Here is a 57,671-nt window from a genome sequence, read left to right on the forward strand (position 1 = left end):
CGGAAGCGACATTTAAAACAATTAAAACGGAATTTGTAAAAGGCCAACGTTTCAACTCAACGGCTGAGTTACAACGCGCTTTTTCGGCTTATGCCTATTGGTATAATCATAAACGATTACATTCTTCGTTAGGCTACTTGCCTCCCGTTGAATTTAAAAAACACTTACCCCTTAATTTTTTTGTTTGAAAATGTGTTGCCATTCCAGATTGATTTATCACCAATATAAGGAAATAAATGTAACTCTAACGATTCCCACGTTCTTTTTAAGGTGCTTTCAGTTAGTCCTTTACCACTTTTAACTTTAAACCAATCAGCGGCTACCTTTTTAAAGGTGCTAGTAATTTCGTCATGTTTACGTTGTTCTTGTTCTGCTTTGTGCTCTTGAGGATCTACACCTTGCTTTATTAATTCTCGCGCTTCATCTCGTTGTTTTCGCGCTTGCTGTAGTGAAACCTCAGGATAACTACCGAAGCTAATTAATGCGCCCTTTTTGGTATATGGACGCGTATACTTAAAACGCCAGATTTTAGAATTATTCGATTTAACTAAGAGATACATACCACCGCCATCAAATAAAGAGTAATCTTTATCTCTTGGTTTGGCTGCTTTTATTTGGGTGTCTGTTAATGGATGTGTTTTCCTTGCCATAATTATTTTAGGTATACGATATATAAGCATATTGCGTCTGTATACCTAAGCATATACCTAAAAATTATGGTTGTAAATGTACCTTACTGATACTTAATGGGCAACAAAATAGACTTTAAGGCTTGTTATTACTGGGTTTGGTGTACTTTGTAGGGTTTAAAAGAATGTTACTGATTATTGAATTGGTGGAGCTAAGCGGGATCGAACCGCTGGCCTCCTGCGTGCAAGGCAGGCGCTCTCCCAGCTGAGCTATAGCCCCAAATGAAAAGGATAAAACTGTGGCTAATAATATGCAACTAAAAGATAAGTGTCAATTGATTTGATGTTATTTGTTTGAAAAACAGTCTACTAAAACTCTGCCAATTAATGGCAGAGTTCACATAATTAACGCAATATTGAAGGTTGATCTGCACCTTCAGCTTCAATTTTTGGTGGCATAAAGTGTTCACGTTTTACGCCTAATTTGAGTGACATATACGCAGCCACATAAATTGATGAGATTGTACCAAGCACAATACCAACGCCTAATGTTTCAGAGAAACCTTTTAACATTGAACCGCCAAAGATATACAAAATGATGACTACTGCAAGGGTTGTTCCTGATGTCATCAAAGTACGGTGCAATGTTTGTGTTAACGAGATGTTGATAACATCATAAGGCTCTGCTCGTCGAATCTTTCTAAAATTCTCACGAATTCGGTCGAAAACTACAATGGTATCATTGAGCGAATAACCAATTATCGATAACATTGCAGCAATGATAGTTAAATCTAATTCACGTTCAAATAACGATAGATAACCTGCGGTGATGATAACATCATGCGCTAAGGCAACAACGGCACCAGTACCAAATCGCCATTCAAAACGAAAGGCAATATAGATTAAAATACACACTAATGCGGCGCAGATTGCCAAAATACCATCTTGGGCAAGTTCAGAGCCTACTGTTGGTCCTACAAATTCAATACGTTTGATTTGAGCATCGGCATCAATATCTTTATGTATTAAATTGGAAATTTTTGTACCTAGTGCATTATCAATAGCAGATGACGTACTGCCATCTTCTTGTTTAGCTGAAGGTAATCGAATAATGATATCTTTACTGCTACCATAATATTGTACTATCGGCTCATGATAGCCAGCGTCGCGTAAACTGTTACGAAGGTCATCAAGGTTAACCACTTTTGTTACTGTGAGTTCTACTGTCGTACCGCCAGTGAAGTCTTGTCCTAGATTAAATCCTTTAACAAAAATAACCACAAACGATGCAACTACCAATAACATTGAAATAACAAAAGCAATAAAGCCAAATTTTAAAAAGTCGAGGACTCTGCGACCATGATTTAAATCTCTAACATCATGATTTTCTTTTTTATTAATAACCACAATAAACCTCTAAATTGATAACTTATTAACACGGCGTCCGCCATAAATAAGATTGGCTAATGCGCGAGTACCAACAATCGATGTAAACATTGATGTTACAATACCGATGCCTAATGTAATGGCAAAGCCTTTAATTGAGCCTGTACCAACAGCATAAAGAATAACAGCTGTAATTAATGTTGTTAGGTTGGCGTCAAAAATACTGCTCCAAGCACCAGCATACCCTTCATTAATTGCATGCTGAACACTGCGTCCATTGCTAAGTTCTTCTTTTATTCTTTCATTAATCAGTACGTTGGCATCAACAGCCATGCCAACGGTTAACACAATACCCGCAATACCTGGCATGCTTAGCGTTGCCCCAGGAAGTAAAGACATTGCACCAACAATTAAAATTAAGTTAGCAACTAACGCAAGGCTAGCAAATACGCCAAACAGACGATACATCACTAACATAAAGATGACTGAAATCGCTAAACCCCATGCGCAAGATTCTAACCCTTGAGTTATATTTTCTTGCCCCATTGATGGTCCAACAGTGCGCTCTTCAATAATTTGGATCGGAGCAATTAAAGCCCCTGCACGTAATAATAATGATAAATTTTTAGCTTCATCAATATTACCAATACCCCTTACTTGAAAACGGTCACTAAAAATACCATCAATTGTTGCTACATTAATAACACGTTCTTGTTTTTCAAGAACTGGTTTGTCGTTTTCATCACGTTTACCTGTGTCTTTGTATTCAACAAACAATGTTGCCATCGCTTTATGAAGATTTTTTTGGGTAAAATCAAACATTCTTTTACCCCCCGAGCCATCAAGAGTAATAGCAACTTCGGGTTGACCATATTGATTAGCACGATATGAAGAATCAGTTATATGATCCCCTGTTAATACAATACGCTTATAAAGTAGTACTGGGCGACCGCTCTCCATATATTTAATTTCTGAGCCATAAGGAACACGCATGTCACCATTTAGGATGGCAGGCAAGTTAGGGGTATTTTCTTCATTAACTTGTCTAAATTCAAGTGTTGCTGTTGCTCCTAAAATACGTTTAGCTAATGCTGTGTCTTGTATACCCGGTAATTCAACAACTATACGATCTGCACCTTGGCGTTGAACAATTGGTTCAGCAACACCTAACTGATTAACACGATTTCGTAAAATTGTAGTGTTTTGTTGTACAGCATCGCTTTTGGCTTGTTGTAACCGTTGCTCACTGACATTAATTACAATAGCATTAACACTTTGAGAAACAACTTTGAAATCTTGTATACCGTTGATCTTAGTGATAGCTTTATTGCGATCTTCAGTATTGTCAAATTGTATTAAAATTTGCTGATTACTATCTTTACTGATCGTTTTATAATTTAATTTGCTATTAGTAAATTCGGTTTTTATGTTTTCAATAGATTGTTCAGTGAGTTTACTTAATGCGGTTGTCATATCGACTTCCATTAAAAAGTGAACACCACCACGCAAATCAAGACCCAGCTTCATTGGTTCTGCACCTAACACCGTAAGCCAAGTTGGGGTTGCTGGTGCTAAATTTAATGCAACGATATACTGCTCACCTAATGCTTCGGATATAATTTCTTTTGCTTTAAGCTGCGTATCGTTATCACCAAGACGAATTAAAATGGACTTATTTTCGTAAACCAGTGATTTTGGTTTGATATGATTATCAGTTAAAAGTTTTTTGATTTTATCTTGCGTAGCAACGTTAATTTCAGCTGTATCTGATCCTGAAATTTGTATAGCAGGATCTTCACCATAAATATTTGGAAGTGCATAAAGAAGGCCGAGGCAAATTACGACGACCAACATAATGTACTTCCACAAAGGATAACGGTTTAACACGACATATTCTCTTGTGGTATTAGGTAATTAATACAATGAACAATAATAGCGAATAAATACTATTTCTATTATAGTGATTTCATTGTCCCTTTTGGTAAGACTGATGTAATAAAGTCACGTTTGATCACAACTTCAGTCGTATCATTTAATTCTAACGCAATGTAACCATTTTCGTTAACTTTTGATACACGACCAATAAGTCCACCATTAGTTAACACTTCATCACCTTTTGAAATAGAAGCCATTAGATCACGATGAGCTTTGGCACGTTTTTGCTGAGGTCGCATAATCATAAAGTAGAAAAATAGCCCAAAAACTACTAACATGATTAGTAAAAAATAAGGATTGCTTTCAGTGGCTTGCCCATCAGTAGCATAAGCATTAGAGATTAAAAAGTCCATATTGGTCCTCTTGATTAAAATAAATTTTAAAGGTCGGAATTATAACATAATAAATTAAGCTATTATTAACTATTTCTTGTCAAAAAGTTTCAGATAACTATGCGTTCTAGTATAAAAACAAAGCATTCAATACTACCTAGGTTGATATAATTCCACCAATAAAACGATGTGGCAGATAAATGTTAATTAGGTTGCCAAATATTGCGCCATACTAACTAAATTAAATAGCCATTTAGGGTATATTCCACAAAGCATCGTCAATAAGGCACATAACACAATGATTAATTCACTTATTCTAATATCAGTCCATTTTAATTTAATTGAAGATTTGCTTGATATTAGATCATCACGACAAACAGGTCTTATATAAAGGTTTATAATTAAGCTAGCATAGAAGTAAAGACCTAATGCACTGCCAATAACAACGGCAGCGACTAACCACCATAATTCGGCGGTTACACCTAATAACACCAGTAAAAATCGTCCAACAAATCCCGCAGTTAAGGGAGTTCCCGCTAAAGATAAAAGTCCAACTCCCATGGCTAATGCTAGGATTGGCCTTCGCCAAAATAGTCCTGATAGGTCAATTTCGTTTTCATGATCTTGAAGTTCATCAGAGTGTGAATCTAAACTGATCGCACCTAAAATACAGATATTAGCTAAAATATATCCAATTAGATAAACACCAATAGTTTCTAATGCTAATACTTGATATTGCACAGCTATTAATGCCGTTAATAAATATCCAAAATGTGCTATCGATGAATAAGCTAATAGTCGCTTTAAACTACTTTGCATTAGCGCCAATAAGTTACCCCACAGAATAGAGCAAAACGCCATAATAACTAAAATAATACGAATAGTTTCATTGTTAACAATAGGTGCCAATAAAAAAAGTCTTGCGATAGCACAAAAAATTGCAACTTTTCCGACTGTTGATAACAATAAGGCAACTATTGTTGGTGCACCTTGATAAACATCTGGTAACCAAAGTTGAAATGGTACAAGAGATAATTTAAAACCGATGCCGACTAGCATTAAGCACACACCTATCAGTAATAATAGACTTGGATAAGACATTGTTGAGAGTTGATAACTTAAACCACTAAAAGTAAGTTCTCCAGTAGTTGCATAATAAAAAGCAATCCCCATTAATAAAAACACGCTGGCGATAGCAGATAAAATCATGTATTTAACTGCGGCTTCCAATGAATGGGTCTGCGTATATTGATAACCAATTAATCCAACAAATGGAATAGATAATAGTTCGATCCCAATAAAAAATGCAATTAAATGGCTTGCGTAAACAAGTGTTACACCACCTAATGCCATGAAAAGTAAAATTAAATAAAATAATCCATGATGATTCTGTTCTTGTTTAAACCAGCGATAAGCAAAACATGCAACTGAAATAGATATCATTAAAATCAAACTGGTGTAAAGTAGCCCATAGCCATCACAAGTAAAAAGAGCTGTGATATGGTGTGCTTTCCACTCGTCTGTTGACTCATCATCAATATTCGAATTATCCCCAAAATTAGAATTAGTATCGATATTTTTATTGTCAATGCTATTATCTTCGGTATTACTATCAATATTTAAAGTTTTATCTTCATTAGATGATTCGGTCGTTTCTGTAGACACCGTATCAATTGCAATAGTTTCTTCACTCGATCGGATTTGTTCTTTAGCTGGCTCTGAAATCGATGCTGATATTTGCATATTATCACTGCTGATATCTGTAATAGCTTGAGTACTAAAAGAAATTTTATATCCAACCATCACAGAGCAAATTAAAGCACAGGTTAATCCGCATACCGTTAAAATAGCACATCCTTTGGTACTTAGCTTAAAAGCAAATAGTAAAGATAAAAAAACGATGATGGCTAGACTTAATACAAGAATGGGTGATAAAGCTATCATAGTTTATTACTCCCCTACCCGCTCTATGGTTATGTATTGCTGTGTTTGATTTACGACAGAATAAGACATATCTAAAACTACTTGAGGATATAAACCGATAAAAATAAGTACACTTAAAATACTTGATAATAATAAAAGATCTTTCTTACTAAGCTGGCATTTTGTTGCAGCTCCTTTATCAACTACACCATAAAAAATTGGCTGTATACGTACAATAAATGAAATGGACAGTAATAATAAACCAATTACTAGTAAAATTGTATAATAGGAAAAAGCATTATAACTACCAAGCAACATCATATAATTCCCAATAAAATTAGCCGTACCAGGAATGCCTAACACTGCCAATATAAAAAACAAAGTAAAAGAAGATAAATAAGGCACTCTTTCTTTAAGCCCAACAAATTGATTTATATTTCGCGTTGAATAACATTCAACTAATAATCCACTAATTATAAACATGCCGACGATTGCCAAATTAATGGCTATCATTTGAATAACCACACCTTGATAAGCAAGAACAGAACCACTATAGATTATTGCAGTTACAAATCCCATTAAAGCAATATGAATATAAGCTATTAGCTTTTTAATATCAGTTTGGTTAAAAGCAAGTAAAGCAGCATAAACAACCGTAAGTAGTGCAAATGCTAACATTAACGGCATAATAATGATTGATGCATTAGGAAATAATGGTATAACAAAACGCAATAAGCCAAATGCAGCTGTGTTAAGTAATAATCCACTAATCATCATTGAGCCAGTTGTTGAAGATTCAATATGGGCTTCAATAAACCAACCATGAAATGGAACAAATGGTATACGAACAATAAAAGCAGCTAAAAATCCTAGCATAATTAAAAATTCAGTATAACTTGAAATTGGCGTTTTGGTTAATTCTTGATAATCAAACGTCCAATGTCCTGTTAAATTCCAGTTAATCAAAGCTAATGAAACTATCGAAATTAGCATAAGTAAACTGCTCACTTGAGTATAAATCAGGAATTTACTTGCACCATTAAAACGCAATTGCGAACTTGAATCTCGTCGTCCCCATAAGGAGATTAAAAAATAGATGGGGATTGCTACAGCTTCCCAAAAGAAAAACATTAAAAATAAGTCAGTGATTACAAATAACATCATGATTGCCGATGTCATAAATAATAGACATAAGTAAAATAGACCAAGATTGTTTAAGCTTTCTTTACTAGAATAGATAATAGTCAATAATACAATAAATAAGGTTGAGGTAATAACAACCATAGATAAACCATCTAAGACAAGATGAAAACGAATTCCTAATAGAGGGATCCATTCTAGATTAAATTCTTTTACCCAATTTCCCCCTTGATTTAATATATTTATAGCATCTATCCATAATAATATCGACATCAATAATGTAAGAAAAATAGTAATAAAAGCTACAATTATTGGTAATTTTGACCAACGCATTTGTACATTGGCTGAAACAACGCCTCTTTGTAAACATACATGGCATAACCAACCAATAAATCCGCCTATTATAGGTAAAAAAACGAGCCATAATAACATGAATGATTACACCTTTATTAAATAAAAATCAGTAGCATTAATATGAAAATACTACCTATAACCATCGAAACCATATACCACCGAATTTGCCCATTTTCTAGATCAACGGTGAACGCGTTTACTTTTTTGATTCCCCTCATTATCCAATTATCCCAAAAAGCTAGTGGATCTTTTTTCAAAAAACGGGCTAAATAGACATAAGGTTTAACAAATAAAGTATGCAATAAATAATCATAATGCCAATCACTATTACATAAACGTAAAAGGAATTTAACCATTGGCGTATTTAGAATTTCTTGTACTTCGCTATTTGGATGAGCATATAAAATATAAGCAATCAAAAAACTCAATCCAGTTACAGCTACTAGAAGTAGTTGAAAAGGTAACTGCCCATTAGTATCTAACTCAGCTATCGGAATAATACCTTGAGTTGGTAATGGGAAGTAGATAAATAAAGCTGTAGTAAATATTAATAAGATGAAAATTGGTAAATAACTTAACCACTTGGTTTTAGTAAAATCATACTGTTTTTGTTTACGATAAAAAACCATTGAAATTAAGCGCCAAATACCTAAACTAGAAAGTAAAATACCAAACAAACCAATGGTTCCTAATATCAATTTATCTTGAGTCATTAAACCCAATATGATATCGCCTTTAATATAAAATGATGATGAAACCCAAGGCATAGCACTAAGTGATAGCATGATTAACAAAAATATCGCATATAACATCGGAAACGTTTTAAGTAAACCACCTAGTTTACTGATATCTCGTTCACCTTGACATTTCTTAATTAAAATAGATGAAGCTAAAATTAGCAATGTGCTTGTTACGACATAATTAATTAAGCAATTAAGAGATAAACTCCAACTTTTTGTTGAAAAAGCATAAAATAAATAGCTAATTTGCGTTAAATTAATATATGTAACAATTCGTTTAATATCATACTGCACTAATGCAATGGTGCTAGCAAATAATATAGTCAATGATGAAATCATTGCTATAATAGCAAGAACATCGCTCGACATCATAAACAAATCACTAAGTCTTAAAACTAAATATACACCAGCTAAAATTACTGTTGAAGATTGCAATAAAGCCATCGCAGGCATTGGAGCTAATGTTGTTTCAGCAAACCATGAATGCATAGGAAATAGTGCCGACTTGCCCATTGCCCCAAGGAATAGCATTAGAGTAATCCAAAATATGATATCAGAATCAACAGCCAAATTATCATGTGCTTGCGTCAAAACGTCACGGATATTTAATGTTTCTAGAGTTTGATACAGTAAAAATATACCAATAATTAGAAAAATATCAGTTAAATGCATAATCACAAATGCTCTAACTGCAGCATAACCATTACGAGGCTGTTTATAGTAAATACCAATGAGCAAGTATGCACTTATACTCAAACCTTCCCAACCCATTAGCATAACAAACAAATTATTGACCAATATTATAGTTAATATGCTAGCAATTAATAAATTACTGTAAGCATAAAAGGTGTAAATATCTTTTTTTGAAGTTAAATCACAAGCTGCAAAAAGATAGACCCAAAAACCAAAAAATGAAATCAACGCTAAAAAGGTTAATGATAATCCATCCAAGGTTAAGGAAATAGGTACTGAAAAGTCACCTACCGAAAACCAATTCCACAGTGGTCGAGTATAAACTAAGGTCATATCAGGTACTGTATTTGAACTAAAATCGATACAAGAAAATACAGTAATTAATGCTATTATCAGCATAGTAGTAATACCAATAATTATCACATTAATTGATCTGATATGTCTTCCCAAGCTCACCAATACTAAAAAAGAAAATAAGGGAACAATAATAGTTAAATAAAGTAAATTCATCCTTTCATTTCACTCAATGAGTCAATATTAAATGTTTTTCGACGGTAAAATAGTTTTATCATCAATGCAAGACCGACACAAACTTCGGCTAAGGCAGTTATTACTGCTAATATAGCAAGTACTTGCCCATCAGATTGTTGCCAATAGCTACTTGCTGCAAACAACGCAACTATAACCCCATTATTCATAATAATAAGGCTAAGTAATAAAAAATAGAAATGGCGTCGAATCATTATTCCTAACAAACCAATCACAAATAAAATAGAAGCAAGAATAAGACTATGTATGAGTGGAATCATATTATTTCTCCAACATAAGCCGATGCATAAAATGATAAGCAATCACAACTGCGCCCAATAGTAAAAACAGTGCCAATTCAGCTATCAAAATGTATGCATATTTAGACATTTCATGCATTAATTCATGAGACTCTTTCAGTTCTGAATAGTCAGTACTTACTACACTATAAATTAGGGCGACTAATAATACAAATGCTAAGACAAGTGGACCTAACCAGATTTTAGGACTAATTCCTTGCTTGTGGTTTTCAACATTATCATCTTTAATTTTCAAAATTGAAGCGACAAGTAAAAAAAGAGTTACCGATCCACCAATAAACAGTAAAATATATAAAATAGCTGAATAATATGTATTAAGTAGAATAAATATTAGTGCTGAAGCAAAAAGTGAAATAACAAGATATAAAATTGCTTTATCAACACGTAAACTACTAATTACTTTTATACTAGCAACGACAGCAATAATCGACGCGATATAAAAAACAGCAATCATTAAATAATCCAATGTGTATTCATAATATAGCTAGTATATACCCAAATGATATCAAGATACAGTTTACCACTGTATTCATAAAAAATAATCCTGTTAAATAAGTTTTCTAATGAATATTTCTAATATCGAATAAACATTCGAAGTCTAATTTTTCATGATAGATATAATTAAAACAACTATAACAAATAAAAACCATAAAATTTTATTATTTAAATTCAAAATCAAATTGTAATAAAGTATAACTTATGCACATTAATCAACATTATACCTATCCCATTAAATTGTCATTTTGATTCATACAGCTTAAAGGGGCTTAGGCATAATAAAATCGAAGACGAGAAAATCATGAATAACCAATACTCATCAATGAGAAGTAATGTCAATATGTTAGGTACTCTACTAGGCAATGCAATCAAACGTGCTACTGGCAATGAAACATTTAATTTAGTTGAAATGATAAGACAATTATCAAAATCAGCTCAACAAGGAGATACTCAAGCTCATAATGAGTTACTTAAATTAATTGAAAACCTTAATGATGACGATTTATTACATGTTGCACGGGCATTCAATCAGTTTTTGAATTTGGTCAATACAGCCGCTGAGTATTATGGTATTTCACCCCATGGGGAAGCTTCTAGTAGTCCTAAAAAAATGACCGAATTATTTAGCACACTAAAAAACCTTAATTTTTCAAATCAAACTATTACAAAAGCAATTAATGATTTGTCAATTGAATTAGTATTGACCGCACACCCGACCGAAATCAATCGCCGAACGATGATTAATACTTATACAGCCATAAATAACTGTCTATCACAACTGGATCATGATGATTTAGCTGACTACGAAATTGAGCGCATTATGCGACGTTTGAAGCAGTTAGTTTGTCAGGCTTGGTATACTGATGAAATACGTAAAAAACGCCCTACTCCTATTGATGAAGCGAAATGGGGATTCTCAGTCATTGAAGATAGCTTATGGAATGGTGTACCTCTATTTTTACGTGAACTTAATGACCAATTAGTTGATGCGTTTGATGAACAATTATCGGTTGATCATGTCCCTATTAAATTCACCTCATGGATGGGGGGAGATCGTGATGGTAATCCAAATGTCACAGCAAAAATAACAGAAAAAGTCATGTTACAAGCCAGATTAAAGGCAATTGAGTTATTTTTAGCAGATATTCAAATACTTGTTCGTGAACTTTCAATGACGGAATGCAGTAATTCGGTCATTGAACTGTTAGATGAAAAAAACAAAAACGTTTCAGAGCCATATCGAGCTGTAATGAAGCAGTTACGAACACGTTTAATCAAAACTCACAACTATATTGAAGCTTTATTGAATAATGAACCTATATTAGCGCCTTGCGATATTTTGATTAAAAATGAGCAGTTGTGGAATCCGCTTTATGTATGTTATGAATCGTTAATTGACAATGGAATGTCAACAATTGCTCATGGACCATTGTTAGACACACTGCGTCGTATAAAAAGCTTTGGGTTACAATTAGTCAGATTAGATATCCGTCAAGACAGTTCAGTACATACAGAAGCACTCGACGCATTAACCAAAGAACTTAACTTAGGTAGCTATGCTCAATGGTCTGAAGAAGAAAAACAAGCATTTTTATTAACAGAGTTAAAATCAAATCGACCGTTATTACCTTACAGTTGGCAACCAGATCAAATGGTTCAAGAAGTATTAGACACTTGTCGTGTAATAAAAAAAGCAGGCGAAGAATCAATTGCTTCTTATGTAATTTCAATGGCTAAAGCACCTTCTGATATTTTAGCGGTTTATCTATTATTAAAAATCGTTGACTGCCAAAAACACATTCCCATAGTACCGTTATTTGAAACTCTAGAAGACTTAAATAATGCTAAATCAGTCATGCAAAAACTATTGGATATCCCTTGGTATTACAATAAAATTCAAGGTAAACAGATGGTAATGATAGGTTATTCTGATTCGGCTAAAGATGCTGGCACTCTTGCCGCGTCTTGGGCACAATATCGGTCACAAGAGGAATTAGTTAACTTATTTGAAAAATATAATATTAATTTGGTGTTATTCCATGGACGAGGAGGATCAATTGGTCGAGGGGGCGCACCAGCTCATGCCGCACTACTTTCGCAACCACCAGGATCATTAAAAGGAGGACTTAGAGTTACTGAACAAGGAGAAATGATCCGCTTTAAACTCGGCCTGCCAGAGGTTGCTCTCAGTAGTCTTATGCTTTATACCTCAGCTATTTTACAAGCCAACTTATTACCACCTCCAGAACCTAAACAGGAATGGCGCAGTATCATGGACGAAATGTCAGAAATTTCATGTAATTGTTATCGTAGTTATGTACGAGAACGTTCTGAATTTGTTGATTATTTTAGAGCAGTAACACCAGAGGTTGAATTAGCCAGATTACCACTAGGCTCAAGACCACAAAAACGCCGAACAGGTGGAGGTATTGAAAGTTTACGTGCTATTCCTTGGATTTTTGCTTGGACACAAAACCGTTTAATGGTGCCATCTTGGCTCGGTGCAGGTAGTGCACTTAGAGCTGTTATTGGAGAAGGCAGACAAAACATTCTTAAAGAGATGTACCACAATTGGCCTTTCTTTAATGCCCGATTAGGTATGCTTGAAATGGTTTACGCAAAATCTGCGCCAAATATTCACCAATATTACGAACAACGTTTAGTCGATCCTGCATTATGGCCATTAGGTGAAGAATTAAGAAATTTGCTAACCCAAGATATCAATACAGTATTAACTATCACTGATGATATTAGTTTAATGGCTGATTTACCTTGGATAGCCCAGTCGGTAGCATTACGTAATACTTACATTGAACCATTAAACTTATTACAAGTAGAGTTACTAAGTCGCTCACGAAAAAACAACGATAATAATAATGAAAACATTATAGTTGAACAAGGGCTAATGATCACCATCTCAGGAATCGCAGCGGGTATGAGAAACTCTGGATAAATTAAAAAAGGCTAATGCCTTTTTTAATTTTCTGGTAATAATTGTTCTAAATAAGCTTTAGCGTCTTGATCTCCTTGCTCGCTAGCTTTAGTAAACCAATAAATAGCACGATCTTGATCTCTATCCGTGCCTTCGCCTTCTAGATATTTAACACCTAAATTATATTGAGCATCAACACTGCCCTGCTCTGCAGCTTTTAGATACCATTCAACGGCTTTTTCCTCGTCTTTAGGCACTCCTCCACCTACATCATACATCACACCAATATTATATTGAGCATCAGCATTACCAGCTTCAGCGGCTTTAGTGAACCAATATGCCGCTTGAGTATTGTCCGGTTTAGTTCCTGTACCTGTTGCATACATAATAGCTAAATTGTACATCGCTAATACATGGCCATGCTCTGCCGCTTGTGTATAAAAATAGCTAGCTGCCACATAATCTTGGGTTAAACCATCGCCATTTTCAGACATTAATCCCAAATAATATTGCGCTTCTGGAATATTATCTTTAGCTGCTTTACTAAACCAATCAGCTGCCGTCATGCGATCTTCTTTTACACCATCACCAAAAAAATACATAATACCAAGATTTAGATAAGCGTCATAAATACCTTCATTACCAGCCTGTGTAAAATAATCAATCGCAGTCGGTATGTTTTTTTCTACTCCATTCCCTTCTTTGTACATTAAAGCTAAATTATATTTAGCTAATGCATAATTTTGATCTGCCGCTAATTTAAAATATTTAAATGCTTCATTTAAATCAGGTTTAGTACCTAAACCACTTTGGTACATAAATGCTAAATTATTTTGTGCTTTGGCAAGCCCTTGTTCAGCCGCTTTTTTATACCAGAAAAAAGCTCGAACATCACTAACCTCGACACCTAATCCTTGTTTATAAATATTTCCTAATGAGTACTGAGCTTCTGAGTTCCCTTTTTCTGCAGACAAACGTAAAGAAGGGAGCAATGAATCTGACGCTTTAAGCTTTAGTTGAGTATCATCTGATTGCGTCTTATAATTTGTAGCCATTGCACTATAAGAAATAGATAACAATAGTACTAACAATATTTGAATTTTTTTCATATTTTTTAATTATTATAGCAATTTTAATAATTATACATAAATGCAATATAAGGGAATAGTTTTTGTTTAATTCTTATTTGGGCTATTTTATTTATACAATTAATATTGATTAAAGATAATTCTATAAACCTAACTCATCCCAAATTTCGTCAATATGGGCAATGACTTTTGGATCTTTCTTAATTATCTTTCCCCATTCACGATTTGTTTCACCTGTCCATTTATTGGTAGCATCTAAACCCATTTTAGAGCCTAATCCTGATACAGGTGAAGCAAAGTCCAAATAATCGATCGGTGTATTATCAATAAAAGTCGTATCCCGATGAGGATCCATACGTGTCGAAATAGCCCACATTACATCTTTCCAGTCACGTGCATTAATATCATCATCACAGACAATTACAAATTTGGTATACATAAATTGCCTTAAATACGACCAAACTCCCATCATAACTCGTTTAGCATGACCTGGATATTGCTTTTTAATAGTAACAATCGCAATACGGTATGAACATCCTTCTGGCGGTAAATAAAAATCAACAATTTCAGGAAACTGCTTTTGTAAAATTGGAATAAAAACTTCATTCAAAGCAAGTCCCATGATTGCGGGTTCATCTGGTGGTCTACCTGTATAAGTTGAGTGATAAATCGCATCTTTCCGGCGAGTTAAGTGCGTTACGGTAAATACGGAAAATTGCTCAACTTCATTATAATAACCTGTGTGATCACCATACGGACCTTCTGATGCTAACTCATTAGGATCAATATAACCTTCAAGAATTATCTCTGCACTAGCTGGAACTTCTAAATCATTCGATAACGATTTGACTACCTCTGTTCGGCTACCACGTAATAATCCAGAAAAAGCATATTCAGGTAGAGTATCTGGCACTGGTGTCACTGCACCTAAAATGGTGGCTGGATCAGCTCCAATAGCAATACTAACTGGAAATCTTTCGTTTGGGTGTGCTTGTTGCCATTCGGCAAAATCAAGTGCACCACCACGATGTGACAGCCAACGCATGATCAATTTATTTTTTCCTAAAAGTTGCAAGCGATAAATGCCCACATTTTGTCGATCTTTATAAGGACCTTTAGTAATAGTCAGTCCCCAAGATAACAGAGGTGCTACATCTTCGGGCCAGCAATGCATAATAGGTAAACGAGTCAAATCCACCTCATCATCCTTAAAAATCACCTCTTGGCATGGTGCTGAAGAACGATGTTTGACTGGCATATTTAGTACTTGTTTATACTTAGGTAACACATTAAAAAATTGCCGTATGCCCTTAGGCGGTTCGGGTTCACGTAAAAATGCCAATAACTCACCAATTTCACGCAAAGCTGAAGTATCTTCACGCCCCATTCCCATTGCAACACGTTTAGCGGTGCCAAACAAATTACATAAAACAGGCATATCATAACCAATCGGATTTTCGAATAATAAAGCAGGGCCTCCATTACGTAAAACACGATCAGCAATTTCGGTCATTTCGAGATAAGGATTAACAGGAAAAGTAATTTTTTTTAATTCACCTTGTTGTTCAAGATAATCTAAAAAATCTCTAAAATTTGAAAAATTCATTTATTACTACTCCCTGTTACTTAATAGTCTTGAGTTAACCAAATCCTAAAATCATTTTTAATACTTAATACTAATGTAGCTTTGATATTTAACTAATCTGCATCAAAGTTTTCACTATATATAGGTACTTGTTTATTTTGATTACACTCAACAATTTTAGGTAATAAGGCATCAAATTGTTTTTTATCGATTTCAATAAATTTATCTTGATCAACTTGATAAAATAAAAATTGTTCAGATTGATCATCAAATAGAAACGAGGCTATCCAGTCATTTCGATCATCACTATTTTCATTAGCAAATATCTGAATAACACTATTTTCACGTTTTTCAGGTTGATCATGTAATTTATAATCAATTATCTTCTCTGATATTTTAACGTCATACTCATCGAAAATAGTATAATCATTTTGATTAGGTTGGCACTTTTTTATATTTATATCGGCATTACAAGTTTGTACAAAAAAACATAAGCAGGACAACGCAACGGCATATAGGCTTAATTTCATTTTCAAACCTCTTAATTAGATTTAATCAAATTGTGAATATTACCAATAGCTTTACTGTTATTTGGAGATAAAGTAAGATTGATTGCTTCATCAATTGTTAACCATTGATAATCTAAATGCTCAGTAAGTACTGGTATTATCTCATTAATAATAGGCAGATAAAACCAATGTTCTTTATTTAGCTTAACTTCTGGTGCATATTTATGTCTAAATTGCGGGAAAATCTCAAATTCAACGGAATACTTTGCATCAATTAACTCAAGATTTTGCCCTATAATATCAATGCCTGTTTCTTCAAAAACCTCACGAATTGCTGTTTCTCGTGGTAGCTCATTATTTTCCATACTACCTGTTACTGATTGCCAAAAACAAGGGTCGTCTTGGCGCTGTAACATAAGGCAACGGTTTGTTGTCTGGCAGAAAATCACCACCAGAACAGATTCAGGTTTTTTGAATTTTCGCATCAAATATCACTATCTTTTACTTACTTCAATACCAAGTTCAGTCAATGCTGCAATATTGGCTGGGCTTGGAGCATCAGTAAGTAAACAAGTTGCTGCTGTAGTTTTAGGAAACGCTATCACATCGCGAATATTATCCGTTCCAGTTAATAACATACTTAATCGATCTAATCCAAATGCCAATCCTGCATGAGGAGGTGTACCATATTTTAATGCATCAAGTAAAAAGCCAAATTTCTCACGTTGATCATGTTCATTAATACCTAAAATTGAAAAGACGGCTTGTTGCATTTCGCTACGGTGAATACGAACTGATCCACCACCAACCTCATAACCATTGATTACCATATCATAAGCATTTGCAACAGCATTTTCAGGATTATTCAGAAGTTCTTCTGGTGTATAATCTTTTGGTGACGTAAATGGATGATGCATAGCACTTAAACCTTCATCTGTTTCTTCAAACATCGGGAAATCAATAACCCAAAGTACCGCCCATTTACTTTCATCGGTTAAACCTAAATCTTTACCAACTTTTAAACGTAATGCCCCTAACGCATCACTCACTACTTTATAGCTATCGGCACCAAATAATAAAATATCACCATCTTTAGCATTGGCACGATTAAGCAGTGCTTCCATTTGCAATTCATTAAAGAATTTAGCAACTGGGCTTTGTACACCTTCTAACCCTTTGCAACGTTCATTAACTTTAATCCAAGCCATACCTTTTGCGCCGTAAACTGAAATGAATTGCGTATATTCATCAAGTTGTTTACGTGTTAATTGTGCACCGTTTGGAACACAAAGCAATGCAACGCGTCCTTTCGGATCGTTAGCTGGTGTTGAAAACACTTTAAAATCAACATCTTTAACCAAATCAGCCACATCAATAATTTCAAGCGGATTACGCAGATCAGGCTTATCACTTCCAAAGCGACGCATCGCTTCAGCAAAAGTCATAATAGGAAACTTACCTAAATCCACATTTTTCACATGTAACCAAAGCTCACGAATCATCTTCTCCATAACATCACGCACTTGCTCTGCTGTCATAAATGAAGTTTCAACATCGATTTGCGTAAACTCAGGTTGACGATCGGCTCTTAAATCTTCATCGCGAAAACATTTTACAATTTGATAATAACGGTCGAATCCTGACATCATTAGCAATTGTTTAAATAATTGTGGCGATTGTGGCAGCGCATAAAACTCACCTTTATGAATTCGACTTGGAACCAAGTAATCTCGTGCGCCCTCTGGAGTTGCTTTGGTTAACATTGGCGTTTCGATATCTAAAAAACCATGTTCGTTCATAAACGAACGAACAAATGCGGTAATTTTAGCTCGCGTTTTAAAGATCGTTGCCATTTCAGGGCGACGCAAGTCAATATAACGATATTTTAGACGTTGCTCTTCACTGTTGTTTTGATTGAAATCAAGAGGCAATACATCGCTACGGTTAAATATTGTCAATTCAGTTGCCAAAATTTCAACCTCTCCGGTTGCCATATCTTTATTGATTTGACCTTCCGGACGAGCTCTTACTTTGCCTTTAATTTGGATACAAAATTCATTACGAAGTTCACCAGCAAGTTGATATGCTTGTTGATAATCAGGATCAAAAAAAACTTGTACAATACCTTCACGATCACGCATATCGATAAAAATCATACCGCCTAAGTCTCGGCGTTTATTGACCCAACCACATAATGTTACTTCTTGATTAATATAACTTGCATTGAGTTGTCCGCAATAAATTGTTCTCATTAAAATATCCTGTGTACTATTAGCAATAATGATAATTATTATAGAGCAATTTATCAGGGTATAAAGACCATGATTTAAAATAATTTTCATTTAATTTATTTATAGTTAGTTTTTAATAATAAATTTACTTTATAAAAGTTTTTATAAAATAAATTAAATTCAAAAAGATACCAATTAGATCTTAATTTTATAAAAAACATAATCAAATTACTTATTGAAAATAACTTGTCATATCAAATATTTATTAATAAGCTTTAATATTATTTAATAGCCTATTTACTTGATATGAAAGCGTTAATTTCAATTGATTATACAAATGATTTTGTTGCTGATAATGGAGCTTTAACTACAGGCCTAGCTGGTCAAAAAATTGAAGCGGAAATGCTAAACTTAGCAGAATCATTTATAAAAAATAATAATTTTATCGTTTTTGCTATCGATTCTCATGACCCTTCTGATAGATTTCACCCTGAATATTCTCTTTTTCCGCCTCATAATATAATTGGTACTTTAGGACAACAATTATTTGGTAGTTTAGATAACCTTTATCAAAAATATAAAAATACTAATCATATCTATTGGATAAATAAGCGCCACTATTCAGCTTTTTGTGGGACAGATCTTGATTTACGATTACGCGAAAGATGCATCAGTGAAATCCATTTGACAGGAGTTTGTACTGATATTTGCATATTGCACACAGCAGTAGATGCCTATAATTTAGGGTATAAAATATTTATTCATAAAAAGGCAGTAGCCAGCTTTGATCCAATCGGTCATCAATGGGCTTTAAATCATTTTAAAAATACATTAGGGGCAACGATACTTTAAAAATATTTTAAATAAATTAAGGAGTAATAATGAAAGTTTTACGAGATTATAAAGTGCATTTACTTGCACTAGTCGTTGTTTTGGCATGTGAGTTTATCGGTAAGCAGTCTATTTGGATTATCGCTGTGTATCCGATGTTATACGCCATGATCATTGGTGGAATAATAAGTGTTCCCAAATTAAAAATATTAAAACTAAAAAATATGAATAATGCCAGCGCCATCATGATTGTAACTTTGATGTTACTTATTGCCAAGCTTGGCGTTTCTGTCGGTCCTAAGATTGATATGATTCTAAAAGATGCTAAGTTAGCATTAATTTTTCAGGAATTAGGCCATTTTGCTGGTACGATTTTATTGGGTTTGCCACTAGCAATGATATTAGGCATGAAACGTGAAGCTGTAGGTGCAACTTATTCTGTTGCTCGCGAACCGAATATAGCAATTGTTGCAGATAAATATGGATTGGATTCCGCTGAAGGTCGAGGCGTTATGGCGATGTATGTTTGTGGCACACTTTATGGTGCTATTTGGATGAGTATACTAGCCAGTGCGATGGCAAAACTAGATATTCTCCATCCTTATGCTTTAGCCATGGGAGCTGGGGTTGGAAGTGGTAGTATGATGGCGGCATCACTTGCTCCAATAAGTGACCTTTATCCAGAAATGGCTAGTGAAATCAAAGCCTATGCAACAACAGCAAACTTAATGTCGAGTGTTGTTGGTATTTATATTTATACATTATTTTCACTACCGTTTGCCTCTTTCTTATATAACATCTTTTCCCGTTTACGACGTAATAAAGAAGGAGCGCTATAATGAAAAGTTTAGAAACAATATTTTTACTGATCTTAGTTGCCATTATTATGGCTGCTGGTAATACAGTAGGTTACAAAATTGATTTTATGCTGTCATTAGAAGCGTTATCAATTTTAGTTGTTATATCAATTGTTGGTTATTTTGTTGGCAAAATTCCAGTATTAAACAAATTTCCAGTTATTTTATGGGTATCAGTTGTAGCCGCAGTGGCTTCATCACCTATTTTCCCTTTTCATGAACAAGTTGTTTCACTTACTGACAAGGTTTCTTTATTGGCGGTTTGTACCCCAGTGCTTGCTTATGCTGGATTGGCTATTGGTAAAGATTTAGCATTATTTAAAAGTATCTCATGGCGAATTATTCCTGTTTCATTAGCGGTATTTTCAGGCACTTTTATTTTGGCAGCAATCATTGCTCAAATCACCTTGCATTGGGAAGGTGTTATCTAATTTGCACTAGGATTTAATTTATGACAAAAGAAGAACTTAAAAAAAAGGTTTGTAGTGCAATTGCAAACCGTAAAGCCGATATTAAGGCGATTGCTGAATCAATTTGGGTAGAACCTGAACTTGGTTATAAAGAACACAAAACAGCTCAAAAAGTTGAGCAAACTTTTGAAAAACTAGGTATTCCATTTAAAAATAAATTAGCAATAACAGGAGTAAAAGGTCGCCTAAAAGGAGGAAAAGGTAGTAAATATAGCATTGCTGTTATCGGCGAGCTTGATGCTATTATTTGTGCAGATCACCCTGCTGCTGACGAAACATCTGGTGCTGCGCACTGCTGTGGACATAATGCTCAAATTGCAAATATGATGGCAGTAACGATGGGATTAATTGATTCAGGGGCTATGCAATTTTTAGCTGGCGATGTCGTACCATTTGCTGTTCCAGCTGAAGAATATGTTGAAATCACTTATCGAAATCGCTTAATAGAAGAAGGTAAAATTAAATATATTGGTGGCAAACCGGAGTTAATTTCACGTGGCGAGTTTGACGATATTGATATGGCATTACAAATACATTTAACTAGTGTACCTAATGAACGTCAAAATGGTTTTATCGAAATATCAACAACTAGCAATGGTTTTATCGGTAAATTAATTAAATACAAAGGCGAAGCATCACACGCGGCTGCTGCACCACACGCAGGTGTCAACGCCTTAAATGCCGCAATGATGGGAATGATGGGGGTGCATGCTATTCGTGAAACATTTCAAGAAAAAGACTACATTAGATTCCATCCAATTATTACCCAAGGTGGTGATTTAGTAAATGTAGTTCCAAGCGATGTCAGAATGGAAAGCTATGTGCGCGCAGGCAATGTGCCTGCCATGATTGATGCCAATGAACGAATAAATCAAGCATTAAAAGCTGGAGCAATGGCTGTTGGGGCAACGTGTGAAATTAAAGATCTACCAGGTTATTTACCTTTGCAAAACAATCCAACACTTAATGACTTTTTACAAAGTAATGCACAAGATCTAATTGGTGCTGATAATGTTTGGATTGCACCTCATATGACAGGTAGTACGGATACTGGAGATTTATCTCACATTATGCCTGTTAGCCACCCATGGATTGGTTCAGTTCGAGGTGTTTTACATGGTAAAGATTATACGGTATTTGATGAAGAAATGGCTTACATCCGTCCTGCACAAATGATGGCATGTACAATTATTGATTTACTTTATGATGATGCCAAACCTGCACAGAAACTGATGTCAGAATATAAACCACTAATGACCAAAGAGGAATATTTAACCTTTCTATCTGGCTTTGACAAATAATCTTAATAGCTTGGCACATTGTTGTGCCAAGTTTCTGTTATAATGCTTCTTCATAATTAACCACAATAATAATCTTACAATATGCTAGAACTTACAGATCAAGAATTGTTTCGTTATGATAGACAAATCACATTGCGTGATTTCGATATTGATAAACAGCAAATATTGAAAAACAGTTCAGCACTGATCATTGGTTTAGGCGGACTTGGTTGTGCTGCATCACTCTATTTGGCGGCATCAGGTTTAGGAAAATTAATGTTAGTTGATTTTGACACCATATCAAAATCCAACTTAAATCGACAAATCTTATATACCGAAAGCTTTATTAATCAATACAAAGTCGAGGTGGCAAAAGAGGCCTTAACCAATATAAATGCCAATACGTTAATTGAAACAGTAAATCAGCGACTTGATGATAATAAGCTTATTTCACTTATTAAACTACATGATATTGTCATAGACTGTACGGATAACCTAGTGACACGAGAGCAAATTAACCGCTGTTGCTTTCAAGTAAAAAAAACGTTAGTTTCTGGAGCGGCAATCCGTATGGAGGGGTTATTAAGTGTATTTACATACCAACCTAATGAACCCTGTTATCACTGTTTAAGTCGCTTATTTGGTAAAGATCAACTCACTTGTGTTGAGACCGGCGTCATGGCTCCGCTTGTTGGAATGTTTGGTTCCATGCAAGCCTTAGAAGCGATAAAAGTGTTAACTCAATATGGAAAACCATTAATTGGTCGTGTATTAATGACTGATACAATGACAATGGAGTTTAGCCAAGTTAAATTTACCAAACAACCTAATTGTCCCGTTTGTGGTAGTGGTAATACCAATCAGGTTTCTCAATGAAAATTAATCGAATTATTTTAGCTCCTATGGAGGGAGTACTTGATTATCAAGTCAGGCAACTTTTAACTGAAATTAACCAATTTGATTATTGTGTTACAGAATTTATCAGAGTGACCCATCACAAATTATCAAATAGGACTTTCTATCGCCTATGTCCTGAACTTTATAATAATGGAAAAACCGAATCTGGCACGCCAGTTCGTGTCCAAATTTTAGGACAGTCGCCAGAGTGGATGTCTGAAAATGCCGTTAAAGCTATCGAATTAGGTTCTTATGGTATAGATATCAATTTTGGTTGCCCAGCCAAAACTGTAGTTGGCAGCCACGGTGGCGCTTATTTATTACAATATCCAGAGCAGATATTTAATATTATCAGCCAAGTACGACAAGCTATAGGTGCAACAAATAAATTATCAGTCAAAATTCGCTTAGGTTGGGATAATAAATTGCATTGTCACGAAATTGCCAACGCAATTGAACTTGCCGGAGCCAACGAAATAGCAATTCACGGAAGGACCAAAGAAGACGGCTATAAATCCGAAAAAATAGATTGGCAAACAATAGGCCAAATCAAACAGCACTTAAAAATTCCTGTTATTGCTAATGGTGAAATTTTCTCTATTGCAGATGCAAAAAATTGCATAAGCCAAAGCCAAACTAATGACATTATGCTAGGGCGCGGTATTTTAACTATTCCAAACCTAGCTAATATGATACGAACTGAGCAATCAGCATTAAATTGGCAACAAGTGATGGAAATTTTAATTCACTATGCAACATCATCTATTGATAATGCTAAACCGCTTTATCACTCTGCTCGCATCAAACAATGGCTTGCTTACTTAAAACGGCACTATGTTCAAGCGTCAGAAGTATTACAAAACATTAGAACACTCAAATCACAACAAGAAATTTGTCAATTTTTAACAAATGACAATAAAAATAATACATAAATGTCGTGGCTATTTATCCAACAGCTAAATAAGGTACATTACATATTACCAATAAAATATAATCTATTTAGCTGATATTAAAAGATTAATTAATGTTAATCAGAAAAGGTTATATGTGGTTCTACTTTTCCATAAAAAACGTTCAGATAGGGCATTGATTTTATTTAATTTTTTATTTTTAAAGAAAAATCAATCATTTATTCAATATTAGACAGAGCCTGATTAGGCATTTCACAAGTATTGATAAAAAGTATAATATATAGCACTATTTAAATTATCGAAATATCAATTCAACCATAAAGATAACATCATGCAAAAGTTTAATGTCAAAACCTTTCAGGGGTTAATTCTTACGTTACAAGACTACTGGGCTAATCAGGGATGCACTGTGATTCAGCCTTTGGATATGGAAGTCGGTGCGGGAACGTCTCACCCGATGACTTGCCTACGAGCGCTTGGGCCAGAACCTATTAATGCAGCTTATGTTCAACCATCTCGCCGCCCAACCGATGGCCGCTATGGTGAGAATCCAAACAGGCTTCAGCATTATTATCAATTTCAAGTTATCTTAAAACCTTCTCCTGATAATATTCAAGAGCTTTATTTAGGTTCGTTAAAACAATTAGGTCTTGATCCAACTGTTAATGATATCCGTTTTGTTGAAGATAATTGGGAAAACCCAACCCTTGGTGCTTGGGGGCTTGGATGGGAAGTTTGGTTAAATGGTATGGAAGTAACCCAATTTACTTACTTTCAACAAGTTGGTGGGCTTGAATGTAAACCAGTTACTGGTGAAATCACTTATGGACTTGAACGCTTAGCAATGTATATTCAAGGCGTGGATAGTGTTTATGATTTGGTTTGGAGTGATGGTGCATTTGGTAAAACAACTTATGGCGATGTGTTTCATCAAAACGAAGTTGAGCAGTCCACTTATAATTTTGAATATGCAAATGTTGAATTTTTATTTTATTGTTTTGAACAACACGAAAAAGAAGCCAAGTTTTTGCTTGAATTAGAAAAACCACTACCACTACCTGCTTATGAACGCATCTTAAAAGCGGCCCACTGTTTTAATTTACTTGATGCTCGTAAAGCGATTTCAGTAACTGAGCGACAACGTTATATTTTACGCATCAGAACATTAACCAAAATGGTGGCGGAAGCCTATTACGCATCACGTGAAGCACTTGGCTTCCCCATGTGCCAAAATTCACAATCTAACGAAAGTGCATCAAAGTAGGAATTAGAAGATTATGCAAAAAACATTTTTAGTGGAAATTGGTACCGAAGAGTTACCACCCAAATCACTCCGCACGTTAGCAGAAAGCTTTGCGGCTAATTTTATACAACAGCTTGATAATGCCAATTTGGAACATGGTGAGGTGCTTTGGTATGCATCGCCTCGCCGTTTAGCATTAAAAGTTTTAAATTTGAATGATACGCAACCCGATAGCCAAATTGTTAAACGTGGTCCTGCGGTCAGCGCAGCCTTTGATGCCAATGGCAATGCAACTAAAGCTGCTGAAGGTTGGGCTCGTGGTTGTGGTATTACAGTTGATCAGGCTGAGCGTATACAAACTGATAAAGGTGAATGGCTTTCTTATACTCAAAATCAAAAAGGTCAGCCAGTTGTTAATTTGTTATGTGATATGGTTAAAACCGCATTAAGCAAATTACCTATCCCTAAACCAATGCGTTGGGCGGCTCGCCAAGTTGAATTTATTCGTCCATGTCATACTGTCACCATGTTGTATGGGGATGAACTTGTGCCCGGTACGATTTTAGAGATTAAATCAGATCGCATTATTCGTGGCCATCGTTTTATGGGTGAACAAGAGTTCACTATTGATAATGCAGACCAGTATCCTGAAATTTTGGAACAACGTGGTAAGGTAATTGCTGACTACGATAAACGTAAATCTATTATTAAACAACAAGCTGAAGAAGAAGCTGCAAAATTAAATGGTAAAGCAGATTTAACAGATAATTTGCTTGAAGAAGTTTCCTCTCTAGTTGAATGGCCTGTTGTGTTAACTGCTAAATTTGAGGAGCGATTTTTAGAGGTTCCTGCTGAATCATTGGTTTATACCATGAAAGGCGATCAAAAATACTTTCCTGTTTATGATAAACAAGGCAAATTATTACCAAACTTTATTTTTGTGGCTAATATTGAGTCAAAAGATCCACAAGTTGTAATTTCGGGTAATGAGAAAGTGGTTCGCCCTCGCCTTGCCGATGCTGAATTCTTTTATCAAACTGATTTAAAACAACGTTTAGAAGACCGTTTGCCTCGTCTTGAAACAGTTTTATTTCAACAACAGCTTGGAACAGTTAAGGATAAAGCAATTCGCATTGAATCGTTATCTGGCTTTATTGCCGATAAAATTGGGGCTGATGTTGAGCAAGCCAAACGAGCGGGCAAATTAACAAAATGCGATTTAGTGACTAATACTGTTTTTGAATTCCCTGAAACACAAGGTATTATGGGACGTTATTTGGCCCTTAAAGATGGCGAAAGTATTGAAGTTGCAACCGCCATTGAAGAACAATATAAACCGCGTTTTGCTGGTGATGAATTACCAAGTACTGCTGTTTCTTGTTCAGTTTCTATCGCTGAAAAATTGGATACTTTAGCTGGCATTTTTGGTATTGGTCAGCATCCTAAGGGTGATAAAGATCCTTTTGCATTGCGTCGCGCTGCTATTGGTGTTTTACGTATTATTGTTGAAAAGGCACTGCCTTTAGATCTAGTCGAATTAGCCAATTATGCCGCATCATTATATGGCGATAAGCTTAATAATAAAAACGTAGTTGACGATATTGTTAATTTTATGCAGGGTCGTTTCCGAGCTTGGTATCAAGAACAAGGCTTTGCAATTGATACGATTCAAGCAGTTTTAGCACTTAATCCAACTAAACCCGCTGATTTTGATGCACGCGTTAAGGCAGTCACTCACTTTAGAACCTTGCCCGAAGCCTCGTCATTAGCCGAAGCTAATAAGCGTGTGTCAAATATTTTATCTAAAATTGAGGTTACTATTCCTGAGCAGATCAATGCAGCCTTGCTAGAGACAGGCGCAGAAGGTGAATTAGCTAAAAAATTGGCAATTTTAACCGATAAACTTTCACCGTATTTTAGTGAAAGCCGTTATCAAGATGCGTTAATTGAATTATCGTCATTAAAAGAGACGGTAAATACATTTTTTGATTCAGTCATGGTTATGGTTGACAATGAAGTTATTAGACTTAATCGATTAGCGCTTTTGAAAAAGCTACAAAATTTATTCTTAAAAGTTGCGGATATTTCATTATTGCAAGCTTAATTTACGAATTTAATCATTCAAAAATAATAGTGGTAACTAAATCAGTTACCACATATAAGGAACTTACATAGAAATGCAAAAAAAAATCTCTTTTTCTTTAATTTTTATACAAACATGCAATTTTATTCGTAATCGCATTACGCAATTTGTTCTTGTTAGTCTAACGCTAGCTTTAATTCATGCGTTTTTTAATTCTTTCTTTGACAAACAAAATCTAGCTGAACAAATCTATTTTTCACAAAATTTAACTAACTATGTTTTATTCGTGATGTTGACATTACTAATTAGCATTATTTTAAAAGCAATTAGTATAGCAACTATTTCTAACCTTTATATCAGCGATAAACTTAATTTAAATCTATTACTATCTAAAGCGTTATCAAATACATTAAAAATTATTCTTTTTTATCTTATCATTGGAGTCTTTATATTTTTAGTCTCATTTATGTTATCTATAGTACTTATTAGTTTAAATTTGCTTTTACCTAAAGAACTTATTTTTATATTAATTTTTTTAGTACTACTGATTCCAATTCTAATTTTAATTATCTTTTGTAACTTCTTTTTTGCTTCGCTGGTTGAACCTGGTCAAAACAATATTCTTGACTCACTTTCATTAAGCATTCAGTCATCAAAAACCCAGTGGCGCTCAGCTATTTTGATGGTATTAATCTTCCTAGCATTCGTGATGGTTTTTACTCAATTAGCTATTGCGTTCGATAGTGACAATTTTGTCCTTGATACCATCTTCTCTTTCTGTAGTATCTTTTTTGATATTTTTGTTACTAGCTTTTTCTATCGTCTTTATACGCTAGCAAATAGTGCCTCTAACTCAGCAGCACCGTCTACTAGCAATGATGATAAAAATAAAGAAGACCACTAATTAATTCTTTAATTGTTATTCATTTCCTTACCAACTCTATTTTGGTAAGGATATTATCGCTTACCATATACTATTTTGATTTAACTAAATCTATTGGATAAAAGCTATGACTCCAGCAATTGATTTACTTAAAAAGCTAAAAATCAAATTTAATATCCACCAATATAAACACGATCCCAACCAAACTAACTACGGGCAAGAAGCGGTTAATAAACTTGATCCCAGTTTGAATGTTACAGCTACACAGGTATTTAAAACCTTGATTGTAAGTTTAAACGGTAATAATAAGACGTTAGCGGTTTGTGTATTGCCCGTCGATAGACATTTGGATCTTAAAAAAGTCGCAAAAGCACTAAAATGTAAAAAAATAGATTTAGCTGATCCTAATTTAGCTCAAAAGGTAACAGGTTATTTGGTGGGAGGAATTAGTCCACTCGGTCAAAAACAACAACTACCCACACTCATTGATTTAAGTGCAAGTGAGCACACAACAATGTTTGTATCAGGCGGGCGAAGAGGATTAGAAATTGAAATTGCGCCTCAAGATTTGATTGATATATTACAAGCGAAATGGGTTGAAATAACCACTTAAAATTATTAGTAATATAATTTTAATTTGGTTCTAATACTACTTATAAACAAGAAAAAGCGAAAGCAATTTGCCTTAAAATAATGTATTTTTATTGAGTTGATAAGGTCATAAGACTATACCCTATGACCTAATACTTCTATCAATCAAGTTGACAGTAAGAAAAAGCAACTTATTTGATTGCCTCTTTTAAAGTTTTACCTGATACGAATGCTGGTACTTTACTTGCTGCAATTTTAATTTCTTTACCAGTTTTTGGATTACGACCAGTACGAGCTTTACGAGAATTAACTTTAAATGTACCAAAACCAACTAATTGAACTGGCTCACCAGCTTTCAATGATTCAGTAATAGCGGCTAATGTAGCTTCCAATGCCGTTTTTGCAGCTACTTTGGTAATATCAGCTTTGCTAGCAATAGCGTCGACAAGTTCTGTTTTATTCATGGGTATATCCTTACATATTATTTTATTGTTAAAGTTAACATTATAAACGAAGCTAAAACTTAATATTTTAGCGTCGTTACTGTAAACGTTGCTTAGATTACATTGCTGTTAAATGTAGTCTATATTTGTCCAATATTAAAGAAAAATTTAATAAAAATTTTAAAAATTACACTTTAAACGCCTTGATAGCTCAAAAAAACACCAATATTACTAGTTCCCGCTGCTCGAATTTCATCTTTCAAGCCTTTTATCAACTCATTCATTTCATTATTTTCTTCGCGTAGCAATCGAAATATTTCCCACTGCAAATCGAATTCATCTGTAACACTAGGCAAAGTTTGTTGTTCATCTTCTGAAAGAGTAACATTTGTTTTGGTCATTTCAAATTCAGCAACTGTAGTTGCTGATATACTACTGACTTTAGCTGTATGTTCAGCGATTTCACCACTCAAGTAAGAGTGTAAGACCTCACCAAGTGCATGACAAGCATCGATGGCTGGATAAACCATATAAGGACTATCATCAGTTACAGTTGGAATAATGAGTTCTAATTTCTCAAGCTGTAAATCAAAATTGATTTTTACATCTTCAACTAATAGTGATTCCCAAACTAAATCCAGTATTTTTTTATAATTTTTAGCATCATCTTCATGATGTTGTTGATGACAATAAAAAACAAAGTTGGGATACATTCGTTCACATAAGCAGACCATAAATAGACGTTGTTTCCATTGTGGTAACTTTTCTAGCCTTAATTGAACAGGATTTTTAATCATGATGAAACCTTTTTGATAGTCGATGTACCGCTTCAATCAAATACTGTACATTCTCTACAGGGATATCTTGGTGAATACCATGCCCTAAATTAAAAACATGCCCATTGTGATAGCCATATTCATTAAGAACGGCCTCTACGTTGGATTCAATTGTTTGCTTTCCTGCATATAAAACGGAAGGATCTAAATTCCCTTGTACTGCTATTTTCCCTTTTTGAGTAATCTGGCTTAAATTTACAGTCCAATCCACTCCCACCGCATCACAACCTGTATTAATAATACGATCAAGCCATATTCCTCCTCCTTTAGTAAATAAAGTAACAGGAATGTACGAGGTTATATCTTGACTTTTTTTACCTTGTTTTAATTGCGATAAGATCTGTTGCATATAGTCAAGTGAAAATGTTTGATAGCTTTGATGACTTAATACGCCGCCCCAAGTATCAAAAATCATAATCGATTGTGCTCCCGCTTGAATTTGTGCATTTAAATATAATGCGATACTGTTTGCTAGTTTTTCAAGTAGTTGATGCAACGCTTTGGGCTCACTATAAAGCATCTTTTTAATTTTGGTGAATGCTTTGCTACTGCCCCCTTCAATCATGTAGGTGGCTAGTGTCCATGGGCTTCCCGAAAAACCAATTAGTGGAACTTTACCATTGAGTTCTTTTTTTGTTAATCGAATCGCATCCATCACATATTTAAGTGATTGCTCTGGATCTGGGATGGGTAATTGTTCAATATCTGATATGCAAGATATCGATTTTTTAAATTTAGGGCCTTCACCCAATTCAAAATATAAGCCAAGCCCCATAGCATCAGGGATTGTTAAAATATCAGAGAAAATAATAGCAGCATCAAGCTCAAATCGTTGTAATGGTTGTAAGGTGACCTCACAAGCTAATTCTGGCGTTTGACACATCGTCATAAAATCACCCGCTTTTGATCTTAATTGACGATACTCAGGTAAATAACGACCTGCCTGTCGCATCATCCAAACTGGTGTATAGTCTACAGGCAAACATAGTAAAGCTCGTAAATAACGATCATTTTTTAATTGGCTCATATCTTCAGCTCTTTAAATATAGACTTTATTTTGTTAAAAAGTTTCAGGTAAGTATGTGTTTCAGTATAAAAATCACTTAATTTATCTATTATTTGTGATCTAAATCCTGAGGCTATGATAATGTTCGTTGTGCATAACGAATCAAGGTTTCAGAGATATTTTGCATTACACTACTTTCAGGAGCAAAACGATGCCAATATAGCATACGTCTTTGATATAACCCATCAGTTAAGTTAATTAATTCACCATTTTTTAATTCTTGCTCAACTTGCAACTTTGGTAACATACAGCAGGCCGAACCTTGTTTAGCTAATTGCACAAAAGCTTCAGATGAACTAGTGATATGGCAAATTACACTACCTGGCGTAAGGTTAAAGTTTTCTTGTAAGAAGGCCTGATGCATATCATCTAAATGATCGAATGCAACAGCAGGCGCTTTTAATAAAGATGATCGAGTTACCCCAGTTGGAAAGTACTTTTTAGCAAAATCAGGTGAAGCCACAAAAATATAGTCTAAAGCACCTAATAAATCAGACAAGCAACCTGGTAAAGGATTAGCTTGAATGCTAATCGCACCAACTACTGTCCCTAAACGCAATAATTCTAACGTATGTTCTTCATCTTTGACTTGAATATCAAAACGTAAGATATTTTTATCTAAAACTGGTTTTAACGCAGGTAAAAACCAAGTTGCTAAAGAATCAGCATTAATCGCAATAGATAACGACAACGGTGTGGCATTTTGCTCGTTATCACCTAACCATTGCTGTTCTAATAATTCAACTTGATGTAATAAGCCAAGCAGGTGCTCACCTTGTTTGGTTGCTTTCGGAGGAATGGTCCTAACTAGCAGTTGTTGACCAAAAAAGCTTTCTAATTGTTTGATACGTTGCGAAACCGCAGGTTGTGTAATACACAATTTATCAGCAGCTCTTTCAAATCCTCGTTCCTTTATCACCGCATCTAATGCTTGTAACGCTCTATAATCTGGACGCTTCATAATCTCTTTATTAATGATTTGATCATTGCTCAAATATTAAATCTACTTTAATATCGTAATAAGTTTTAAACATATCACAAAGTTGATTTAATTCTTAAAATCCTAATGATTTTTGCTTTCTAATTGGGTACTATGCCATATCTTCAACAATTTTGCTTTCAAAATTTTATTTTTTTAAGAAAAATTATCCTCAAAATAGGGGGTTCTTATGACACAAGACGAGTTAAAAAAAGCCGTAGGCTGGTCAGCCTTAAAATTTATCAAACCCGATTCTTTTATTGGTGTAGGAACAGGCTCCACCGCATCCCATTTTATTGATGCATTAGCTACAATAAAAGATCAAATCAAAGGCACTGTATCTAGTTCGGAAGCATCCACCCAAAAATTAAAAAGCTATGGTATTCCTGTTCTCGATTGTAATGAAGTCGATTATTTGGATGTCTATGTCGATGGTGCAGATGAAATTAATCACCAGTTGCAAATGATTAAAGGTGGTGGCGCAGCTTTAACGCGCGAAAAAATTGTTTCAGCCATTGCTAAACAATTTATTTGTATTGTTGATGAATCAAAAGTTGTTGATGTATTAGGTAAATTCCCATTACCGGTTGAAGTGATCCCAATGGCACGTTCCTATGTTGCTCGTGAGTTATATAAGCTGGGCGGTAAACCAATATATCGTCAAGGCGTTATAACTGATAATGGTAATGTGATTTTAGATGTTCATGATCTTGTCATTACCAAACCAATGGAGCTTGAAAACCGAATTAATAGCATTTCAGGTGTGGTTACTGTTGGATTATTTGCCAATAAAGGCGCTGATATTGCGCTTGTTGGATGCAGTACGGGTGTAAAAGAGCTGAGATAAAATCATTTACAACAATAAAGTTAATAATGGTATTTAATTATAAGTACCAATTTGTATGCTGAAGGAAAGAGAGGAAATAATGGTTATTCAAACTTTAACCAAAGATGAAAATAAGTTTTTATTACTTGAGGGAGTTCATCCTAGCGCAATTGAAATATTAAAATCCGCCGGCTTTACCAATATTGAATATCATAAAAGCGCATTATCGCCTGAAGAACTTAAGCAAGCTCTGAAAGATGTCCGGTTTATTGGAATCCGGTCAAGAACACAATTAACTAAGGACATTATCGATTCTGCACCTAAACTTGCTGGCATTGGCTGTTTTTGTATAGGTACCAACCAAGTTGATCTTGATGCAGCGACAGTAAAAGGGATTCCTGTTTTTAATGCACCATTTTCAAATACGCGATCTGTAGCAGAACTAGTATTAGCCGAAGCAATATTATTACTTCGTCGAGTACCAGATGCAAATGCTAAAGCACACCGAGGAAAATGGAATAAGATTGCGACAGGTTCACACGAAGCTCGTGGTAAAAATTTGGGTATTATTGGTTATGGGCATATTGGTAGCCAACTAAGTATTTTGGCTGAATCGTTAGGGATGAATGTTTATTTTTATGATATTGAAACAAAACTACCTTTAGGTAATGCTAAACAAGTTTCAACAATGAAAGAATTACTAGCAATAAGCGATATTGTTTCAATGCATGTGCCAGAAAATCCAACAACCATCAAAATGATTAGTGATAACGAAATTGATGCAATGAAACAAGACGCAATTTTAATCAATGCTTCACGCGGTAAAGTTATCGATCTTGAGGCTTTAACTAAAGCTTTGAAAGCCAATAAACTCAGTGGGGCAGCTATTGATGTTTTTCCAACAGAACCTGCTAGTAACAACGACCCTTTTGAATCTCCATTATGTCAATTTGATAATGTAATTATTACTCCGCATATCGGTGGTTCAACTAGCGAAGCACAAGAAAATATTGGGATTGAGGTCGCAAGTAAACTAGCTAAATATTCTGATACTGGTGCAACACTTTCAGCAGTTAATTTTCCTGAAGCCTCTTTACCTATTCCAGCTAAAGGCTCTAGTCGTTTTATTAATATTCATCGTAACCAACCTGGTGTTCTAACTGCTATCAATACGTTATTCGCTGAACAAGGGCTTAATATTTCAGCACAATATTTACAAACTGATCCTCAGATTGGTTATGTTGTTATTGATATCGATAGAGTTAAACAAAGTAAGGCTGAAGAGTTGTTATCTAAACTGAAAAACGTGCCAGGAACAATTCGTGCTAGATTGTTATTTTAAGGTGATAAGTCGGTACGCTTGTTAGCCACTCAGCTTTAGCGGGTTTTTAATTTTGAGTAAATTAAATTTGTTTTGTTAATAATTTGCATCACTCAAATAGATTCCCGCTAATGCAACATTTAAACAATGCTATTTTTTATTCTTTATCAATTACTTCTACTTTAATGACTTTGATGCCTCGTTGTATGAGTGCTTCATAATATTTGTCATCTAATTTATTGTCGGTGATGATGGTATCAACAGCATTTAAGTCACACACAACATTAGGACTACGCCTGCCAAACTTGGTTGAGTCAGCTAATAATATTAATTTTGCCGCAGCTTTACTCATGGCAACACTGCCGTGATAGCTTTCATTAAATGTTGTCACGCCCCCTACTAAATCAATCCCATCAGCCCCCATAAATAGTTTATCAAAAGTGTAAGATTCAAATATGGCCGCAGTTGATGCGCTGTTACTGTGAAAAGAGGCCGATTTACGGCGAAAAGTGCCACCTGATAAGATAATAGTATGATCATTATTATGTGCAACAAGTTCATTTACAATGTGTAAGCTGTTGGTCATAATAGTCAAATTATTGAAACTTGTCAGTATAGGAATCATCTGAGCAACAGTACTTCCAGAATCAAAAATAATTGAGTCACCTTCTTGGATCAATTTAACTGCTTCGTATGCAATTGATTTTTTAGATCCAATGTTGATGTAGGTTTTATGATCAATAGCTCTATCACCAATTTCACGGTTTAACATGGCACCGCCGTAGGTACGTAAAACTAGACCACTTTGGCTGAGTTGAGTAAGATCTTTACGAATTGTAGTTCCAGTCGTTTTGAAATGCTCAACTAATTCATCAATACTAACTTGCCCATTATTTTGCAGGTATTCTAAAATAGCTGTTTGTCGTTGCCTTACTTTCATATTATGATTCCATCATTATTAGTATATAGGAAATTTTATTTTGCAAACCATTATACTTTATAATGAAAGAAATTACTTTTCAAAATAAAAAGATAATTATTAATTTTTTGCTGTTAAGGCAACAATCAACGCACTTTGTGATATTACGTCGTTTGGAAATATTTCTTCAGGGATTATTTTTGATACAGATAAGCCATGGAGCTGGGAAATAGATTTAGGCAATGCAAATACCGTAATCCCTTTTATTATGATAGAATCAATCACAACTTTATTTTCATCTAATGAAATTGCGATTAATACTCTTGGTCTAAATCGTTTACTTTTACTACGACCAACACCTAAGTAGCAACCTTTTTTTAAAGCTAGAAACGCTTTATTGAAACGACGAATTTGAAACCAACTAAAAATAATTTGAATACACCAAGCAATAAGCGCTATAGCAATTAGAGTAGTCGTCATATTTAATATTTTTCCATTTTTTTAAGCTAGAATAAAAAGTGCGATAAGTTTAAATTAACTTTCGCACTTTATTTTAACTAGAACATCACTTGTCCACCAGTAATGTTGATTGATTGCCCTGTGCAATATGATGCTTTATCACTTGCATAAAATAGCAATACGTCAAGTACATCTTGATAATCACAACCTCGTTTTAAGGGAACTTTATCAATATAAACTTGTTCCACTTGGTTTTCAGGAATACCTAATTTTTTAGCATACTGTGGTATTAACGATTGGAACATAGGGGATTTTAATAAGTTACCTAACATTAATGAGTTTACAGTAATACCACAATCAGCAAGATCTAGGGCAAGTGATTGTGTTAACCCTACCCCACCAAATTTGGCTGCGCTGTATCCTGAATTATGTTTGCTACCCACTTTTCCAGATTTCGAATTGATTTGGATAATACGACCAGCGGTATTATGTTTTACCATTAATTTTGCAAATTCACGCGCACATAAGAAATAGCCAGTTAAGTTGACATCAACCGATAATTGAAAATCACTTAATGCAAAACTGGTAATTGGAGCTGCACGTGCAATTCCTGCACTGTAGACTAATAAGTCAGCATGTTTAAATGTAGCTTCAACGTCTTGTGCTAACTTGATGACACTATCTTCTTTGGTTGCATCAACAACAAAGCCTTTTGCCGTGCCAGCGCCATGTTTTTGATTTATTTCATCTGCAACTTTGTTTGCATTAGCGGCATTCAAATCTGCAACGGCAACTTTGTATCCAGCATCAGCGATACCTTTACATAAGAATTCACCAAGAGTTTGTCCGCCACCTATAACAACTGCTACTTGTTTCATTTTTTATGTTCCTTAATCATTTACAATTCTAATTTCATCACCCACAAAAAGCTGACTTGGAGTTTCACCTTCTATATGAATGGTTCCTGGTAATTCGGCTTGATTATTACTATCAAATTTTAATGTGATATGACCTAATTCACGGAAATTAACGCTAGCAACATCACCCACCGCGGTAATTTTGTAACTCTGTTTACCTAGATAAATGGTCTGCCCAACTTGTAAATCTTGTTTTAAATCATCATGACTATGCACAAAACAATAATCCGCTAAATCTGCTGGTGCTCCAGTTTTAAACAGGATTAACATACCATCAGTTAATGCATCTTGAGCAAACTCACCAATTTGACTAATTTTTGATTGATAGATAATATTTGACATCATTAACCTTCTTATTTCTTGCTTTCACTTAATCCAAGCTTTTTATTTTTAACGTTAGTTTAAAATGGGATGGAACCATCCCATTTTTTAGACAATCTATTGATAGATAAATAACGATACCGCCCATGCAACTAATACTGTTGGCGCACCGGTTAAAAAGCGGCTAACTAACACCGATGGTACCCCTACTCGAACTGTATCTTGTTTAGCTTCAGCAAGTGATAAACCAACCGGAATAAAGTCGCATGCTGCTTGTGCATTAATGGCAAATAATGCTGGCAATGCTAAATGCGGTGGAATATTACCAAGTCCAATTTGAACACCAACTAATGTCCCAATAACTTGAGCAATAACCGCACCAGGACCTAAGAATGGGGAAAGTAATGGAAATGAACAAATTAAGGCTAAAATAACCAATCCAAGCGGATTGTTTGCCAGTGGTACTAGCCCATGCGCAATAAAGTTACCCAATCCAGATGCAATGATGATACCAATTAGTGCCGATACAAACGCCATAAAGGGAAGTATTGTTTTCAGTACAGTGTCAATTGTATCTCGGCCAGCTTGGAAGAAGACAGCAACGCCAGAACCCATACCGATACCAATTCTTGCTAACAAACCATCGCTTTGTTCAGTAATTTTTTTGCTGCTGTCATAATCTTTAAATTCAGACGATTTATTGTTTGTTGCTGGTTCGCTTACAACATTCCCTTCTTTTTCTATTAGTTTGATATTGTGAGGTTTTACCGCAGAAACATAAATATCTTCAACAATATATTGAGCCAGAGGGCCTGATTTACCTGTGGCATGAATATTGATAGTTGGTATACGATTTTTTGGATAAATTCCACAACGTAATGTTCCTCCACAATCAATCACAGCAACGCCAATTTCATCTTTAGGCGGCTCACCATCTTTAAAACCATCAATAGCTTCCCAACCTGTTAGATCAACTAAAGTGTCAACTATGGCTGGACGAGTCTGCTGCAATATAAACAATTTTTTTACCAGCAATAACTGGAAGTTCCAAAGGTCCACCCCAACCTGCTTCGCCTTTTTCAAGGTAGATAAATTTTGCCATTTTTTATATTCCTTATTTTTATTATAGATGAACTTTTCTTTCTAACTTGATGCCCATTTTTCTTTCAAAAATGGCAGTACAAAAGTCAGTAATCCACCCCCTAAAGAAGTTAGCACCTAAACCGACAAGAAAATAACTCACAGCAAGAGGGCCTAAAGGTAAATTTAGGGTAGTTAAACCGGCCGCTATTCCCAAATAAACAAAAAGTTCACCAGGGTTAACGTGTGGAAAGAGTCCATTCATTGAATGGCAACTATAAGATGAAGCTGCATAATAACTCGGTTTGTAAAACTCTGGCATAAAACGACCTAGGCTTAATGTCATTGGATTACAAAATACGAAAGTTCCGATAAGTGGTAATAATAGATATCGAGAAACAGGATTGCCCGCACAAGCTTGCGCTAAACGTTCAATACGTTCTTGCCCAATAAATTTAATCACTGCGTTCATCACAACGAGTAATGAAATTAATAATGGTAATATACTTGTTACCATACCCACAAATACCTTGCCGCCTTCTTGGAATAAACCAATAAACCATTCGGCACCAAATGAAATAGCATCAATCATATTGTCTCCTATTGAGTTAAATTTCGCATTAATGCTATCAACTTTGAAATATAAAAACTTTTAACTAAATCACATTTTGAAATATTTTCTTTTATTTTGAAAGATATTATTTCAGATAAATAAAAACAAAAAAGAAGAAAGAGATAAAAAAACCATAGGTTACTGAAATAGCAATGATAGTAAAAAATTAACGTTTTTTATTGGACATTAACATTAAGTTGGCGTAATTTTGTCAATACGGGTATTTATTATTCAATTTAAAGGAGAATATATCATGGCTAAAAGTACGGCTTCTGCTAAAAAACTACAACAATCAGCTATTTTGTTTCCTACTGATTTAGGACAAAAGGCATCAAAAGATATTTCTGGAGCAATGAATTCTGTTTTAGCAGATGTATTTGCTTTATATTTAAAAACTAAAAACTTTCATTGGCATGTTAGTGGCCCTCATTTCCGTGATTACCACTTAATGCTAGATGATCAAGGTGAAGAGCTATTTGCAATGACAGATCCGATTGCGGAACGTGTCCGTAAGTTAGGTGGCACAACTCTACGCTCAATTGGTCACATTGCTAAATTACAGAGTATTTCTGATAATGATGCAGATTTCGTTGAACCATCAGATATGCTTGCCGAGCTATGCCAAGATAATGTAAAACTAACAGAACGTATGCGTGTTGCACATGATATTTGTGATAAATACAATGATACGGCTACTGCCAGTTTAATTGAAGAGTGGATCGATCAAACAGAACAACGTGCATGGTTCTTGTTTGAAGCAGGACGAAAAGTCGACTCATCAGGACATTAACAAATACTATTAATTTAAGAGGTATTAAAAATACCTCTTATAAAAAAAGTGGAGATTTAAGATGAGTAAAAAAATTGCTGTACTGGTAGGAAGTTTGCGCAAAGACTCTTATAACTTAAAAGTAGCAAAAGTTTTTCAAAAAATTGCACCACCATCACTTTCATTACAAATTATTCAAATTGGCGATTTACCTTTATATAATGAAGATATTGATAATGATACCCCTCCTGCCTCTTATACTCGTTTCCGCAAAGAAGTAGCCGATTGTCAGGGTGTTATTTTTGTGACACCAGAATATAATCGTGGAGTTCCTGCTGTTATCAAAAATGCAATAGATATTGGTTCTCGTCCTTATGGTAAGAGCATTTGGTCTAAAAAAGCCGCTGCAATTGTTTCCGTTTCACAAGGTGCAATTGGTGGATTTGGCGCTAACCATCAACTTCGTCAATCATTAGTATTTCTTGATATGCCGACATTACAACAGCCTGAAGCTTATATTGGTAATGTAGCTTCTGCTTTTGATGAAAGTGGTAATATTACTGAAAAAAGTAAAGAATTCTTAATCCTTATTATTAATAGCTATGCAAGTTGGGTTGAAAAGTTAAGCTAATAACTCTTTATTTTAAGATTCACAGTCAATATAATTGACTGTGTTTTCTTAACAAGTAAGTTAACTATTTTTGCCATGCCTATATTTTTTCCTAATAGTGAACAAGAATTATTGCAACGAGCTCAGTTAGCAGCAGGTTATACTTTTGGCGAGATAGCACAATACTTAAACATACCTATACCGAATAATCTAAATAAACAAAAGGGTTGGGTAGGCAATCTTATTGAAACTTTTTTAGGAGCCAATGCTGGTAGTAAAGCTGAGCAAGATTTTGCTAATCTTGGTATAGAGCTTAAAACTATTCCTGTTGATAAACACGGTAAACCACTTGAAACAACCTTCGTTAGTGTCACACCATTAATGGCTAATCATGGTGTTATTTGGGAGACAAGCCATGTTAGATATAAACTTGCAAAAGTGCTTTGGATTCCGATAGAAGGTGAAAGAACGATTCCTCTCGCAGATAGAAAAGTTGGAAAACCTATTATGTGGACACCAACTAAAGAACAAGAGCAACAGCTCAAACAAGACTGGGAAGAGTTAATGGATATGATAGCACTAGGGCATATTGAAAAAATTACCGCCCGATATGGTACTTATTTACAAATTAGACCTAAAGCAGCCAATGGACAAGCTCTTACGGAAGCAATTGGTGAAAATGGTGATATTATTTTAACTCGACCACGTGGGTTTTACTTAAAAAAAACATTTACAATGCAAATTTTAAATACTGTTGTAACATACTAATTCTAATTACTTTTTATAGCTGGCGTTAATATCCCATTATTTAATACCAGATTTATATATTAGAAATTTTAGTCGCTCCCAGATCTATTTAAATATAGTTCAAAGAATATCAAGCATTAAAATTTTAGAATTCCTTTGATAATTATAAAGTTTTTTCTTTTTAATCGGTAAATCATCAACTTCTGCTGGGTTAAAACCTTTTTCTCTAAACCAATGAATACTACGTGTAGTTAAAACAAATATTTTTTCGAGTCCTAGCTGGATTGCTTTTTCTGTTAACTTTTCAATTAAGTCATCTCCTCGAGATGAATTGCGATAATCAGGATGAATAGCTACACAGGCCATTTCTCCCATTTTTTCTTCAGGATATGGGTAAAGCGCTGCACAACCAATTGTCATATTATCACGTTCAATAATGGTAAATTTATCGATCTCCATTTCTAACTGCTCACGTGAACGTTTAACCAAAATACCTTGTTCTTCAAGTGGGCGTATGAGTTCTAGAATTCCTCCAATATCGTTAATAGTTGCTAAACGCACTTGTTCAGAATGCTCCATCGCTACTTGTGTTCCAATCCCATCACGCGAAAATAATTCTTGTAAAATTGAGCCATCAACCAAATAACTTACCAAATGGCTTCGTCTGACCCCACTACGGCATGCTTTAGATGCTGCACGTAAAAAACGTGCTTCACTAGATAAAGGCTTACCTTGCTGCTCTTTTTTATTGACATAATTATCCGCATCAACAGGATAAAGGTCGGTAATAACACGACCGTTTTCATCTAGTACTCCTTGTTCAGCGCAAAAACTGATTAATTTATCCGCTTTTAAGCGAATAGCAACTTCGGTTGCGACATCCTCAGACGCTAAATTGAAACTTTCACCAGTAACCGAAACGCCAACAGGGCCTAGTAACACAATTGAGCCACGATCTAGTTGTTCAGCTATAGCCTCGTTGTTTATACGGCGGATTTTACCTGTATGACAATAATCAATCCCATCATCTACCCCTAAAGGTTGTGCAATCACAAAATTACCACTTACAACACTGATATGAGCTCCTTGTAATGGAGTATTATTTAAACTCATTGATAAACTTGCGGTAATATTGAGTTGTAATGAACCAGTAACTTGTTTAATGATGTCCAGTGTTGTTGCATCGGTAATACGCGTATTTTTATAATATTTAGGTGTGATATTATGATTTTTTAAAGATTCATCAATCTGATTGCGAGCACCATTAACAATAACAAGTTTAATACCAAGACTATAAAGTAAACCAATATCACTAATAATACTTGAATAATTATTACTTTTTAACACTGCGCCTGTGAGCAAAATTACAAATGTTTTACCATGATGTGCATTAATATAAGGTACTGAATGTCTTAAGCCATCAACTAACTCAGTTGTACGTTCTTTCATTTTCACAACCACCTCAAGCTGAATACTTATTCACTTTTTATGTATTTTTATTTATTTTTGGTTTTATGGCAAGCAATATTTCAAGAATCTAATAAAAATCTTAAAATTTGCTATTAATAAAAGTTAATGGCTTAAGCTTAATGATTTTTGATTAAGTAATAATGGATTAACAAAATATTGAATTGTTAAATACGAAAATAAATTAAAATTTTTATGAGATGTTAATATCGAAAAAAAGCATGCCATATTGGCATGCCCTCTAACATTATTATTCTTAAAATATATAAAATTATATTTTTGTTATATCAACTACCTTTTTAAAACGATAAAAGATAATTGAGCCAAGTATTACACTTGACATCGCAATAAAAAAGTCAATTAATATGGCATAACTTACATTGAACATAGCTAATTTTGGTACTATAAGCGGAATGATAACAAACGATAGACCGCTAAAAGTATACATACAACCTACAGCAAGACCTTTTCGTGTTGGGAACATTTGTTGCATAACAACCAAAGTTAATTGAAGTACCCCCCCTGCCGCAGTAAATCCCATTCCTATTGCGACGATAACGCACATTGCAGGTGAAACATTAAAATAAAAAATGATTAATACCAACGCAGATAAGGCAGGCAAAATAATGATGCAAAAGATAGGTTTTAATAGATGTTTGACTACAAAAGCCGTAACAAATACAGAAATAATTGAGGCAGTACTATAATAACTAATCAGTTGATTAGCATCAGGTTCGCTCATATTAACAGCTCTGATAGCGATAGTTGGCAACCACTGCAAAACAATAACGAATGTTGCTGTTGTTGTAAATCCCATAATAATTAATAAAATACCTTCAAATCCAAAATTAGGTTTTCCAATAAAATAACTTTGTGAGCATTCATTACTTTTAATGGAGGTATCTATATGTGGAAACTGCTTAGGAAGTAAAAATAGTGTATTAACTATTAAATAAGCAACAAAACCATAAAAAATCCAACCATACCATATTTGGTATTGATGGCAAAAAACAACAATAAATGGAAGAACAAGAGATCCCATTGAAATGAAAGCCTTGATCAATACGCTAGCTGTACCACATGAGTTTGGAAAACATTCTGTTAATGCTGGCATTGAACCAGTATCTAAAAAAGAATTTCCAGCCCCAATAGCAATAGCTAAACAAAAAGCAATATTTATATTAGTACAAAAAGGCATTCCTAGAAAAAAAATAGCATAGCAAGCCATACCTAGACAAATAAATAGTTTGCGACCAAATTTATCTGACAATACACCACCAACAAACATTAATAATATTTTTCCAATTCCTATACCCGAAGCAATTTTACCAATGCCGATTAGATCAATGTTAAGTTGTTTCGATATATCATATGAAAATTGCATGATCACAATTAATGCAATACTTTGTATTATATAATTTGCATATATAGATCCTGCAATTCCATAAGAATTGACCTTTCGATTATCCACTTGTCATACTCCATATGTAAAACATAAAATTATAATTCTATTCAATATACAAGTATCAATATTAATCAGAAAGATAGTAAGTATAAATTTGTTACTTAGCTTTCATTTGGTTCTAGAAAACAATAAAGTTTTATTCAAAAATTAAACTTATATAGAATCTTAATTAAATTTTAAAAATTTATTTTTTCTATTATTAATAAAAATACCACTTTTTAATCGGTATTTTTATTAAAAGAAGTTAAATTAGCTTTGAAGTATTTCAAACATTTTTGCAAGAATCAAACTTTCATCTTGATCAACATTGATCACATGGTGTGCAGCATCATGATATAAAGGTAATCTTTCAGCCAATACCTTTTCCATTTCATCATAAATAGATAGGCCTGTTAGTGACGGTCTTTGAGCAATGTTAGGATCTTTCATTAAACGCGCAGCTAGTGTTGCCGCAGGTGCAGATAAAAAAATAACTATACCATTTTGTTTCATAAAATTCCGGTTATGCTCAGCTAATACCATACCGCCACCAGTTGCAATGACACAATTAGGTTTAGTTGTATCAATCAACACCTGGCTCTCTCTTGCTCTAAATCCTTCCCAACCTTCTTTTTCAACAATTTCGGCTACCGTCTTTTGAGTAGTTTCGAGTAAATATCTATCGGTATCAATGAAAGAAAACGATAGCTTATTTGCTAACATCTTTCCCATCGTTGTTTTACCTGCAGCCCGTGCACCAACTAAAAAAATTGTTTTATTCATATTGGGTTTTATCTTTTCAGATTTATAGAATATATTAACCATGCTAGTGATTCGCTCTTATTTTTGCAACAAATTTTTTACATATTATATAAAAAATATATAACTATATATTTTTTATATAATTAAAAATAACCTATATAGAATATATCCGTAATGAAATGTTTACAATATTATAAGAAAGCTTTTAAAACCTAAAAGTCATCTTAATAAAGTTAATTAACATAACTTTTCTAAACCACGGAAATAGAGCTCTGTTGCAATTGATTGATGTAATCGCCATTGAATCACATCAAGATCTAAATTTACCTTTTTGAACTCTTCGTATGTCATAAAATAGCGAATTGTATTACTACCAATACGATCATTAATACTATTTATAATAATATTTATTTTTTCGTTTCTGATTTTTTTTAGTTCTTGCATTGCTTTTCCGACAAACTCTGGGATCGGCTTTGTACCATTTTCCCAATCATGCCATGTATTAATATCTGTTTTGCCAATATATTCACTAGCTTCTGATACTTTTAGCATAAGAAAACGACGATACGCTTGCAATTCTAAGTTAGTCATAAATGCTCCTTATTATAATGCGCTTGATCTATCCAATTAATATATTAACTTTGCCTATGCCAACGTAATATAGTTGGCAATAGCAGCTAATTATATAAACAGTAGAAAATACGATTAATTCCAATTTAACTAGATATGTTTGCCTGTTTGGTAATTAATGTTTAGCTAAAGCATCAATTACAGCTTGTTTTGCTCGTTCAGAAAGATCTTTTCCTGTCCAAATCTTAAATTGAGCATTTGCTTGACCAATAAACATTTCACGCCCTGAAATAGATTGCCAGCCAGCTTTTTCTGCTTCTTGCCTAAAACAAGTATTATATGGAGTATAAACAATATCGTAAGCCACTCCTTTACCTTTAAACCAAGCTTGTTTATAAGGTGTTTGATTCTCAAATTTACCCGTCATACCTAATGGTGTTGAATTAATAACAATTTGAGCTTCAACTTTGCTACGGTCTTCCCATGAAATAGTTTTAAGGTTGAATTCACTAGCTAATGCCTGAGGTAAATCATCAGCAATATCCGTTACTGTAATATCGGTATAACCAAGTTCCTGTAATCCCACTACAGCTGCTCGTGCAGCACCTCCTGCTCCAAGTAATAACACTTTTTTGAATTCTGCTGGCAGTTTTTTATTTTGAAGTGGCTCCATGAATCCAATAATATCTGTATTATCCCCACAAAGTTTATCCCCTTCCCAATACACCAAATTCGCCGCACCTGCTTTTTTTACATGATCTGTCACTTCATCTAAATAAGGGATGATAGTCTGTTTATGTGGAATAGTGACACATAATCCACGGATATTTAGTAATCTTACTGATTTAAAAAGTGTCGGTATCTCTTCTGGTGGAGTAGGAAAAGGAACTAAAACTGCTGGGATCCCATAATCTTGAAATGACGTAGTATGAATAAGTGGACTCATACTGTGCCCTAAAGGATAACCGATAATGCCATATATACTATACGGCGTGAACTGGTTCATATAATCTCCTTATAAATTGGAAAATTAACACGATATAAATAAAAATCTTAATCAAGCTTATTAAAACATATTTATTATTAAATTAAATCATTTTTTCTAAAATGATGTTAAAGACAGTATATTGTTTTATAATGAATTGTTCGTTATAAGAAAAAAGCAAGTGCTATTACAAAAAATTTTTACAAAAATTTTATCTATCAGATTGATTCAAAATGGTTTTAGGAATTTTTTTTAACTAATAAAATAAATATTATATGAGTTATGCCATTGTAAACTAATTTTATGCATAGGTAAGATAATACTTGAGAATTTGCGCATAACAGCGTATACTTCGCTACCTCATTATTATGGGTGTAGTGTGAGAGGTTAAACTGCTTCTCAGATAGAACTGCAGTAAACTAAAAGCCTGACGAGGTCAATTCCATTAACATATTACGCCCAGGGCTTAAGCATAGAAATTTCGGAGAATTATTGACATGTCACGAGTATGCCAAGTAACAGGAAAAGGTCCTTTAGTAGGAAATAATCGTTCTCATGCGATGAATGCTACTAAACGTCGTTTTCTACCAAACCTTCAAACTCACCGTTTCTGGGTTGAGAGCGAAAAACGTTTTGTAAAATTGCGTGTATCTGCTAAAGGTATGCGTACTATCGATAAAAAGGGTATTGATTCAGTTTTAGCTGAACTTCGTGCCCGTGGTGAAAAGTACTAATAAGGAAACCATATCATGGCTAAAGGTGTACGCGAAAAAATCAGATTAGTTTCTTCTGCTGGTACAGGTCATTTTTATACCACTAGCAAAAATAAAAGAACTATGCCTGAAAAAATGGAGATCAAAAAATACGATCCTGTAGTTCGTCAGCATGTTATTTATAAAGAAGCTAAAATTAAATAGTTATCTAATAAATACTGAAAAACCCAGCAAATGCTGGGTTTTTTTATATCGATTTGTAGACAAAATTATCGCTATTTTCAATAAAACAACATTAACCTATGGAAAATAACGAGTTGTTTATACTTCATAGTTAAATAATCTCTAAAAAATTAAGGTGTGTTCTAGAAATTACTTAAGCTTTGGTTTTCTATTTTTTGAATCGATAAATACTATATCAGGGTATGTAATTAATGAAATACCTAATTATGAAAATAGAGAGCATTGCGAAGTTGATTTCTTTCTGATTAGTGGTCACCGATGGTGAAAGAGTTGAATTTGACATGACAAAATATTTCTTATTCTTATCAATAATTAAATGGATATACTTTGCATAAAACTACCTGATAAACAGGTAGTTTTTTGGGGATAAATTAATCTACATAATTATTTAATCATTTTAAATATTGTTGTTCATAAGCTCTTGCTTTTTTGTCGTCAAAAGTATGTTCCCAACGCGCAATAACAATTGCTGCTAGTGCATTACCAACCACATTAACTACTGTTCTGCCCATATCTAAAATACGTTCTACCCCCATAATATAACCAATCCCTTCAAGAGGAATACCGACACTACCTAGGGTTGCCGATAAAACAAGAATTGACGCACCAGGCACACCTGCAATCCCTTTAGATGCAATCATTAAAGTGATGACAATAATAACCTGATCCAAAATAGTTAAATCTATGTGGAATAACTGTGCTAAAAAGATAACAGTAATACTTTGATAGAGTGTTGAACCATCAAGATTAAATGAATAGCCTGTAGGTATAACAAAGCTAGTTATCGATTTTGGTGCTCCATAAGCTTCCATCTTTTCAATTATTTTAGGCAATGCAGTTTCAGAACTTGCGGTTGAAAATGCAATCACTAATTCTTCTTTCAAGATTTTTAATAATGTAAAAATATTAAATTTACAAATTTTACAAACCAGCCCTAATACCACTAACGTAAAAATAATCATTGCCGAATAGACGGTTAAAATTAATTTAAGTAGTGGAAGTAAAGATTCAAATCCATATTTAGCAACCGTTACCGTGATAAGAGCAAATACACCAATAGGTGCATAACGCATTATCATATTAGTTACTTTAAACATAGTATCTGAAATTACTTTTAAAAATAAAAGAAAAGGTTCACGTTGTTTATCTGGCAAAGACATTAAGCCTAGACCAAAAAAGACACAAAAGAAAATCACAGGTAAAACAGCACCGTCCGTCATAGCTTTAAAGATATTAGCAGGAATCATATCTAATATCATAACAATTAAACCATGAGGTTTACCGCTTAATTCTTCAGCTGCTTGGGTATACTTACTAATGTCTGTCGTTGCAAGTGTTGAGGAGTCAATTCCCGAGCCAGGTGAAAAAATATTTCCCCAAGAAAGACCTAATAAAATAGCAATAGTTGTAATAATTTCAAAATAGAGAATTGTTTTAAAACCTAAGGTCCCTAACCGTTTTGAACCACCAAGACCTGCAATACCTAGAGTTAAAGTACTCAGTATAATTGGCAACACAATCATTTTAATTAACCGAATGAAGATATCGCCTGCAGGCTGAAATATATTTACTATTGAAAATTGATAATATGAATGCAAAGGGTGGTTTGTAGCAGAGAGCTCAAATAAATAAGCACCTACGGCAATTCCTAGAATCAAAGCAATCAAAATTTGCCATGCAAGATTTGTTAATATTTTTTTTATTAAAAATGACATCTAATACTATTCCTTTTTACGATTCTTTAAAATAAAAAAGGATTAGCAAAACTAATCCTTTTAGATTATTAAATAATTAATCCTCGGACACTTGAAGTGAATCGTGCCGTTCATTATTTTCCGATACCTCCGATCCACTTGCGTCATCTTCTGTTTCGGCTATTCGTTGTAATCCCACAACTTTTTCGTTGTCAGCTGTTCGAATAAGCATGACACCTTGAGTGTTACGACCAACAATACTTACCTCTGAAACACGAGTACGAACAAGTGTTCCTGCATCTGTGATTAGCATGATTTGATCGGTTTCATCAACTTGAACTGCGCCAACAACAGTACCATTTCGCTCACTAACTTTGATAGAAATAACACCTTTAGTTGCCCTTGATTTGGTTGGATATAGTTCTTGCTGTGTGCGTTTACCATATCCATTTTGAGTTGCTGTTAAGATTGCGCCACTACCTCTAGGTACAATTAATGAAACCACTTTATCATCGCTATCAAGTTTTATGCCACGTACACCTGCGGCCGTTCTGCCCATACAACGAACTTTATTGGCTGGGAAACGAACAACTTTACCATTAGCAGAGAATAACATAATATCTTCAGTCGTTGAGATTTCACCAATCAGGTTATCATCTTCTGAGTCAATATCTTCAACAATGGCATCATCATTAAGTTCTTCATCATCTACAATAGCTGATGGATCATTGCTAGTTAAATCGACGCCAATTAATTCATCATCATCACGTAAATTAATCGCAATAATACCGCCACTTCGTGGACGACTAAATTCAATTAAAGATGTTTTCTTAACTGTACCTTGTGCTGTAGCCATAAATACACAATGTTCATCATCAAATTCTCGAACAGGTAAGATTGCTGTGATTCGTTCGTTTTCTTCAAGAGGTAACAAATTAATAATTGGACGACCTCGAGAACCACGGCTGGCTTCAGGCAGTTGGTAAACTTTCATCCAATATAATCGACCACGGCTTGAGAAGCAAAGAATCGTATCATGGGTATTGGCAATTAATAGTTTTTCGACAAAGTCTTCTTCTTTAATTTTAGTGGCAGATTTACCTTTACCACCTCGACGTTGAGCTTCATAATCTGAAAGTGGTTGATATTTTACATAACCTTGATGGGAAAGAGTAACGACCACATCTTCTTGAGCAATAAGATCTTCAATATTAATATCTGCACTGCTCGCTGTAATTTCTGTTCTTCTAGCATCTTGGAATTGGTCTCGAACGCTTTCTAATTCTTCACGAATCACTTCCATTAAACGTTCTGAGCTAGCTAAAATATGTAATAACTCACCAATTTGAACCAATAATTCTTTGTATTCATCAAGAATTTTTTCATGTTCAAGGCCGGTTAAGCGGTGTAAGCGGAGATCTAAAATCGCTTGAGCCTGTGCTTCTGATAAATAATAATGTCCATCATGAATACCAAACTCTGGTGCTAAATCTTCTGGTCTAGCTGCATCATTACCTGCTTTTTCTAGCATGGCAGCAACATTTCCAAGTTGCCAAGCTTGGCTCAATAATTTAGTTTTTGCTTCACTAGGTGTTGCAGCAGCACGAATAAGCTCAATGATAGGATCAATATTGGCAAGTGCGATTGCTAAACCTTCTAATACATGAGCACGTTCGCGTGCTTTGCGTAATTCATAAATGGTTCGACGAGTTACAACTTCTCGTCTATGAAGCACAAAAGCCTCAATCATTTCGCGTAAATTTAGGAGTTTTGGTTGGCCTTTATGTAAAGCCACCATATTGATACCAAATGAAACTTGTAATTGAGTCAAAGAGAAAAGGTTATTTAATACAACTTCACCAACAGCATCACGTTTGATTTCAATAACTATGCGCATACCGTCTTTATCTGATTCATCACGTAATGCCGAAATACCTTCTATTTTTTTATCTTTAACTAATTCTGCAATTTTTTCGATCAGTTTTTTCTTATTAACCTGATACGGAATCTCATTAACAATAATGGTTTCACGTCCACTATGATCATCAACTTCTATGGTAGCTTTAGAGCGAATATAGATAATACCACGACCTGTGCGATACGCATTTTCAATACCTTTTCGACCATTAATTAATGCTGCTGTTGGAAAATCTGGCCCATGGATATACTCCATTAAACCATCGACTGAAATATTTTCGTCTTCAATAAAAGCCAAGCAACCATTGATAACTTCAGAGAGATTATGAGGAGGAATGTTAGTCGCCATACCAACAGCAATCCCTGATGCGCCATTAATTAATAAGTTAGGAATTCGTGTTGGTAACACATCTGGGATCATTTCTGAACCATCGTAATTAGGTGAAAAATCAACTGTCTCTTTATCTAGATCAGTTAATAATGCTCCCGCAAACTTTTGCATACGAATTTCAGTATAACGCATCGCAGCAGCTGAATCGCCATCAACAGAACCAAAGTTACCTTGACCATCAACCAACATATAACGTAATGAGAATGGTTGAGCCATACGTACAATTGTGTCATAAACTGCTGAATCACCATGTGGATGATATTTACCGATTACATCCCCAACAACACGAGCAGACTTCCTATAAGGTTTATTCCAATCATATCCAGCTTCATGCATAGCAAATAAAACGCGCCGGTGAACAGGTTTTAAACCGTCACGGACATCAGGTAAGGCACGCCCAACAATGACAGACATTGCATAGTCAAGATAAGAAGATTTTAATTCATCTTCTATATTAACGGGGGTTATTTCTTTGGCTAGTTCGGTCATAACACCATGTACTCTTATTAATTTAAGTCATCAAAATAGTTCACAATTATAGCATAAAATCACTATTAATGCAGAATTAAACCGTCTTTATTTCAGCTTATTTACTGTGAATAAATAGTCTATTCTCGATTAATTGGCACAAGCAATTTAGAATCATAGCGTGCATTTCGTATGCCATCACTTTTTTGTAAGACGGAATTCTAATTTCAATATCGTTCTGGCCTAATAAGCCAATAACTTCACCACCATCAAAAGCAGTTAATGCGACAATTTTCATATCTTTAATTACCGCTTCTTGAACTGCACGAATGATAGATCTGCTATTCCCTTGGCAAGTTGCTATTATTAAAACATCACTTTGTTGCCCTAATGCTTGAATTTGACGAGCATAAATCTCCTCATGATTAGCTATAGCACTTAATAAAACATTGTCTGATACTAAAGCCATTGCAGGAATACTTGGTCTTTCAATATTAATACTGGTGATTAAACGTGAAGTAAAGCTTTGTACATTAGCTGCTGATGAACCATTACCACAACTCATAATTTTGTTGCCATTAAGTAAACTATCGACAATAATATTCGCTGCCTTTTCAATAGAATAGCCAAGTGATTCTGCCATCACGATTTGAGTTTGAATACTTTCAGTGAAGTAATTTTTAATTAAATCTTGCACACTTTTCACCTAAAATTAAAATGCATTAATAATCCATTTTTTGCTGTTACCTGTAATAGCAAAAATATCAAACCTAAATTCTGTATCTTCAATATTTAAATTTTGCGCCATCATCCATTGTTGGGCAGCCTGCCTGATTTTATTTTGTTTATTTAGTGTAACTGTCATCTCCGCATCACCAAAGTTAGCATTTTTTCGATAACGTACTTCAATAAAAACAAGACATTTATTATCAAGCATAATTAAATCCAGCTCTCCAAAGCGAAATTGGCTATTATGTGCAAGAAGTATAAGCCCTTGCTTAAGTAAATATTTGCAAGCTATATTTTCATAATGCTCGCCAATTTGTTTTTTATTCGCTTTTTGAATCAGATTTATCTTCACCATAAATATATTGCTGCCAGGAGAGTGCACGTGTCACTTCGCATTGATCACTTGTTGATAATTTACCTGTCATACCATCTAAAAAATTAGGTTGATATGAATTAAGTTGATTAAAACGATTTGTTAGTCTCCACGCATCAATGCCCATTGCATACAGGCGAATTAATGAATAATCTTTCTGAATGTTGCTAGGTATATTTGTATTTACCTTATCCATTTGATTTATAACCATAGGGATATCTGCATATTCAGTTTTATTCATATCATAATTAAAGTCATTAGAAGCATTAGCTACATGACTTTTAGAACTTGAATAAAGTGTAACCGCAGATGAATTTCCAATAGTTTTATTTGCACCCATATCAAGCATTGGCTTTATCAACGTCAATTCATCATATGAAGAATAAACATAAATAGCATCAAATCCAGCAGATACCATTCCCCCTGATAGCGTTTCATCTATCAAAATAGGATTGCCAGCAAGACTAATCCCTATGTTACGATTCATATTGGCGCTTAGTGTTTGAGTGTTACCAAAATATTGTACGTAAGCTTGTGAACTATTTGCTGACAATTGTGACCACTGTACAGCAAAACTTTGTGCAACACGTTTACCCAAATCATTTTGAGGGACTAACAGTAATGGTTTTATTTTATTTTGAGAATAAATATGGTCTGCCGCATCTTTTGCTTCATCTTCAGGAGATAAAGCAAAATAACAAATTTTATTTGCAGACGCAGTAGTGTTATCAACCTTATTCAAGGCTAAGACAGGAATAGCTGGCTCTAGTGATTTTAATTCAATAACTTCTTTCTTTAATAAAGGACCTACAATTAACTCAACATTTTGTTCCTGTGCTTGCTGGATTAAAGTATTCATTGGCGCACTAGTTGTATCAAGTATAATCACATTTTGTTGTGGTTCTTGTGGAAAAAACTTAATTCCATCCATGTAACCTTGACGAATTGTTTCACCAAATATACGTGAAGAGCTATTTAATGGTAACAATAATGCAACTTTTTTTGCATTAGCATCAACAGCAAGTGTTTGTTCTCCAGTTAATATCGAGATAATCTCTTTTGCGGGATGATCTGGATATTGTATAGCCCAATTGTTAATAGCTTGTTTTAATAGCTGTTTTTGATTTTCGGATTTTGTAGCAATAATTTCTGGTGTATCATCATCTTGTGGAGTGGATGCTTTACTCGCATTTTGGTAAGCATAAGCTAAATCAACCCAACCTTGTAATATAGTTTCATTTTCATCAACTAAAATTTTGCGGATTTTACCAGATTTTAATTTACGGAAAAAATTCCATGTATTATTTAATAATTGCCTTTTTTCTGTTTCTGATACATATTTTTCTAATTGAAGATAATCGTGGGCTTGAGCATTAATATCTTTACCATTTATATCTAAACCCAATTTAATAATGTAATAACGATACAGTTGTGAATTAGACAAATTTTCAATAGTGAATTGATTCAGATCAAATGATTTCCTTTTTTTTACAGCGATTTGACCCTCTGATAATAACTTTTCTTTTTGTTGCTCATCATTAAGTTTGGGTGGTAAATTTGATAATAATGTAGTTGCTTGTGAAAATTTATTTTCTTTTATTAGTGCACGAATAGCTAATAATTGCCAATTAACTTTATCTATTCCAGAACTATTATCTGCTTGTGAAAGATAATAACTAGAATTTTTGTTATCATCAAAGTTAAGAGATTTCTCTGAATTTCCTAAAGTACAACATACCAAAAATGTAAATAATGGTATTATTAATATAGCATAAAAGTAACGTTTCAAGTTCATACCTACTCTCTTATAATTTTGTTATCCCCAAATTCGTTGTACATGAACCGTAATTTCTTCTCGATCATGATAAAGCTGTTTTGCTTGAATTTGTACGTTGATTTTTTTATTATTTAACTCTTTATTTAACGAATATAGATTTTGTTTTACTTCTTCATAACGTTTTTTCATTGGTAATTTGAGGTTAAAAATAGCCTCTCTACACCAACCATTAATTAACCATTTGGCTATTAATTCTGTTACTTTAGCTGGTTTCTCAACCATATCACAAACCAACCAATAAATATTATGCTTTTTAGGTATAAATTTAAAGCCATCTTCCCGATAATGTTTAACTTGTCCAGTTTCCATCAATTTTTCATCCATAGGTCCATTATCAATGGCATAAACCATCATACTTCTTTTAACCAGTTGATAAGTCCAACCTCCAGGACAAGCACCCAAATCAACAGCGTTTAAACCACCTTTTAATCGCTCCTCCCACTCATCATAAGGAATAAAAATATGGAAGGCTTCTTCTAATTTTAATGTAGAACGGCTTGGCGCATCAGAGGGAAATTTTAATCTTGGAATTCCCATATAAAAAGGCGAATTATTTTGACTTAGTGAATAACCAACATAACAACTGGTATTACTGATAAAAAATAAGTGGACAACGGGTCTTGATGGATTCTCAATTTTTAATAAAATACGTTTACTTCTTAATGCTTGACGAAAGGGCACGGTAAATTTACGACAAAAGCCAGAAAGCGCTTTACCTTCATTTGTATCAGCAACTTCAACACGTAGATCTCCAGCTTTGTCAATACATCCAGATAATGCATCAATGATTGGAGAAATACGGTTATCTGTAGGTAAATCAACTAATAGATCACCTGCTACAAACATTTGCCTTGCAAAAATTAGTGTTCGAAAATCTAAATTTTTTATTAATAATTGTGCATCATCATCTTGATAGCATTCAAAAACAACATAACCACTGTTTTCTTTAACTTTAGCAAAGCCATATACTTCTTTCTGAGCAGCTTTATCTGTAATTTCGTTAGCACACTCTTTTTCAAATCCACAACGGCAATAAAGAATAATTTTGTTTAGTTTTTGCATATTATAATTTTTTGCTCTTTCAACAGAAGCTATAAAAAATATTCATATTAATCAGATTGAACATTATCAGTATATAAAGGTGCATCACCTTTTGGACGAGTTTTAAATCTTCGATGTAACCACATATATTGCTCAGGTGCTTTTAGAATTTCTTGTTCAATCGCTTTGTTCATAAAAGTAGCAGCAAGTACATCATCATCAATTGGATAATCTTCAAGCTCTGATGTTACATAAACAGTGTAACGACCATCTTTCTCACGCTTAGGAGTAAATGGTATAATAGCTGGCTGAGCTAATTTCACTAATATACGCGTGCCTACAGTTGTTGCAGCTTTTTTTACTGAAAATAGAGGCGCAAATACACTATTTTTAGGACCATAATCATGATCTGGTGCATACCAAAGTAATTCACCATTTTTTAGTGCGCGGATCATTCCTTTAGTATTATGTCGATCCAACATATATTTGTTTGATTTGAGCCGCCCTTTAAGCTGAACATAATCCATTACAGGATTATCATTTGGACGGTACACTCCGACTCCAGGATGGTTCATTCCTAAGATACGTGCACCTAATTCTAATGTCAGAAAATGAATACCAATGAGCAAAACACCTTGACCTGATTGTTGAACTTTTGTGATATGAAAATCGTCTACAATAGAAACTTTTTTAGCAAGCCGTTTATCAGACCAAAACCATGCCATACCAGTTTCAAAAATTGCTAAACCTGTTGAAATAAAATTCTCACGCAACATCTGATCACGTTCAGATTGTGTTTTTTCAGGAAAACAGAGTTTAAGATTTTGCCTAGCCGTTTCTTTACGTTTGCCGATTAATTTCATCGAAAGCAATCCTAACCCTTTTCCCAATTGATAAATGATTGGATATGGCAATAAAACGATTAAATATAAAATACCAATACCAAGCCACGTTAACCAATAACGAGGATGTAATAAACTTTTAGTAAAAATAGGGCGAATTTCTTGATTTTGACTCATATTAAGATCAAATTATTATTAATAATACAGTTGCTTATTATATCTTATTTTTCGGGAGCATAAAATAAACAAAGTCTAAGGACTTTATATCATTATTCTGTGACTAAATTTGTTATCAGTTTATATTTAAGTAGCTCACAGTTAAAACTATTAGCTATTCTTAAAATTATCTATTTTTATACTGAAACACATAGTTACCTGAAACTTTTTAACGAAAATCAAACAGCAACAGGCGCTTTGATTGCTGGATACGGTTCATAACCAACAATTTCAAAATCCTCAAACTCATAATCAAAAATTGTTGGAGGTTTACGTTTAATAACTAATTTTGGCAATACTCTTGGTTCACGACATAGTTGCAAATGAGCTTGTTCTATATGATTAGAATAAAGATGTGTATCACCACCAGTCCACACAAAATCACCTACTTGTAATTCGCATTGCTGTGCAATCATGTGTACCAACAAAGAATAGCTGGCTATATTAAATGGTAATCCTAAAAATACATCACAAGAACGTTGATAAAGTTGACAAGATAGTTTGCCATTTGCAACATAAAATTGGAAGAAGGCATGACACGGTGCTAATGCCATTTGATCTAATTCTCCAACATTCCAAGCAGAAACAATCATACGTCTAGAGTCAGGATCATTTTTAATTTGATCAATTAACTGTGAAATCTGATCTATTTGACGACCATCAGCCGCTCCCCATGCCCGCCATTGTTTGCCATAAACAGGACCTAAATCACCATTTTCATCAGCCCATTCATTCCAAATAGTTACCTTATTGTCCTGAAGATACTTAACATTTGTATCCCCCTTCAAAAACCAAAGCAATTCATGAATAATTGAACGTAAATGACACTTTTTAGTCGTAACAAGAGGAAAACCTTCTTGTAAATTAAACCGCATTTGATGCCCAAAAATAGATAGTGTTCCAATACCTGTTCGATCTGATTTAGGTGTACCTTCATCTAAAATTTTTTGCATTAACGTTAAATATTGTTTCATTGTGTTTTTGCCTTATTATTAAATCTATATGCAAATAAAAGAATAAAAATACCACCAATAATCATTGGTAAACATAATATTTGTCCCATACTGATAATATTTAAAAATAAGCCTAACTGCTCATCTGGTTGTCTAAAAAATTCTATAACAAATCTAAATAAACCATAGCAAAATAAAAATAAGCCAGATACAGAGCCTGTAGGTCTTGGTTTTCGAATAAAAATATTTAA

At 34.2% G+C, this 57,671-nt stretch carries 56 protein-coding genes, 1 tRNA gene and 1 pseudogene (1 of these 58 running past the window's edge); 19 read left to right on the plus strand and 39 right to left on the minus strand.

The window, feature by feature from the left end; translation table 11 throughout:
- Positions 1-188, plus strand: a 188-nt coding sequence (locus tag B9N71_RS07100; protein WP_143421972.1) for an IS3 family transposase, incomplete at its 5' end; no start/stop codon positions are given.
- On the opposite strand, the gene B9N71_RS07105 is transcribed toward B9N71_RS07100, so the two are convergent.
- The 10 genes from B9N71_RS07105 to B9N71_RS07150 form a co-directional block, all read right to left on the minus strand.
- Positions 165-680, minus strand: a complete 516-nt coding sequence (locus B9N71_RS07105; RefSeq protein ID WP_085165102.1) for an integrase arm-type DNA-binding domain-containing protein — start codon at positions 678-680, stop codon at positions 165-167. The genes B9N71_RS07100 and B9N71_RS07105 overlap by 24 nt on opposite strands.
- Positions 681-833: 153 nt before the next feature.
- Positions 834-909 (minus strand) — tRNA-Ala (locus tag B9N71_RS07110).
- Positions 910-1,034: 125 nt separating this feature from the next.
- A complete protein-coding gene (secF, locus tag B9N71_RS07115) occupies positions 1,035-2,030 on the minus strand; it encodes a protein translocase subunit SecF (protein ID WP_065590368.1) in 996 nt (331 codons plus the stop codon).
- Positions 2,031-2,045: 15 nt separating this feature from the next.
- Positions 2,046-3,902 carry a protein translocase subunit SecD gene (secD, locus tag B9N71_RS07120; RefSeq protein ID WP_085165103.1) on the minus strand — a complete coding sequence of 619 codons (1,857 nt, stop codon included), beginning with the start codon at positions 3,900-3,902 and terminating at the stop codon, positions 2,046-2,048.
- 68 nt (positions 3,903-3,970) lie between these two features.
- Positions 3,971-4,303, minus strand: a complete 333-nt coding sequence (yajC, locus tag B9N71_RS07125) for a preprotein translocase subunit YajC (RefSeq protein WP_085165105.1) — start codon at positions 4,301-4,303, stop codon at positions 3,971-3,973.
- Positions 4,304-4,489: 186 nt separating this feature from the next.
- A complete protein-coding gene (locus tag B9N71_RS07130; protein WP_085165107.1) occupies positions 4,490-6,226 on the minus strand; it encodes an NADH-quinone oxidoreductase subunit N in 1,737 nt (578 codons plus the stop codon).
- Between the two features lie 6 nt (positions 6,227-6,232).
- On the minus strand, positions 6,233-7,777 hold the full coding sequence (locus tag B9N71_RS07135; protein ID WP_085165120.1) for a complex I subunit 4 family protein: 1,545 nt from the start codon (positions 7,775-7,777) through the stop codon (positions 6,233-6,235).
- 17 nt (positions 7,778-7,794) lie between these two features.
- Positions 7,795-9,531: an NADH-quinone oxidoreductase subunit 5 family protein gene (locus B9N71_RS07140; protein WP_167370074.1), complete on the minus strand. Its 1,737-nt coding sequence runs from the start codon at positions 9,529-9,531 to the stop codon at positions 7,795-7,797.
- 107 nt (positions 9,532-9,638) lie between these two features.
- Complete coding sequence (gene nuoK / locus B9N71_RS07145; protein ID WP_034912410.1) at positions 9,639-9,941, minus strand: NADH-quinone oxidoreductase subunit NuoK; 303 nt, start codon at positions 9,939-9,941, stop codon at positions 9,639-9,641.
- A gap of 1 nt (position 9,942) precedes the next feature.
- The gene (locus tag B9N71_RS07150) at positions 9,943-10,434 is read right to left on the minus strand and encodes an NADH-quinone oxidoreductase subunit J family protein (protein WP_034912407.1); all 492 of its coding nucleotides are present in this window, start codon (positions 10,432-10,434) and stop codon (positions 9,943-9,945) included.
- A 345-nt stretch (positions 10,435-10,779) separates the two neighbouring features.
- On the opposite strand from B9N71_RS07150, the gene ppc reads away from it, so the two are divergent.
- Positions 10,780-13,431, plus strand: coding sequence for a phosphoenolpyruvate carboxylase (gene ppc / locus B9N71_RS07155; protein ID WP_085165125.1), 2,652 nt, complete (start codon positions 10,780-10,782; stop codon positions 13,429-13,431).
- A 23-nt stretch (positions 13,432-13,454) separates the two neighbouring features.
- Here the strand turns inward: ppc and B9N71_RS07160 are convergent, their stop codons facing one another.
- From B9N71_RS07160 to aspS, 5 genes are all read right to left on the minus strand, one after another.
- Positions 13,455-14,519: an SEL1-like repeat protein gene (locus B9N71_RS07160; RefSeq protein ID WP_085165135.1), complete on the minus strand. Its 1,065-nt coding sequence runs from the start codon at positions 14,517-14,519 to the stop codon at positions 13,455-13,457.
- 121 nt (positions 14,520-14,640) lie between these two features.
- Complete coding sequence (ubiD, locus tag B9N71_RS07165; RefSeq protein ID WP_085165137.1) at positions 14,641-16,104, minus strand: 4-hydroxy-3-polyprenylbenzoate decarboxylase; 1,464 nt, start codon at positions 16,102-16,104, stop codon at positions 14,641-14,643.
- 92 nt (positions 16,105-16,196) lie between these two features.
- Positions 16,197-16,613: a hypothetical protein gene (locus tag B9N71_RS07170; protein WP_085165139.1), complete on the minus strand. Its 417-nt coding sequence runs from the start codon at positions 16,611-16,613 to the stop codon at positions 16,197-16,199.
- 11 nt (positions 16,614-16,624) lie between these two features.
- Positions 16,625-17,077 (minus strand): dihydroneopterin triphosphate diphosphatase, encoded by a 453-nt coding sequence (gene nudB / locus B9N71_RS07175; RefSeq protein ID WP_065590300.1) that lies wholly within the window; start codon positions 17,075-17,077, stop codon positions 16,625-16,627.
- A 9-nt stretch (positions 17,078-17,086) separates the two neighbouring features.
- Positions 17,087-18,844 carry an aspartate--tRNA ligase gene (gene aspS / locus B9N71_RS07180; protein ID WP_085165141.1) on the minus strand — a complete coding sequence of 586 codons (1,758 nt, stop codon included), beginning with the start codon at positions 18,842-18,844 and terminating at the stop codon, positions 17,087-17,089.
- Positions 18,845-19,129: 285 nt separating this feature from the next.
- Between aspS and B9N71_RS07185 the strand changes: the two genes are divergently transcribed.
- From B9N71_RS07185 to ybaK, 10 genes are all read left to right on the plus strand, one after another.
- Positions 19,130-19,675, plus strand: coding sequence for a cysteine hydrolase family protein (locus tag B9N71_RS07185; protein ID WP_065590298.1), 546 nt, complete (start codon positions 19,130-19,132; stop codon positions 19,673-19,675).
- Positions 19,676-19,704: 29 nt separating this feature from the next.
- Positions 19,705-20,493, plus strand: coding sequence for a DUF3100 domain-containing protein (locus B9N71_RS07190; RefSeq protein WP_085165143.1), 789 nt, complete (start codon positions 19,705-19,707; stop codon positions 20,491-20,493).
- On the plus strand, positions 20,493-20,942 hold the full coding sequence (locus B9N71_RS07195; RefSeq protein WP_065560819.1) for a hypothetical protein: 450 nt from the start codon (positions 20,493-20,495) through the stop codon (positions 20,940-20,942). Before B9N71_RS07190 ends, B9N71_RS07195 begins: the two co-directional genes overlap by 1 nt.
- 20 nt (positions 20,943-20,962) lie before the next feature.
- Positions 20,963-22,282, plus strand: coding sequence for an amidohydrolase (locus tag B9N71_RS07200; RefSeq protein ID WP_085165145.1), 1,320 nt, complete (start codon positions 20,963-20,965; stop codon positions 22,280-22,282).
- 81 nt (positions 22,283-22,363) lie between these two features.
- Positions 22,364-23,137 (plus strand): molybdopterin-synthase adenylyltransferase MoeB, encoded by a 774-nt coding sequence (locus tag B9N71_RS07205; RefSeq protein WP_085165147.1) that lies wholly within the window; start codon positions 22,364-22,366, stop codon positions 23,135-23,137.
- Complete coding sequence (gene dusC / locus B9N71_RS07210) at positions 23,134-24,090, plus strand: tRNA dihydrouridine(16) synthase DusC (protein ID WP_085165159.1); 957 nt, start codon at positions 23,134-23,136, stop codon at positions 24,088-24,090. Before B9N71_RS07205 ends, dusC begins: the two co-directional genes overlap by 4 nt.
- A gap of 310 nt (positions 24,091-24,400) precedes the next feature.
- A complete protein-coding gene (gene glyQ, locus B9N71_RS07215; protein ID WP_034912362.1) occupies positions 24,401-25,333 on the plus strand; it encodes a glycine--tRNA ligase subunit alpha in 933 nt (310 codons plus the stop codon).
- Positions 25,334-25,343: 10 nt separating this feature from the next.
- Positions 25,344-27,416: a glycine--tRNA ligase subunit beta gene (gene glyS / locus B9N71_RS07220; protein ID WP_085165161.1), complete on the plus strand. Its 2,073-nt coding sequence runs from the start codon at positions 25,344-25,346 to the stop codon at positions 27,414-27,416.
- Between the two features lie 73 nt (positions 27,417-27,489).
- Positions 27,490-28,299 (plus strand): hypothetical protein, encoded by an 810-nt coding sequence (locus B9N71_RS07225; protein ID WP_085165163.1) that lies wholly within the window; start codon positions 27,490-27,492, stop codon positions 28,297-28,299.
- A gap of 106 nt (positions 28,300-28,405) precedes the next feature.
- Positions 28,406-28,891, plus strand: a complete 486-nt coding sequence (gene ybaK, locus B9N71_RS07230; protein WP_085165165.1) for a Cys-tRNA(Pro) deacylase — start codon at positions 28,406-28,408, stop codon at positions 28,889-28,891.
- A gap of 169 nt (positions 28,892-29,060) precedes the next feature.
- Here ybaK and B9N71_RS07235 read toward each other — a convergent pair whose 3' ends face one another.
- From B9N71_RS07235 to B9N71_RS07250, 4 genes are all read right to left on the minus strand, one after another.
- Positions 29,061-29,333, minus strand: a complete 273-nt coding sequence (locus B9N71_RS07235; protein WP_034912351.1) for an HU family DNA-binding protein — start codon at positions 29,331-29,333, stop codon at positions 29,061-29,063.
- Between the two features lie 173 nt (positions 29,334-29,506).
- Positions 29,507-30,109 carry a YjaG family protein gene (locus B9N71_RS07240; protein ID WP_085165167.1) on the minus strand — a complete coding sequence of 201 codons (603 nt, stop codon included), beginning with the start codon at positions 30,107-30,109 and terminating at the stop codon, positions 29,507-29,509.
- Positions 30,102-31,175: a uroporphyrinogen decarboxylase gene (hemE, locus tag B9N71_RS07245; protein ID WP_085165169.1), complete on the minus strand. Its 1,074-nt coding sequence runs from the start codon at positions 31,173-31,175 to the stop codon at positions 30,102-30,104. The genes B9N71_RS07240 and hemE overlap by 8 nt, the downstream gene beginning before the upstream one ends.
- 112 nt (positions 31,176-31,287) lie before the next feature.
- On the minus strand, positions 31,288-32,175 hold the full coding sequence (locus B9N71_RS07250; protein ID WP_085165171.1) for a LysR family transcriptional regulator ArgP: 888 nt from the start codon (positions 32,173-32,175) through the stop codon (positions 31,288-31,290).
- Between the two features lie 208 nt (positions 32,176-32,383).
- Between B9N71_RS07250 and rpiA the strand changes: the two genes are divergently transcribed.
- Positions 32,384-33,040, plus strand: a complete 657-nt coding sequence (rpiA, locus tag B9N71_RS07255) for a ribose-5-phosphate isomerase RpiA (RefSeq protein WP_085165173.1) — start codon at positions 32,384-32,386, stop codon at positions 33,038-33,040.
- 79 nt (positions 33,041-33,119) lie between these two features.
- On the plus strand, positions 33,120-34,361 hold the full coding sequence (gene serA, locus B9N71_RS07260; RefSeq protein ID WP_065590285.1) for a phosphoglycerate dehydrogenase: 1,242 nt from the start codon (positions 33,120-33,122) through the stop codon (positions 34,359-34,361).
- A gap of 136 nt (positions 34,362-34,497) precedes the next feature.
- Here the strand turns inward: serA and srlR are convergent, their stop codons facing one another.
- The 6 genes and pseudogenes from srlR to srlA form a co-directional block, all read right to left on the minus strand.
- Positions 34,498-35,280 carry a glucitol operon DNA-binding transcriptional repressor SrlR gene (gene srlR, locus B9N71_RS07265; protein ID WP_085165174.1) on the minus strand — a complete coding sequence of 261 codons (783 nt, stop codon included), beginning with the start codon at positions 35,278-35,280 and terminating at the stop codon, positions 34,498-34,500.
- Between the two features lie 99 nt (positions 35,281-35,379).
- The gene (locus B9N71_RS07270; RefSeq protein WP_085165176.1) at positions 35,380-35,739 is read right to left on the minus strand and encodes a transcriptional regulator GutM; all 360 of its coding nucleotides are present in this window, start codon (positions 35,737-35,739) and stop codon (positions 35,380-35,382) included.
- 77 nt (positions 35,740-35,816) lie between these two features.
- Positions 35,817-36,596 carry a sorbitol-6-phosphate dehydrogenase gene (gene srlD, locus B9N71_RS07275; protein ID WP_065590282.1) on the minus strand — a complete coding sequence of 260 codons (780 nt, stop codon included), beginning with the start codon at positions 36,594-36,596 and terminating at the stop codon, positions 35,817-35,819.
- Positions 36,597-36,608: 12 nt separating this feature from the next.
- Positions 36,609-36,980, minus strand: coding sequence for a PTS glucitol/sorbitol transporter subunit IIA (locus B9N71_RS07280; protein WP_244178535.1), 372 nt, complete (start codon positions 36,978-36,980; stop codon positions 36,609-36,611).
- Positions 36,981-37,073: 93 nt separating this feature from the next.
- Positions 37,074-38,058, minus strand: a pseudogene (gene srlE, locus B9N71_RS07285) (PTS glucitol/sorbitol transporter subunit IIB).
- Positions 38,059-38,079: 21 nt separating this feature from the next.
- Positions 38,080-38,628 (minus strand): PTS glucitol/sorbitol transporter subunit IIC, encoded by a 549-nt coding sequence (gene srlA / locus B9N71_RS07290; protein WP_085165178.1) that lies wholly within the window; start codon positions 38,626-38,628, stop codon positions 38,080-38,082.
- A 274-nt stretch (positions 38,629-38,902) separates the two neighbouring features.
- Between srlA and B9N71_RS07295 the strand changes: the two genes are divergently transcribed.
- From B9N71_RS07295 to mutH, 3 genes are all read left to right on the plus strand, one after another.
- Positions 38,903-39,439, plus strand: coding sequence for a Dps family protein (locus B9N71_RS07295; protein WP_034913453.1), 537 nt, complete (start codon positions 38,903-38,905; stop codon positions 39,437-39,439).
- 61 nt (positions 39,440-39,500) lie between these two features.
- Positions 39,501-40,049 carry an NADPH-dependent FMN reductase gene (locus tag B9N71_RS07300; protein ID WP_085165180.1) on the plus strand — a complete coding sequence of 183 codons (549 nt, stop codon included), beginning with the start codon at positions 39,501-39,503 and terminating at the stop codon, positions 40,047-40,049.
- Positions 40,050-40,124: 75 nt separating this feature from the next.
- Entirely contained in the window at positions 40,125-40,796 is a 672-nt protein-coding gene (gene mutH / locus B9N71_RS07305) for a DNA mismatch repair endonuclease MutH (RefSeq protein WP_143422079.1), read from the plus strand.
- 99 nt (positions 40,797-40,895) lie between these two features.
- On the opposite strand, the gene argA is transcribed toward mutH, so the two are convergent.
- The 5 genes from argA to aroE all read right to left on the minus strand — a co-directional run bounded on the left by argA (position 40,896) and on the right by aroE (position 46,024).
- The gene (gene argA / locus B9N71_RS07310) at positions 40,896-42,224 is read right to left on the minus strand and encodes an amino-acid N-acetyltransferase (protein WP_085165184.1); all 1,329 of its coding nucleotides are present in this window, start codon (positions 42,222-42,224) and stop codon (positions 40,896-40,898) included.
- A gap of 289 nt (positions 42,225-42,513) precedes the next feature.
- On the minus strand, positions 42,514-43,713 hold the full coding sequence (locus B9N71_RS07315; protein ID WP_085165186.1) for an MFS transporter: 1,200 nt from the start codon (positions 43,711-43,713) through the stop codon (positions 42,514-42,516).
- 243 nt (positions 43,714-43,956) lie between these two features.
- Positions 43,957-44,469, minus strand: a complete 513-nt coding sequence (aroL, locus tag B9N71_RS07320; RefSeq protein ID WP_085165188.1) for a shikimate kinase AroL — start codon at positions 44,467-44,469, stop codon at positions 43,957-43,959.
- A 216-nt stretch (positions 44,470-44,685) separates the two neighbouring features.
- Positions 44,686-45,039 carry an Aca2/YdiL-like domain-containing protein gene (locus B9N71_RS07325; RefSeq protein WP_034913431.1) on the minus strand — a complete coding sequence of 118 codons (354 nt, stop codon included), beginning with the start codon at positions 45,037-45,039 and terminating at the stop codon, positions 44,686-44,688.
- A 154-nt stretch (positions 45,040-45,193) separates the two neighbouring features.
- Positions 45,194-46,024 carry a shikimate dehydrogenase gene (aroE, locus tag B9N71_RS07330; protein ID WP_085165191.1) on the minus strand — a complete coding sequence of 277 codons (831 nt, stop codon included), beginning with the start codon at positions 46,022-46,024 and terminating at the stop codon, positions 45,194-45,196.
- Between the two features lie 476 nt (positions 46,025-46,500).
- On the opposite strand from aroE, the gene rpmB reads away from it, so the two are divergent.
- Together rpmB and rpmG are read left to right on the plus strand one after the other, a co-directional pair.
- Positions 46,501-46,737 carry a 50S ribosomal protein L28 gene (gene rpmB / locus B9N71_RS07335; RefSeq protein WP_085165193.1) on the plus strand — a complete coding sequence of 79 codons (237 nt, stop codon included), beginning with the start codon at positions 46,501-46,503 and terminating at the stop codon, positions 46,735-46,737.
- A 15-nt stretch (positions 46,738-46,752) separates the two neighbouring features.
- On the plus strand, positions 46,753-46,920 hold the full coding sequence (rpmG, locus tag B9N71_RS07340; RefSeq protein WP_025314526.1) for a 50S ribosomal protein L33: 168 nt from the start codon (positions 46,753-46,755) through the stop codon (positions 46,918-46,920).
- 431 nt (positions 46,921-47,351) lie between these two features.
- Here rpmG and gltP read toward each other — a convergent pair whose 3' ends face one another.
- The 9 genes from gltP to lgt form a co-directional block, all read right to left on the minus strand.
- Positions 47,352-48,662, minus strand: coding sequence for a glutamate/aspartate:proton symporter GltP (gltP, locus tag B9N71_RS07345; protein ID WP_085165204.1), 1,311 nt, complete (start codon positions 48,660-48,662; stop codon positions 47,352-47,354).
- Between the two features lie 88 nt (positions 48,663-48,750).
- Entirely contained in the window at positions 48,751-51,450 is a 2,700-nt protein-coding gene (gyrA, locus tag B9N71_RS07350; RefSeq protein ID WP_085165195.1) for a DNA topoisomerase (ATP-hydrolyzing) subunit A, read from the minus strand.
- A 97-nt stretch (positions 51,451-51,547) separates the two neighbouring features.
- On the minus strand, positions 51,548-52,126 hold the full coding sequence (locus tag B9N71_RS07355) for an SIS domain-containing protein (RefSeq protein ID WP_065590272.1): 579 nt from the start codon (positions 52,124-52,126) through the stop codon (positions 51,548-51,550).
- A gap of 15 nt (positions 52,127-52,141) precedes the next feature.
- The gene (locus B9N71_RS07360) at positions 52,142-52,513 is read right to left on the minus strand and encodes a YraN family protein (RefSeq protein WP_065590271.1); all 372 of its coding nucleotides are present in this window, start codon (positions 52,511-52,513) and stop codon (positions 52,142-52,144) included.
- Positions 52,479-54,326, minus strand: coding sequence for a penicillin-binding protein activator (locus B9N71_RS07365; protein WP_085165197.1), 1,848 nt, complete (start codon positions 54,324-54,326; stop codon positions 52,479-52,481). The genes B9N71_RS07360 and B9N71_RS07365 overlap by 35 nt, the downstream gene beginning before the upstream one ends.
- 21 nt (positions 54,327-54,347) lie before the next feature.
- The gene (gene rlmM / locus B9N71_RS07370) at positions 54,348-55,430 is read right to left on the minus strand and encodes a 23S rRNA (cytidine(2498)-2'-O)-methyltransferase RlmM (protein ID WP_085165199.1); all 1,083 of its coding nucleotides are present in this window, start codon (positions 55,428-55,430) and stop codon (positions 54,348-54,350) included.
- Positions 55,431-55,477: 47 nt separating this feature from the next.
- Entirely contained in the window at positions 55,478-56,428 is a 951-nt protein-coding gene (gene lpxL, locus B9N71_RS07375; protein ID WP_065590268.1) for an LpxL/LpxP family Kdo(2)-lipid IV(A) lauroyl/palmitoleoyl acyltransferase, read from the minus strand.
- A gap of 218 nt (positions 56,429-56,646) precedes the next feature.
- A complete protein-coding gene (gene thyA, locus B9N71_RS07380) occupies positions 56,647-57,441 on the minus strand; it encodes a thymidylate synthase (protein ID WP_085165202.1) in 795 nt (264 codons plus the stop codon).
- Positions 57,438-57,671: the 3' end of a prolipoprotein diacylglyceryl transferase gene (lgt, locus tag B9N71_RS07385; RefSeq protein ID WP_065575365.1), read on the minus strand. The gene runs 636 nt beyond the window's last position; only the last 234 of its 870 coding nucleotides appear in the window; its start codon lies beyond the right edge, outside the window; the stop codon is at positions 57,438-57,440. Before lgt ends, thyA begins: the two co-directional genes overlap by 4 nt.

Source organism: Gilliamella bombi (genome assembly GCF_900103255.1).
GTDB classification, from domain to species: domain Bacteria; phylum Pseudomonadota; class Gammaproteobacteria; order Enterobacterales; family Orbaceae; genus Gilliamella; species Gilliamella bombi.

What these genes read in the sequence shown, in the direction of transcription:
- B9N71_RS07160 (WP_085165135.1), bottom strand. Translation starts at nt 14,519, where the DNA reads ATGAAAAAAATTCAAATATTGTTAGTACTATTGTTATCTATTTCTTAT.
- aroL (WP_085165188.1), bottom strand. Translation starts at nt 44,469, where the DNA reads ATGAATAAAACAATTTTTTTAGTTGGTGCACGGGCTGCAGGTAAAACA.
- B9N71_RS07150 (WP_034912407.1), bottom strand. Translation starts at nt 10,434, where the DNA reads ATGATTGCTGTTTTTTATATCGCGTCGATTATTGCTGTCGTTGCTAGT.
- B9N71_RS07235 (WP_034912351.1), bottom strand. Translation starts at nt 29,333, where the DNA reads ATGAATAAAACAGAACTTGTCGACGCTATTGCTAGCAAAGCTGATATT.
- B9N71_RS07205 (WP_085165147.1), top strand. Translation starts at nt 22,364, where the DNA reads ATGCTAGAACTTACAGATCAAGAATTGTTTCGTTATGATAGACAAATC.
- nudB (WP_065590300.1), bottom strand. Translation starts at nt 17,077, where the DNA reads ATGCGAAAATTCAAAAAACCTGAATCTGTTCTGGTGGTGATTTTCTGC.
- B9N71_RS07365 (WP_085165197.1), bottom strand. Translation starts at nt 54,326, where the DNA reads ATGAACTTGAAACGTTACTTTTATGCTATATTAATAATACCATTATTT.
- B9N71_RS07195 (WP_065560819.1), top strand. Translation starts at nt 20,493, where the DNA reads ATGAAAAGTTTAGAAACAATATTTTTACTGATCTTAGTTGCCATTATT.
- B9N71_RS07185 (WP_065590298.1), top strand. Translation starts at nt 19,130, where the DNA reads ATGAAAGCGTTAATTTCAATTGATTATACAAATGATTTTGTTGCTGAT.
- thyA (WP_085165202.1), bottom strand. Translation starts at nt 57,441, where the DNA reads ATGAAACAATATTTAACGTTAATGCAAAAAATTTTAGATGAAGGTACA.
- ppc (WP_085165125.1), top strand. Translation starts at nt 10,780, where the DNA reads ATGAATAACCAATACTCATCAATGAGAAGTAATGTCAATATGTTAGGT.
- srlA (WP_085165178.1), bottom strand. Translation starts at nt 38,628, where the DNA reads ATGATTGATGCTATTTCATTTGGTGCCGAATGGTTTATTGGTTTATTC.
- rpiA (WP_085165173.1), top strand. Translation starts at nt 32,384, where the DNA reads ATGACACAAGACGAGTTAAAAAAAGCCGTAGGCTGGTCAGCCTTAAAA.
- glyQ (WP_034912362.1), top strand. Translation starts at nt 24,401, where the DNA reads ATGCAAAAGTTTAATGTCAAAACCTTTCAGGGGTTAATTCTTACGTTA.
- serA (WP_065590285.1), top strand. Translation starts at nt 33,120, where the DNA reads ATGGTTATTCAAACTTTAACCAAAGATGAAAATAAGTTTTTATTACTT.
- B9N71_RS07270 (WP_085165176.1), bottom strand. Translation starts at nt 35,739, where the DNA reads ATGACGACTACTCTAATTGCTATAGCGCTTATTGCTTGGTGTATTCAA.
- lpxL (WP_065590268.1), bottom strand. Translation starts at nt 56,428, where the DNA reads ATGAGTCAAAATCAAGAAATTCGCCCTATTTTTACTAAAAGTTTATTA.
- B9N71_RS07200 (WP_085165145.1), top strand. Translation starts at nt 20,963, where the DNA reads ATGACAAAAGAAGAACTTAAAAAAAAGGTTTGTAGTGCAATTGCAAAC.
- B9N71_RS07295 (WP_034913453.1), top strand. Translation starts at nt 38,903, where the DNA reads ATGGCTAAAAGTACGGCTTCTGCTAAAAAACTACAACAATCAGCTATT.
- B9N71_RS07170 (WP_085165139.1), bottom strand. Translation starts at nt 16,613, where the DNA reads ATGAAATTAAGCCTATATGCCGTTGCGTTGTCCTGCTTATGTTTTTTT.
- B9N71_RS07225 (WP_085165163.1), top strand. Translation starts at nt 27,490, where the DNA reads ATGCAAAAAAAAATCTCTTTTTCTTTAATTTTTATACAAACATGCAAT.
- aroE (WP_085165191.1), bottom strand. Translation starts at nt 46,024, where the DNA reads ATGAACCAGTTCACGCCGTATAGTATATATGGCATTATCGGTTATCCT.
- aspS (WP_085165141.1), bottom strand. Translation starts at nt 18,844, where the DNA reads ATGAGAACAATTTATTGCGGACAACTCAATGCAAGTTATATTAATCAA.
- rlmM (WP_085165199.1), bottom strand. Translation starts at nt 55,430, where the DNA reads ATGCAAAAACTAAACAAAATTATTCTTTATTGCCGTTGTGGATTTGAA.
- srlR (WP_085165174.1), bottom strand. Translation starts at nt 35,280, where the DNA reads ATGAAAGTAAGGCAACGACAAACAGCTATTTTAGAATACCTGCAAAAT.
- gyrA (WP_085165195.1), bottom strand. Translation starts at nt 51,450, where the DNA reads ATGACCGAACTAGCCAAAGAAATAACCCCCGTTAATATAGAAGATGAA.
- ybaK (WP_085165165.1), top strand. Translation starts at nt 28,406, where the DNA reads ATGACTCCAGCAATTGATTTACTTAAAAAGCTAAAAATCAAATTTAAT.
- B9N71_RS07360 (WP_065590271.1), bottom strand. Translation starts at nt 52,513, where the DNA reads ATGGTGAAGATAAATCTGATTCAAAAAGCGAATAAAAAACAAATTGGC.
- B9N71_RS07250 (WP_085165171.1), bottom strand. Translation starts at nt 32,175, where the DNA reads ATGAAGCGTCCAGATTATAGAGCGTTACAAGCATTAGATGCGGTGATA.
- mutH (WP_143422079.1), top strand. Translation starts at nt 40,125, where the DNA reads ATGCCTATATTTTTTCCTAATAGTGAACAAGAATTATTGCAACGAGCT.
- B9N71_RS07130 (WP_085165107.1), bottom strand. Translation starts at nt 6,226, where the DNA reads ATGATAGCTTTATCACCCATTCTTGTATTAAGTCTAGCCATCATCGTT.
- B9N71_RS07105 (WP_085165102.1), bottom strand. Translation starts at nt 680, where the DNA reads ATGCTTATATATCGTATACCTAAAATAATTATGGCAAGGAAAACACAT.
- ubiD (WP_085165137.1), bottom strand. Translation starts at nt 16,104, where the DNA reads ATGAATTTTTCAAATTTTAGAGATTTTTTAGATTATCTTGAACAACAA.
- argA (WP_085165184.1), bottom strand. Translation starts at nt 42,224, where the DNA reads ATGAAAGAACGTACAACTGAGTTAGTTGATGGCTTAAGACATTCAGTA.
- hemE (WP_085165169.1), bottom strand. Translation starts at nt 31,175, where the DNA reads ATGAGCCAATTAAAAAATGATCGTTATTTACGAGCTTTACTATGTTTG.
- B9N71_RS07325 (WP_034913431.1), bottom strand. Translation starts at nt 45,039, where the DNA reads ATGACTAACTTAGAATTGCAAGCGTATCGTCGTTTTCTTATGCTAAAA.
- B9N71_RS07300 (WP_085165180.1), top strand. Translation starts at nt 39,501, where the DNA reads ATGAGTAAAAAAATTGCTGTACTGGTAGGAAGTTTGCGCAAAGACTCT.
- rpmB (WP_085165193.1), top strand. Translation starts at nt 46,501, where the DNA reads ATGTCACGAGTATGCCAAGTAACAGGAAAAGGTCCTTTAGTAGGAAAT.
- B9N71_RS07135 (WP_085165120.1), bottom strand. Translation starts at nt 7,777, where the DNA reads ATGTTATTATGGCTCGTTTTTTTACCTATAATAGGCGGATTTATTGGT.
- B9N71_RS07140 (WP_167370074.1), bottom strand. Translation starts at nt 9,531, where the DNA reads ATGCTGATAATAGCATTAATTACTGTATTTTCTTGTATCGATTTTAGT.
- yajC (WP_085165105.1), bottom strand. Translation starts at nt 4,303, where the DNA reads ATGGACTTTTTAATCTCTAATGCTTATGCTACTGATGGGCAAGCCACT.
- B9N71_RS07240 (WP_085165167.1), bottom strand. Translation starts at nt 30,109, where the DNA reads ATGATTAAAAATCCTGTTCAATTAAGGCTAGAAAAGTTACCACAATGG.
- dusC (WP_085165159.1), top strand. Translation starts at nt 23,134, where the DNA reads ATGAAAATTAATCGAATTATTTTAGCTCCTATGGAGGGAGTACTTGAT.
- B9N71_RS07280 (WP_244178535.1), bottom strand. Translation starts at nt 36,980, where the DNA reads ATGATGTCAAATATTATCTATCAATCAAAAATTAGTCAAATTGGTGAG.
- B9N71_RS07190 (WP_085165143.1), top strand. Translation starts at nt 19,705, where the DNA reads ATGAAAGTTTTACGAGATTATAAAGTGCATTTACTTGCACTAGTCGTT.
- nuoK (WP_034912410.1), bottom strand. Translation starts at nt 9,941, where the DNA reads ATGATTCCACTCATACATAGTCTTATTCTTGCTTCTATTTTATTTGTG.
- rpmG (WP_025314526.1), top strand. Translation starts at nt 46,753, where the DNA reads ATGGCTAAAGGTGTACGCGAAAAAATCAGATTAGTTTCTTCTGCTGGT.
- srlD (WP_065590282.1), bottom strand. Translation starts at nt 36,596, where the DNA reads ATGAAACAAGTAGCAGTTGTTATAGGTGGCGGACAAACTCTTGGTGAA.